50 protein-coding genes and 1 pseudogene (1 of these 51 running past the window's edge) are annotated in these 56,072 nt (G+C 74.3%); 29 read left to right on the plus strand and 22 right to left on the minus strand.

Annotated features, from left to right (window positions below; genetic code table 11):
- Window positions 1-46: 46 nt before the first annotated feature.
- Both ACWGIS_RS12540 and ACWGIS_RS12545 read right to left on the minus strand, forming a co-directional pair.
- A complete protein-coding gene (locus ACWGIS_RS12540; RefSeq protein ID WP_453362375.1) occupies window positions 47-277 on the minus strand; it encodes a hypothetical protein in 231 nt (76 codons plus the stop codon).
- Between the two features lie 400 nt (window positions 278-677).
- Window positions 678-986 carry a hypothetical protein gene (locus ACWGIS_RS12545; RefSeq protein ID WP_453362376.1) on the minus strand — a complete coding sequence of 103 codons (309 nt, stop codon included), beginning with the start codon at window positions 984-986 and terminating at the stop codon, window positions 678-680.
- 159 nt (window positions 987-1,145) lie between these two features.
- On the opposite strand from ACWGIS_RS12545, the gene ACWGIS_RS12550 reads away from it, so the two are divergent.
- The 4 genes from ACWGIS_RS12550 to ACWGIS_RS12565 all read left to right on the plus strand — a co-directional run bounded on the left by ACWGIS_RS12550 (window position 1,146) and on the right by ACWGIS_RS12565 (window position 3,759).
- Complete coding sequence (locus ACWGIS_RS12550; RefSeq protein ID WP_453362377.1) at window positions 1,146-2,141, plus strand: helix-turn-helix transcriptional regulator; 996 nt, start codon at window positions 1,146-1,148, stop codon at window positions 2,139-2,141.
- 370 nt (window positions 2,142-2,511) lie between these two features.
- Entirely contained in the window at window positions 2,512-2,859 is a 348-nt protein-coding gene (locus ACWGIS_RS12555) for a hypothetical protein (protein ID WP_355788623.1), read from the plus strand.
- A 329-nt stretch (window positions 2,860-3,188) separates the two neighbouring features.
- Window positions 3,189-3,545 (plus strand): PRC-barrel domain-containing protein, encoded by a 357-nt coding sequence (locus ACWGIS_RS12560; RefSeq protein WP_453362378.1) that lies wholly within the window; start codon window positions 3,189-3,191, stop codon window positions 3,543-3,545.
- Between the two features lie 43 nt (window positions 3,546-3,588).
- Window positions 3,589-3,759, plus strand: a complete 171-nt coding sequence (locus tag ACWGIS_RS12565) for a hypothetical protein (protein ID WP_453362379.1) — start codon at window positions 3,589-3,591, stop codon at window positions 3,757-3,759.
- A 76-nt stretch (window positions 3,760-3,835) separates the two neighbouring features.
- On the opposite strand, the gene ACWGIS_RS12570 is transcribed toward ACWGIS_RS12565, so the two are convergent.
- Entirely contained in the window at window positions 3,836-4,585 is a 750-nt protein-coding gene (locus tag ACWGIS_RS12570; protein WP_453362380.1) for a GAF and ANTAR domain-containing protein, read from the minus strand.
- 517 nt (window positions 4,586-5,102) lie between these two features.
- On the opposite strand from ACWGIS_RS12570, the gene ACWGIS_RS12575 reads away from it, so the two are divergent.
- The 5 genes from ACWGIS_RS12575 to ACWGIS_RS12595 all read left to right on the plus strand — a co-directional run bounded on the left by ACWGIS_RS12575 (window position 5,103) and on the right by ACWGIS_RS12595 (window position 9,409).
- Complete coding sequence (locus ACWGIS_RS12575; RefSeq protein ID WP_453362381.1) at window positions 5,103-5,813, plus strand: GNAT family N-acetyltransferase; 711 nt, start codon at window positions 5,103-5,105, stop codon at window positions 5,811-5,813.
- 88 nt (window positions 5,814-5,901) lie between these two features.
- On the plus strand, window positions 5,902-6,297 hold the full coding sequence (locus ACWGIS_RS12580) for a TOBE domain-containing protein (RefSeq protein ID WP_453362382.1): 396 nt from the start codon (window positions 5,902-5,904) through the stop codon (window positions 6,295-6,297).
- A gap of 340 nt (window positions 6,298-6,637) precedes the next feature.
- A complete protein-coding gene (gene modA / locus ACWGIS_RS12585) occupies window positions 6,638-7,456 on the plus strand; it encodes a molybdate ABC transporter substrate-binding protein (RefSeq protein WP_453362517.1) in 819 nt (272 codons plus the stop codon).
- A complete protein-coding gene (locus ACWGIS_RS12590) occupies window positions 7,453-8,271 on the plus strand; it encodes an ABC transporter permease (protein ID WP_453362383.1) in 819 nt (272 codons plus the stop codon). Before modA ends, ACWGIS_RS12590 begins: the two co-directional genes overlap by 4 nt.
- Window positions 8,272-8,308: 37 nt before the next feature.
- Entirely contained in the window at window positions 8,309-9,409 is a 1,101-nt protein-coding gene (locus ACWGIS_RS12595; protein WP_453362384.1) for an ABC transporter ATP-binding protein, read from the plus strand.
- A gap of 20 nt (window positions 9,410-9,429) precedes the next feature.
- Here ACWGIS_RS12595 and ACWGIS_RS12600 read toward each other — a convergent pair whose 3' ends face one another.
- The 4 genes from ACWGIS_RS12600 to ACWGIS_RS12615 form a co-directional block, all read right to left on the minus strand.
- Entirely contained in the window at window positions 9,430-10,749 is a 1,320-nt protein-coding gene (locus ACWGIS_RS12600) for a hypothetical protein (protein ID WP_453362518.1), read from the minus strand.
- A 410-nt stretch (window positions 10,750-11,159) separates the two neighbouring features.
- A complete protein-coding gene (locus ACWGIS_RS12605) occupies window positions 11,160-12,080 on the minus strand; it encodes an LAETG motif-containing sortase-dependent surface protein (protein WP_453362385.1) in 921 nt (306 codons plus the stop codon).
- Window positions 12,081-12,774: 694 nt separating this feature from the next.
- The gene (locus ACWGIS_RS12610) at window positions 12,775-13,053 is read right to left on the minus strand and encodes an SCO5918 family protein (RefSeq protein WP_453362386.1); all 279 of its coding nucleotides are present in this window, start codon (window positions 13,051-13,053) and stop codon (window positions 12,775-12,777) included.
- Window positions 13,054-13,255: 202 nt separating this feature from the next.
- Complete coding sequence (locus ACWGIS_RS12615) at window positions 13,256-13,459, minus strand: cold-shock protein (RefSeq protein ID WP_010986199.1); 204 nt, start codon at window positions 13,457-13,459, stop codon at window positions 13,256-13,258.
- 573 nt (window positions 13,460-14,032) lie between these two features.
- On the opposite strand from ACWGIS_RS12615, the gene ACWGIS_RS12620 reads away from it, so the two are divergent.
- Window positions 14,033-14,836 (plus strand): hypothetical protein, encoded by an 804-nt coding sequence (locus tag ACWGIS_RS12620; protein WP_453362387.1) that lies wholly within the window; start codon window positions 14,033-14,035, stop codon window positions 14,834-14,836.
- A gap of 10 nt (window positions 14,837-14,846) precedes the next feature.
- On the opposite strand, the gene ACWGIS_RS12625 is transcribed toward ACWGIS_RS12620, so the two are convergent.
- The 3 genes from ACWGIS_RS12625 to ACWGIS_RS12635 form a co-directional block, all read right to left on the minus strand.
- Complete coding sequence (locus ACWGIS_RS12625; RefSeq protein WP_453362388.1) at window positions 14,847-15,845, minus strand: GAF and ANTAR domain-containing protein; 999 nt, start codon at window positions 15,843-15,845, stop codon at window positions 14,847-14,849.
- A gap of 115 nt (window positions 15,846-15,960) precedes the next feature.
- Entirely contained in the window at window positions 15,961-17,973 is a 2,013-nt protein-coding gene (locus tag ACWGIS_RS12630) for a TerD family protein (protein WP_453362389.1), read from the minus strand.
- Window positions 17,974-18,192: 219 nt separating this feature from the next.
- Complete coding sequence (locus ACWGIS_RS12635) at window positions 18,193-19,536, minus strand: helix-turn-helix domain-containing protein (RefSeq protein ID WP_453362390.1); 1,344 nt, start codon at window positions 19,534-19,536, stop codon at window positions 18,193-18,195.
- A 149-nt stretch (window positions 19,537-19,685) separates the two neighbouring features.
- On the opposite strand from ACWGIS_RS12635, the gene ACWGIS_RS12640 reads away from it, so the two are divergent.
- The 3 genes from ACWGIS_RS12640 (at window position 19,686) to ACWGIS_RS12650 (ending at window position 22,300) form a co-directional block, all read left to right on the plus strand.
- Window positions 19,686-19,862: a hypothetical protein gene (locus ACWGIS_RS12640; RefSeq protein ID WP_453362391.1), complete on the plus strand. Its 177-nt coding sequence runs from the start codon at window positions 19,686-19,688 to the stop codon at window positions 19,860-19,862.
- Between the two features lie 75 nt (window positions 19,863-19,937).
- On the plus strand, window positions 19,938-21,203 hold the full coding sequence (locus ACWGIS_RS12645; protein ID WP_453362392.1) for an amidohydrolase: 1,266 nt from the start codon (window positions 19,938-19,940) through the stop codon (window positions 21,201-21,203).
- 89 nt (window positions 21,204-21,292) lie between these two features.
- Window positions 21,293-22,300, plus strand: coding sequence for an NAD-dependent epimerase/dehydratase family protein (locus ACWGIS_RS12650; RefSeq protein ID WP_453362393.1), 1,008 nt, complete (start codon window positions 21,293-21,295; stop codon window positions 22,298-22,300).
- A gap of 142 nt (window positions 22,301-22,442) precedes the next feature.
- On the opposite strand, the gene ACWGIS_RS12655 is transcribed toward ACWGIS_RS12650, so the two are convergent.
- The 3 genes and pseudogenes from ACWGIS_RS12655 to ACWGIS_RS12665 all read right to left on the minus strand — a co-directional run.
- Complete coding sequence (locus tag ACWGIS_RS12655; protein WP_453362394.1) at window positions 22,443-23,519, minus strand: hypothetical protein; 1,077 nt, start codon at window positions 23,517-23,519, stop codon at window positions 22,443-22,445.
- Window positions 23,520-23,694: 175 nt separating this feature from the next.
- The gene (locus ACWGIS_RS12660) at window positions 23,695-24,834 is read right to left on the minus strand and encodes a sensor histidine kinase (protein WP_453362395.1); all 1,140 of its coding nucleotides are present in this window, start codon (window positions 24,832-24,834) and stop codon (window positions 23,695-23,697) included.
- Window positions 24,835-25,251: 417 nt separating this feature from the next.
- Window positions 25,252-25,986, minus strand: a pseudogene (locus tag ACWGIS_RS12665) (response regulator transcription factor); the annotation flags it as partial.
- A 115-nt stretch (window positions 25,987-26,101) separates the two neighbouring features.
- Between ACWGIS_RS12665 and ACWGIS_RS12670 the strand changes: the two are divergent.
- Genes ACWGIS_RS12670 through ACWGIS_RS12680 form a run of 3 tightly spaced genes read left to right on the plus strand, consistent with a single transcriptional unit; the run spans window position 26,102 to window position 28,256 of the window.
- Window positions 26,102-26,857 carry a glycosyltransferase family 2 protein gene (locus ACWGIS_RS12670; RefSeq protein WP_453362396.1) on the plus strand — a complete coding sequence of 252 codons (756 nt, stop codon included), beginning with the start codon at window positions 26,102-26,104 and terminating at the stop codon, window positions 26,855-26,857.
- Window positions 26,854-27,486, plus strand: a complete 633-nt coding sequence (locus tag ACWGIS_RS12675) for a TIGR04282 family arsenosugar biosynthesis glycosyltransferase (protein ID WP_453362397.1) — start codon at window positions 26,854-26,856, stop codon at window positions 27,484-27,486. Before ACWGIS_RS12670 ends, ACWGIS_RS12675 begins: the two co-directional genes overlap by 4 nt.
- Window positions 27,483-28,256: a class I SAM-dependent methyltransferase gene (locus ACWGIS_RS12680; protein ID WP_453362398.1), complete on the plus strand. Its 774-nt coding sequence runs from the start codon at window positions 27,483-27,485 to the stop codon at window positions 28,254-28,256. Before ACWGIS_RS12675 ends, ACWGIS_RS12680 begins: the two co-directional genes overlap by 4 nt.
- Window positions 28,257-28,575: 319 nt before the next feature.
- On the opposite strand, the gene ACWGIS_RS12685 is transcribed toward ACWGIS_RS12680, so the two are convergent.
- Entirely contained in the window at window positions 28,576-30,219 is a 1,644-nt protein-coding gene (locus ACWGIS_RS12685) for a molybdopterin-dependent oxidoreductase (protein WP_453362519.1), read from the minus strand.
- A 152-nt stretch (window positions 30,220-30,371) separates the two neighbouring features.
- Between ACWGIS_RS12685 and ACWGIS_RS12690 the strand changes: the two genes are divergently transcribed.
- Window positions 30,372-32,147 carry a hypothetical protein gene (locus tag ACWGIS_RS12690; RefSeq protein ID WP_453362399.1) on the plus strand — a complete coding sequence of 592 codons (1,776 nt, stop codon included), beginning with the start codon at window positions 30,372-30,374 and terminating at the stop codon, window positions 32,145-32,147.
- Here ACWGIS_RS12690 and ACWGIS_RS12695 read toward each other — a convergent pair.
- Window positions 32,119-33,282 carry a PP2C family protein-serine/threonine phosphatase gene (locus ACWGIS_RS12695; RefSeq protein ID WP_453362520.1) on the minus strand — a complete coding sequence of 388 codons (1,164 nt, stop codon included), beginning with the start codon at window positions 33,280-33,282 and terminating at the stop codon, window positions 32,119-32,121. The genes ACWGIS_RS12690 and ACWGIS_RS12695 overlap by 29 nt on opposite strands.
- A 96-nt stretch (window positions 33,283-33,378) precedes the next feature.
- Window positions 33,379-33,576: a hypothetical protein gene (locus ACWGIS_RS12700; RefSeq protein WP_453362400.1), complete on the minus strand. Its 198-nt coding sequence runs from the start codon at window positions 33,574-33,576 to the stop codon at window positions 33,379-33,381.
- 106 nt (window positions 33,577-33,682) lie between these two features.
- Between ACWGIS_RS12700 and ACWGIS_RS12705 the strand changes: the two genes are divergently transcribed.
- Window positions 33,683-34,156, plus strand: coding sequence for a hypothetical protein (locus ACWGIS_RS12705; RefSeq protein WP_453362401.1), 474 nt, complete (start codon window positions 33,683-33,685; stop codon window positions 34,154-34,156).
- 167 nt (window positions 34,157-34,323) lie between these two features.
- On the opposite strand, the gene ACWGIS_RS12710 is transcribed toward ACWGIS_RS12705, so the two are convergent.
- Window positions 34,324-34,872 (minus strand): SH3 domain-containing protein, encoded by a 549-nt coding sequence (locus ACWGIS_RS12710; protein WP_453362402.1) that lies wholly within the window; start codon window positions 34,870-34,872, stop codon window positions 34,324-34,326.
- A gap of 189 nt (window positions 34,873-35,061) precedes the next feature.
- Between ACWGIS_RS12710 and ACWGIS_RS12715 the strand changes: the two genes are divergently transcribed.
- The gene (locus tag ACWGIS_RS12715; protein ID WP_453362403.1) at window positions 35,062-35,961 is read left to right on the plus strand and encodes a hypothetical protein; all 900 of its coding nucleotides are present in this window, start codon (window positions 35,062-35,064) and stop codon (window positions 35,959-35,961) included.
- Here ACWGIS_RS12715 and ACWGIS_RS12720 read toward each other — a convergent pair.
- Window positions 35,876-37,246, minus strand: coding sequence for an aminotransferase-like domain-containing protein (locus tag ACWGIS_RS12720; RefSeq protein ID WP_453362404.1), 1,371 nt, complete (start codon window positions 37,244-37,246; stop codon window positions 35,876-35,878). The two genes, ACWGIS_RS12715 and ACWGIS_RS12720, sit on opposite strands and share 86 nt — an antisense overlap.
- A 76-nt stretch (window positions 37,247-37,322) precedes the next feature.
- Between ACWGIS_RS12720 and ACWGIS_RS12725 the strand changes: the two genes are divergently transcribed.
- Window positions 37,323-38,102 (plus strand): alpha/beta fold hydrolase, encoded by a 780-nt coding sequence (locus ACWGIS_RS12725; protein ID WP_453362405.1) that lies wholly within the window; start codon window positions 37,323-37,325, stop codon window positions 38,100-38,102.
- Between the two features lie 135 nt (window positions 38,103-38,237).
- Window positions 38,238-38,666 (plus strand): DUF7144 family membrane protein, encoded by a 429-nt coding sequence (locus ACWGIS_RS12730; protein WP_453362406.1) that lies wholly within the window; start codon window positions 38,238-38,240, stop codon window positions 38,664-38,666.
- 176 nt (window positions 38,667-38,842) lie between these two features.
- Here ACWGIS_RS12730 and snpA read toward each other — a convergent pair whose 3' ends face one another.
- Entirely contained in the window at window positions 38,843-39,508 is a 666-nt protein-coding gene (gene snpA, locus ACWGIS_RS12735) for a snapalysin (protein WP_453362407.1), read from the minus strand.
- Between the two features lie 200 nt (window positions 39,509-39,708).
- Between snpA and ACWGIS_RS12740 the strand changes: the two genes are divergently transcribed.
- Window positions 39,709-40,653: a LysR family transcriptional regulator gene (locus ACWGIS_RS12740; RefSeq protein WP_453362408.1), complete on the plus strand. Its 945-nt coding sequence runs from the start codon at window positions 39,709-39,711 to the stop codon at window positions 40,651-40,653.
- Window positions 40,654-40,686: 33 nt separating this feature from the next.
- On the opposite strand, the gene ACWGIS_RS12745 is transcribed toward ACWGIS_RS12740, so the two are convergent.
- Window positions 40,687-42,753 carry a PhoX family protein gene (locus ACWGIS_RS12745; RefSeq protein ID WP_453362409.1) on the minus strand — a complete coding sequence of 689 codons (2,067 nt, stop codon included), beginning with the start codon at window positions 42,751-42,753 and terminating at the stop codon, window positions 40,687-40,689.
- Window positions 42,754-43,029: 276 nt separating this feature from the next.
- Between ACWGIS_RS12745 and ACWGIS_RS12750 the strand changes: the two genes are divergently transcribed.
- The 5 genes from ACWGIS_RS12750 (at window position 43,030) to ACWGIS_RS12770 (ending at window position 49,420) form a co-directional block, all read left to right on the plus strand.
- Complete coding sequence (locus tag ACWGIS_RS12750) at window positions 43,030-45,153, plus strand: VWA domain-containing protein (RefSeq protein ID WP_453362410.1); 2,124 nt, start codon at window positions 43,030-43,032, stop codon at window positions 45,151-45,153.
- Window positions 45,154-45,348: 195 nt separating this feature from the next.
- A complete protein-coding gene (metG, locus tag ACWGIS_RS12755) occupies window positions 45,349-47,073 on the plus strand; it encodes a methionine--tRNA ligase (protein WP_453362411.1) in 1,725 nt (574 codons plus the stop codon).
- A 97-nt stretch (window positions 47,074-47,170) separates the two neighbouring features.
- On the plus strand, window positions 47,171-47,986 hold the full coding sequence (locus ACWGIS_RS12760; protein WP_453362412.1) for a hypothetical protein: 816 nt from the start codon (window positions 47,171-47,173) through the stop codon (window positions 47,984-47,986).
- An 88-nt stretch (window positions 47,987-48,074) separates the two neighbouring features.
- Window positions 48,075-48,845, plus strand: a complete 771-nt coding sequence (locus ACWGIS_RS12765; protein ID WP_453362413.1) for a calcium-binding protein — start codon at window positions 48,075-48,077, stop codon at window positions 48,843-48,845.
- Window positions 48,846-48,943: 98 nt separating this feature from the next.
- Entirely contained in the window at window positions 48,944-49,420 is a 477-nt protein-coding gene (locus ACWGIS_RS12770; protein ID WP_453362414.1) for a hypothetical protein, read from the plus strand.
- A gap of 78 nt (window positions 49,421-49,498) precedes the next feature.
- Here ACWGIS_RS12770 and aspS read toward each other — a convergent pair whose 3' ends face one another.
- Complete coding sequence (aspS, locus tag ACWGIS_RS12775; protein ID WP_453362415.1) at window positions 49,499-51,262, minus strand: aspartate--tRNA ligase; 1,764 nt, start codon at window positions 51,260-51,262, stop codon at window positions 49,499-49,501.
- 153 nt (window positions 51,263-51,415) lie between these two features.
- Here aspS and ACWGIS_RS12780 point away from each other — a divergent pair, with 153 nt between their 5' ends.
- A complete protein-coding gene (locus tag ACWGIS_RS12780; protein ID WP_453362416.1) occupies window positions 51,416-53,632 on the plus strand; it encodes an ATP-binding SpoIIE family protein phosphatase in 2,217 nt (738 codons plus the stop codon).
- Here ACWGIS_RS12780 and ACWGIS_RS12785 read toward each other — a convergent pair.
- On the minus strand, window positions 53,548-54,648 hold the full coding sequence (locus tag ACWGIS_RS12785; protein WP_453362417.1) for an AI-2E family transporter: 1,101 nt from the start codon (window positions 54,646-54,648) through the stop codon (window positions 53,548-53,550). The genes ACWGIS_RS12780 and ACWGIS_RS12785 overlap by 85 nt on opposite strands.
- Window positions 54,649-54,870: 222 nt before the next feature.
- On the opposite strand from ACWGIS_RS12785, the gene ACWGIS_RS12790 reads away from it, so the two are divergent.
- A protein-coding gene (locus tag ACWGIS_RS12790) for an ATP-binding protein (RefSeq protein WP_453362418.1) crosses the window boundary here: on the plus strand, window positions 54,871-56,072 show its beginning. Its footprint extends 1,924 nt past the window's final position; only the first 1,202 of its 3,126 coding nucleotides appear in the window; its start codon is at window positions 54,871-54,873; its stop codon lies beyond the right edge, outside the window.

The raw sequence follows: 56,072 nt of genomic DNA on the forward strand, positions 1-56,072 counted from the left end.
GTGTCCGCCACGCGGGCGGACACGACCCGCGGCGAGGGCCTCTCGCCTACTGCCAACCGGCGTCGGCGGGGGCGACCTGCCGGCCCGCGTCCTCCGGGGAGGTCTGCCGGCCCGCGTCCTGCGGGGTGACCTGCCAACCGGCGTCCGCGAGGACGGAGGAGGCCGGAGCCGGAGCCGGGTCCGCTCCGGGCACGAACGCGAGGGCCGGGGCGGCGAGAGACGCGGCGACGGCCAGGGAGGCGACCGCGGCGGCCTGGGCGATTCGGGTACGCAGCATGACGGGTTCCGTTCCTTCCGGGGTGAGCGGTGGCGTCCGGCGGCCGTCGCGCCCCGCGGTGGCGGTCGGCCTGACCGGTCCCCCACAGGTTCGCCGCGGCTCGGGCCCGCGGAAAGGCTCCACGGATGGACGGAAAGGGCCTTGGACTGATGCGTCCACACAGGCGGCCTCCGTCGGCCTCCGTCAACGACGGTGTCCAAGCGGGCCGTTGCGGACCGCAAGGCGCCCACGCCGGCCGCTCCGGACCCCAAGGCACCCACAGGGGGGAGACCGAGGCCGCTCCCGTTCACGACGGCCTCCCCGCAGGCCGCTCCCGTCCACGGCGGTGTCCACGCGGACGCCCGAGTCGGTTCAGCGACCGCCCCGTGCCAGCCGGTCCCGGATCCTCCCGAAGCCCTCCTCAGTCCACCGGCTGCGGTACGAAGGCCAGCGGGAGGACCGGGACCCCCGCGCCGGTCAGCCGGGCCCCGGCCAGCTCCGGCATCGCGCACAGCAGCCGTTCGCAGACCCGGAGGGCCCGTTCCTCCGCCTCCTCCAAGGCCCCTGACAGCAGATAGAGGCCGAGGGTGAGGCCGCGAGGCGGGCGCGGGTGCACGGCGACGTGCTCGACACGGTCGGCGGGGACGATCGCGCGTCGCACCGACACCCTGATGCCGGGCGGGAGTTCATCGGCGCCGGGCAGCTCCAGATGCGCGTGGACCAGATACATGCGCTCCAGCGTCTCAACGCGGGCCCACTGACGGGGCGTTCGCGGTCTGGACGGTTGCGGCCGGGGCCTGTTCCGTCCTCCCTCTGTGACGACCCACCCACTCTCTGCGAAGATCCCCGACGGGCAGGGGATGTTCCACGCAGGGATCTGGGGGATCACATGACGACCGCACTCGGCCTCGACTCCGTCGCGGAGACCGTGTACCGCGCGATGCTCAGACACCCGGCGGCCGGCGTCACCGCGCTGACCGCGGAGCTGGAGCTGTCCGAGGAGGAGGTGCGGGACGCCCTCGACACGTTGAGCGAACTCGCCCTGGTGCGCCCGGCCGCCGGGGACGCGGGCCGCCTGCGCGCCGTGTCGCCCGACATCGGGATGGAGGTCCTGATGGCCCGGCAGCAGGCGCAGCTCGCGGCCCACCAGCACCGCCTGGAAGCCTCGCGGGCGGCCGCCGCCCAGCTCATCTCCGAGTACGCGGAGCTCCGGCCGGCCACCAGCCACCCCGGGGTGGAACAGCTCGTCGGCCTGGACCGGATACGCGACCGGCTGGCCGTGCTCACCCGCGAGGTGACCGAGGAGTTCCTGACCTTTGCCCCCGGCGGGCCGCAGACCGCGGAGAACATGGCCGCGTCCCGGCCGCTCAACGAGGACCTGTTGCGCCGCGGGGTGCGTATGCGCACGGTCTACCTGGACAGCGTCCGCACCAACCGGCCGACCGTCGAGCACGCCGACTGGCTGGCCGGACTGGGCGGTCAGGTCCGCACGGTGCCGTCCCTGCCGACCCGCATGATCCTCATGGACCGGCGGATCGCCATGATGTCGGTCAGCAGCGACGACACGGCCGCGGGCGCGGTCCTCCTGACCGGGCACGGCACGCTCACCGCGCTGTGCGCGCTGTTCGAGACCACCTGGGAGTCCGCCCGGCCGCTCGGCGAGGTCGTCGCCGTCGACCGGAACGGGCTCACCGGCCAGCAGGCGACGGCCCTGCGGCTGCTGGCCGAGGGCCACACCGACGAGGCGATCGCCAAGCGCCTCGGCGTCTCCCCCCGTACGGCCCGGCGGATCGCCTCCGAACTGATGGACCGCCTCGACGCCCGCAGCCGTTTCGAGGCCGGGGTCCGCGCCGTGCAGCGGGGCTGGCTCCCGGCCCGCCCCTGACGGCGGAGGGACGGGCGGGCGGCCGTCGGGCGGACGACCGGGCATACCGCCGGGCTCCCCGTCCCTCTCCCTCGCAGGTGACCGGCGGGATTCGCCACCCGGCTCCCGTGACCGGCGTAGCTCCCCGCCCGTCTCCCGTACAGGTGACCGGGCCGCAACTCTCCGTCGCCAGGAGTTCGTTGACAGCGGCCGTCGCCGGGCGTTGACTGGCGGAACGGTGCGGGCCGACCGGGCGGGCCGGGAGCGTCGAGGCCCTTCCGCTCGGAGGTCGGGGTCCTGAGCGCGCATCGGGGCCCGCGGGCCCGGCCTGATCCAGACGAGGGCCCGGCCGGCACCCGGCCGGCGCGACGCACAGGGAAGTGGCGACACGATGATGTACGACCAGGCACGCGCCCAGCAGCCACCGGACAAGGGTTCCGGAGCCGGCGCACGCCGTGTCCCGGGGCCGGAGCCGCTGCTCCCCGCCGAGGAACGGGACCGGGTCTCCCAGCGCCTGCGGCAGGCCCTCCTCGACTTCGCCGACACCCCGCGCGAGGCCCTGGAGTCGGCCGAGAGCGCCCTCGACGACGTCACCGCGGAACTCGCCAAAGCCCTCGCGGAGCGCCGCCGCAGCCTCCGGGCGGGCTGGCAGGACCAGGACGCCCAGGCACAGGCGGAGGAGTTCCGGCACGCGCTGCGGCAGTACCGCGAGATCACGGAGCGACTCCTGCGCCTGTGACCGGGCGGGCGCCGTCGCCGTACGCGCGGGCGGGCGCCGCGGCCGACGCCCCGAGCTGTCGCCGGGCCCTGAGTGGGCGCAACGCCGGGAGGAGACTGGCCGCCGTGGCCGGGGGCGTGAGCTGTACGGGGCGAGGGTGGCCGTCATCGCCGTACCGGCCGGGTCGCGCCCCTCGCAGTACGATGAATGTGGGTGGTGCGCTCTCCCGCGCGGCCTCCCGGAAGGGCGACTCCGGCGTGTTCCGCCGGAGTCGTTGCCTCCGTCGGCGCGCCGGCTCGGGTGAGCCCCGCGCGGACCGGGCCGCCGCCCCCGCTCAGGGAGGAGAAGGCATGATCCAGGCAGCCGACATCCGTGAGTGGCGCGACCAGGACGTGGTGGACCCCAATGGCCACAAGATCGGCGTCCTCGAAGCGGTCTACGTGGACACCGCCACCGACCGACCGGCCGTGGCGACCGTCCGTGCCGGACTGCCCACCCGTCAGCGGCTGGTCTTCGTGCCGCTCGACGAGACCGTCCTCGGACCCGGTTACCTCAAGGTCGCCTACGCCCGGAGCCAGGTGAAGAAGGCCCCCTCCATCGGCACGGACGACGTCCTGCCCGCCGAGCAGGAAAAAGAGATCTTCCAGTACTACGGCATGGCCTACCGGCCGGGTGTGAACGGCGAACGGCAGCTCGCACGCCGTTGAGCCGCGCGGCCCGTCGTCCGGCCCCGAGGGAGGTGTTCGGGTCATGGTGCTGTTCCTGCTCCTGGTCCTCGCGGCGATGATCCTCGGCATCATCGGGGTGGCGGCCGCGGATCTCGGCTATCTGCTCTTCATCGGCATCGCCGTCTTCGTCGTCGCCGTCGTCCTGGCCGCCACCCGGCTCTCCGGGCACTCCAGGCGACGCCCCCTGCGCTGACCGGCCGCCCTGGACGTGCGGCAGGAACGGGCGTACGTCCTCCTGCGCCGGGCGCCGTTCCGCTCCGGTCCGCTGCTCAGTCGGCCGGCCCCTCCGTCACCGGTGCGCCGGTCAGGCCCAGGCCGGGGAACGGCTCCGAACCGCTGACGAACGCCTGCGCCAGGTCCGCGAGCCGTCGGTTGTGGGCCCGCGCGTACCGGCGCAGGGCGGTGAAGGCCTGCTCGGGGTCGCTGCCCTGGCGTTCCGCGAGCTTGCCCTTGGCCTGCTCGATCAGCACCCGGCTGTCCAGGGCCGTCTGGAGCTGCTCGTTCAGGACCGTGCTGCGGTGCGTGGACCGGTGCTGCAAGAGACTGATGGTCGCCACGTCGGCCAGCGCCTGGGCGAGGGACGTGGCGGCGCAGTCGAAGCCGCCCGGCGTGGCACGGAAGAGGGCCAGGGCGCCGACGGTCTCGTCCCGCAGGCGCATCGGCAGCGCCTGGACCGCCCCGAAGCCACGCAGACGTGCCGCCTCGGCGAAGTCCGGCCAGGGGACGGCCCGCTCGGACAGGTCGGGCACCGTGACCGGGGCGCCGGACCGGAAGCACTGGAGGCAGGGGCCGTCGTCGCTCCGCACCTCGAACACCCCCAGCCGGCGGACCTGTTCGTCCGAGGCCGCCATGACCCCGAGCCGGCCCCGGCGGTCCGCGAGCAGCACCCCGGCGGCGCTCGCGTCGAGCATGCCCACGCAGCGGTCGGCCAGCATGCGCAGGAAGTCCATCAGGTCGAAGTCGGCGGCCAGGTTGTCCGCCAGCTCGACGAAGGTCCTGGCGAGGAGCCGCTCATCCATCGTGCACGTCCCTCGTCGGCGGCTGTCCGCGGACGTCGTGGACGGAGGACGGTGCGTACGGCGGAGGCGTCCCGACCGGCCAGCCGCGTCCTGCGGTCGTCCTTGCCGTCGCCACGGGGTCCGGGGAGGCACCGGAACGGGGGGCGCCCCCACCGCCGTGGACGACGGCGGCCCCAGGGCCCGGTCCGGCCGGGAGCAGCGTGGTCCGCGCCGGCCGTACGGCGTTCACCGGGGGGACGTTCGCGTGGGGTCCTGCGCGTGGGACGGAAGAAGCATGGCGCCTCGATCCTGAGGATGCGTCCCGCGACCGTGCCTGAGGTCATGTGGGCAGGCACCGTGTCGAGAAGAGAATGTGCCGCCCGGCTCCGGGGCGACCACATCAGCAGCATAGACCGCGCTCGAAGGCCCCGCCGCGTCCAACGGCCCGCCGGGATCCCGACGCCCGGTTTACCCGGTGGGCGCGCGCTGTCACGATGCCGAGTCCGGGGGTGTCCGTCCCGCGGCGGGGGAGGTCCGTATGACCGAGGTGTACTTGCGCAGACTGTCGCGGTGGCAGGCCGAGCAGCAACGGGACGCCGTCGCGGACGTGCACGTGACGGCCTACCGCGGGGCCGCCGGTGCCGAGTACCGCGACCGCCAGAGCTATCTGCGCCGGTTCGAACAGCACGTGGGGCAGCCCGACTTCGACATGGTGGTCGCCGACGCGAACGGTCTGGCGGGCTGCGTCTACGGGTTCCGGGTCGCGCGAACCGGCGACTGGTGGTCGGACTTCCGGGGCGATCTGCCGCCGGACGTCGAGGAACTCACCACGTCGGGACGGGCGTTCCAGCTGGCCGAGCTGATGGTGCTGCCGGCCCACCGGCGCCAGGGGGTGGCGACCCGGCTGGCCGAGCGGCTGCTGGCCCGCCTGGGGAGCGACCTGGTCGTCGCGTCGGTGAACGGGCCCGACGCGAACGGTCACGCGAACGTGGCGGCGAGGACCCTGCACTCCTGGGGCTGGTCGAGACTCGGTGGACCGGGCCGTCGTGCCCGGCCCGACGCGGGACCCGTCACGGGCACCGCGACCGGCGGCGGGACCCGGACGGGCACGAGCACGGCGTCCGGCGGCGGGACCCGGACCGGCACGGGCCCCGGCTCGCACACCGGCGGTACGGGTTCCGGCCTCGGGGCCGGTGCCGACCGGGGGGCGGGCGCCCGGGAGGTGTGGATCCGCAGACCCCTGCGCTGACCCCCGACGCCCAGCCCGCCGGCGGTTGCCCTCATCGGCGGCCCCCGACGTTTGCAGGTGCCAGGTTTTCGCGCCTATGTTGGCGCGTATGCAGTCCTACACCATCGGCCAGGCGGCCCGTCTGCTGGGCGTGAGCCCGGACACCGCGCGACGGTGGGCGGACGCCGGCCGGGTGGCCACGCACCGCGACGAGGGCGGCCGACGGCTCATCGACGGCCGGGACCTGGCGGCGTTCTCGGTCGAGCTCGCGAAGAGCGGTGCCGAGGAGGAGGGCGCCTCCCTCACTTCCGTGCGCAACGCCTTCCCCGGCATCGTCACCGCCGTGAAACTCGGTGACGTCGCCGCCCAGGTGGAGATCCAGGCCGGCCCGCACCGGCTGGTCTCCCTGCTCACCCGCGAGGCCGTGGAGGAACTCGGCCTGGAGGTCGGCATGGAGGCCACCGCCCGCGTGAAGTCCACCAGCGTGCACATCGACCGCGCGTAGGTCCCCACCCGGGGACAGCCGCAAGCAGGTCCCCGCACGGAGACAGCCGCACGTAGGTCCCCGCACGGCCACCCACCCGCACTGCCCCTGCCCCTCCCCTCGGCCCGCACGGACCTGTCCCCAGGCACCCTCTCCTCCCCGCCCGGCCCGCACCAGCCCTCTCCTCCCCACCCGGCAGGGGCACAGCCACACCCCCGCCCCAGCACCCCGTAGAAACGCACATGCGCTCCCCTGCGACTCCCAGACCTGCTCATGCGATGTGACAGGAGACCTTTGGCTGGCATCTGCGGAAGTATGCTCGGTGCAGGACCGCCCGAACGTCCAGAGGAGTGCACTCGTGATGACCCCTTCCGCGCACCGGACGCGCCGTATCCGCCGGGCCCTCCGGGCGGCCGGTGCGGGCACCGCCGTGCTGCTGGCCGTGAGCGCCTGCTCCTCCTCCGGATCCGACGCGGACTCCGGGGGCGGCGAGTCCGGGAAGCTCTCCGGGACGGTGACCGTCTTCGCCGCCGCCTCCCTGAAGGAGAGCTTCACGACACTGGGCGCGCGGTTCGAGAAGGACCACCCCGGTACGGAGGTGACCTTCAACTTCGGGGGCAGTGACACGCTGGCCGCCGGTATCAACGGAGGCGCCCCGGCCGACGTGTTCGCCGCCGCCAGCCCCAAGACGATGGCGCTCGTGACGGACCAGAAGGGCACGGCCGGCGCCCCGGTGACCTTCGTGCGCAACCAGCTGGAGATCGCGACCCTGCCCGGCAACCCCGACGAGGTGTCCTCCCTGAAGGACCTCGGCGCGTCCGGCCTCAAGGTCGTGCTGTGCGACCGGACGGTGCCGTGCGGCGCCGCCGCGCAGAAGGCGCTGGACGCGAGCGGGGTGAAGCTCACCCCGGTCTCCTACGAGCAGGACGTCAAGAGCGCCCTGACCAAGGTGGAGCTGAAGGAGGCCGACGCCGCGGTGGTCTACAAGACGGATGTGAAGGCGGCGGGTGACAAGGTGGAGGGCGTGGAGTTCCCCGAGTCGGCCGACGCCCTCAACGACTATCCGATCGCCCTGCTGAAGGACGCGAGGGACACCGCCGTGGCCAGGGCGTTCATCGAGCTGGTGCGGTCCGCCGACGGGCAGCGGGTGCTGACGTCGGCCGGGTTCCTCGCGCCGTGACCGCGGGACGGCGCGGGCGGGCCGGCACCGGTGCGCGGGGAAAAGCCCCGCTGCCCCTGCTGCTGCCCGCTCTCGCCGGCCTGGTGTTCCTGCTGCTGCCGCTGGTCGCGCTGCTCGTCCGGGCTCCGTGGCGGAGTCTTCCGGAGCAGTTGACCAGTCCGGAGGTCTGGCAGGCCCTCCAGCTGTCGCTGGTCTCCGCGACGGCGGCCACCGCGGCGAGCCTGGTGATGGGCGTGCCGCTGGCCTGGCTGCTCGCGCGCACCGACTTCCCCGGACGCGGGTTCGTGCGCGCCCTGGTGACGCTGCCGCTCGTCCTGCCGCCGGTGGTGGGCGGTGTGGCCCTGCTGCTGGCACTCGGCCGCAACGGCGTCGTCGGGCAGTGGCTCGACTCGGCCTTCGGGATCACGCTGCCGTTCACGACGGCGGGCGTGGTGGTCGCGGAGACGTTCGTGGCGATGCCGTTCCTCGTGATCAGCGTGGAGGGCACGCTGCGGGCCGCCGATCCGCGCTACGAGGAGGCGGCGGCCACGCTCGGCGCGTCCCGCTTCACCGCGTTCCGCCGGGTGACGCTGCCGTTGATCGCGCCCGGGATCGCGGCGGGGTCCGTGCTCGCGTGGGCCCGCGCGCTCGGCGAGTTCGGCGCGACGATCACCTTCGCCGGCAATTTTCCCGGCCGTACGCAGACCATGCCGCTGGCCGTCTACCTGGCCCTCCAGAACGACCCGGCCGCGGCGATCGCGCTGAGCCTGGTGCTGCTGGCCGTGTCGATCGCGGTGCTGGCCGGGCTGCGGGACCGCTGGATGACGACGTCATGAACGACGCCTGCCCGCGCCACCACCGGAGGAAGCCGTCATGACCGACGCCGCCGACCGCCCCGGGGCCCCGGCCACCACCGGGCACGCGCCCGCCGCCGAAGGGCTGGACGCGCGGCTGCTCGTGGAGCGCGGGACGTTCCGCCTGGACGTGGAGCTGCGTGCCGCGCCCGGTGAGGTCGTCGCGCTCCTCGGGCCCAACGGGGCCGGCAAGACCACCGCGCTGCGGGCGCTCGCCGGGCTCACCCCGCTGTCCGAGGGGGGCCGGCTGCACCTGGACGGGGTCCGCCTGGACGGGACACCGCCGGAGTCCCGCCCGGTCGGTGTCGTCTTCCAGGACTACCTGCTCTTCCCGCACCTGTCCGCCCTGGACAACGTCGCGTTCGGGCCGCGCTGCCGGGGACTGCCGAAGGCGGCGGCCAGGGAGCGGGCCGCCGGGTGGCTGGAGCGGATGGGGCTCGCCGAGCACGCGGACGCGCGGCCGCGCCGGCTCTCGGGCGGGCAGGCCCAGCGCGTCGCCCTCGCCCGGGCCCTGGCGACCGGCCCCCGGCTGCTGCTCCTGGACGAACCGCTCGCCGCGCTCGACGCCCGGACCCGGCTCGACGTGCGCGCCCAACTCCGGCGCCATCTCGCCGACTTCGAGGCCGTCGCCGTCCTCGTCACGCACGATCCGCTGGACGCGATGGTGCTGGCGGACCGGCTGGTCGTCGTCGAGGACGGCCGGGTCGTCCAGGAAGGCACCCCCTCCGACATCGCGCGGCACCCGCGGACGGACTACATCGCCCGGCTCGTCGGCCTGAACCTCTACCGGGGCCGGGCCGAGGGCCACACCGTACGGCTGGACGCGGGCCCGGCGATCACCACGACCGAGAACCTGTCCGGTCCCGTCTTCGTGGCCTTCCCGCCGGTCGCCGTGACGCTCCACCGGGACCGTCCGACCGGCTCCAGCGCCCGGAACCTGTGGCAGTGCCGGGTCACCGGCCTGGAGACCCACGGCGACCAGATCCGCGCGGACCTCGGCGGCGAACTCCCCCTCGCCGCCGACCTGACCACCGTCGCCGCCGCCGAACTCGGCCTGCACCCCGGCGCCCCGGTCTGGGCGACGGTCAAGGCCACGCAGACGCACGCCTACCCCGCCTGACCGTCGGCCGGGGACCCGGGTCAGGGGGCGACGAAGGCGTACATCCCGGCGACGGGCCGCGGCCGCCAGGTGCGGGCGTAGGGCGGGGGCCGGCCGCCGGGCACGGAGAGCGCGGCGACCGGCATCCGGCGCGCGGCCCGTTCCACGCCCTCCCGGGTGATGTTGGCGTTGTGGCCGGTGACGTTGGCGGAGGAGCAGCCGGCGTAGAAGGCGATGGGGATGGCCTGTTCGCCGGTGAGCAGGCAGGGCGGCCGTACGCCGAGCCGGTGCAGCCCGGCCGCCGTGCGGGCCCAGTCCCGGTGCGCGGCGGCCGTACGGTCCACGGCGGCCTCCAGCACCGCGTACTGCACGGCGAGATGACCGGCGAGACCGAGCGACACCAGCGTCACGGTCACCGGACGCCAGGCCCGGACCGGCGCCGTGAACAGGAAGGCCAGCGCGTCGGCGACGGGGATCGCGAGCAGGGCGTAGACGGGGAGCAGGAAGCGCGGTGCGGCGTACCCGATCATCAGGAGGTAGGGGATGCCGGCGGTCGCGGCGCAGGCGAGCGGCAGCAGCGTGCGTGCCGGGCGCCCGGCACGGACCGCGACGGCCGCGCCGAGTGCGGCGAGCAGCGGCAGGGCGAACCACCACAGCAGAACCGGTGTGCTCGGCATGGGCCCGCCGCACGGACGGCACAGGGCGCGTCCGTCCATGGTGCGGAGCTGGTCCAGGACGGCGATGTTCCAGCCGAGGCCGCCCTGGATGCGGGCGGCCTCGGCCAGCCGTTCGCCCAGGCCGCCGAAGCCGGCGTACGCCTCGACGACCCACTCGGCGGTGCCCGCGACGAGCCCGGCGGCCGGCGCCGCCAGCAGGGCCCACCGCCGGGCGTACACGGCGGCGGCCAGCAGGGGCAGGGCCGTCCACACGGCGTCGGTGGGCCGCATCCACGCCATCAGCGCGACGCTCAGGCCGACGCCCCACAGCGCGGCGCGGGCCCGCCGGTCGGCGCGGGCCCGCAGGAACAGGCCGACCGCGGCCAGCCCGCCGACGGCGACCCAGTAGTTGGGCATGGCCTGGGGGCCGTAGAACAGGGTCACCCACAGCGTCGCGAACAGGGCTCCCGCCAGGGCGAGGATCCGCGGCGGGAACAGTCCGCGCCAGGCCCGCAGCGCCAGGAACAGTCCGAGCCCGGAGAGCAGGGCCAGATAGGTGCGCAGCAGCCCGGTGGACGAGGACCAGGAGGCGACCGGAGCCACCAGCAGGGACACCCCCCGGGCACGCGGCGCGCTGAAGAACGCCGCCGGGCTGTGCGCGGTGACCTGGCTGACGTACACCACCTCGTCCCAGCCGAGACCCATGCGGGGGTCCACGAGGAGCAGTTGGGCGAGGGTGAAGGCGCAGGCGACGAGGGCGGGCCAGGCGCGGCCGGTCCCGGGCGACGGCGCGGTACGCGGCCCCGGTGAGGGCGCCCGCCGCTCGGTACCGACGGTCCGCACGCCCGGAGCCCTGGCCTCGTCCACCCTCCACCACCCCCGCGAGCACGAAGGACCGCACGGATGCGTACGAGCCCTGTCCGCCCGTACCCGTCACGGAAATTACCGGACAAAATACCCCGTATCTCCTCGTCCTGCCCGGAGGTGGGCCGGTCGCCGCCGGTTTCGGCAGGCGGTCCGTCCGGCGGCGGCGTGCCGTCCGTGCCCGGGAACGGGGAAGGGCCCGGCGCCCTTGGAGCGGGAGCGCCGGGCCCTTCGGGCGGGGACGGGGTCGGTCAGGAGCGGGACTTGGCCGTACGGCGGCGGGTCGCCACGGCGATGGCCGCACCGGCGGCGAGCAGAGCGGCGGCGCCGCCCGCGATCGGGAGCGTGTTGCCGCCGCCGGTCTCCGCGAGGTCGCCCTCCGGAGTGGACTCGCCTCCGGCGGCGGTGGGCGCCGCGGGCGTGGTGGACTCCGCGTCGGACGGCGTGGACTCCGGCTTCGACGCCGACGGGGTGGCGGACGCGGGCGGGGTCGAGGCGGGCGCCGTCGACGCCGGGGGCGTGGACGCCGGCGGGGTCGTCTCCGGCGTGCCGGGCGTCTCGGCGGTGCAGTCCTTGGTGCCGCCGTTCCACGCGGCGATGAGCTTGTCCTTGATGACCGGGCGGTCCGGGCCCTGCGGCACGTCACCGTGCTCGAAGCCGTCGTTCGCGTCCGTCCGGCCGTCGAACTTGACCTTGCCCCGGTACAGGTCGACCTGCGCGAAGCAGCCCGCGTCCGGCACCGAGATGTCCAGCGAGTCGGTCTCGCCGCGCTTCACGGTCACGGTGTCGAAGTCGTGGAAGACCTGGACACCGGACGTCTTGAAGGTCGCGCCGTGCGTCCGGTAGGCGGCGAGCGACGCCGTGCAGGTCGCGGCGTCCTCGGCGGCCCGCACCTCGATGTGCACCTTGCCGTCCTCGGTGGGCCGGAGGTTCAGGTCGTCGACCCGCACCGAGTCGGCGAACTCCTTGCCGTCCAGGGAGAACTGGCAGCGATCGGTCTCCGTCACCGTGCCCGGTCCCTGTCCGGAGGTGTATCCGCGGCCGGCCCCGTCCCAGCCGTCGCCGCCCGGTGTGTCGGTGGCGTACGCGCTGGCCGTGACGGCGGAGAGGGCGACGACCGCCGCGCCCGTCCCCAGCAGGCAGCGCATCGTGACACGTCTCGCTATGGACATGCGGATCCCATCGTGAGGTTGCGAGACCCGGGCGACGGCAGCGGGCAGCACGAAGCAGCCGGGGGCCGGCCGCACCGGGGATCATGGATCGAAGAAACACCGGGCTCATTGGTCACATGCGCCACGGTGCGACCACATCGTCGGCCACCGCGTGAGCACTGTCAACCTTGTTGAACGCGCACATACTTCACGGGTCGTCACATGACGCCCACACAGGGAACCGGATATTCCGGCGAGCGTGCGCGGAGCGGGCGCCTCGCCCGGAGGTCACCGCGTCGAGGGCATGCCGATCCGCGTCACGAGGGGGCGCGTAACTGGATTACCAACGTCCGCATGTGCGCTCACTCGCGGCCAACTGCCGCTCGCCACGGGGAGGTTCACCGCGGACCAGTGGGAGGCAGAGGGGCGGGGCAGACCTGCCCCGGCAGAGTCGCACGGGAGAGCCGGCCCGAGGCAAGGGACACACGTCCCGGGATGGTGGGCTCACGGCGGGGCCGGTCCCGGGATGGTGGACACACGGCGAAGCCGGTCCGGGCAAGCGGAGACCCCACGGCGGAGCCGGTGCATGCGGCGGGGGGCCGGAAAACAGTCGACGCGCCGATCGCGTCCTGCTGCGACCGCCGCGTCAGTCCCGGCCGGTCCGGCCGGGGACGTGTCCGCCCCGGCCGGAAGGGCCGGGGATGTACCGCTCGGGTTACGCCGTCTCGGTCCAGCTCGGCGCCGCGGGGGCGGCCGGAGCGGCGGCGGGACGGCAGGTGAAGCCGAGCCGGGTGAGCGCGCGGGCGACCTCGGACTCCGTGAAGTCACGGCGGTCCTGCCTGGTGATCACTTCGCCGACCTGCTTGATGGGGTACGTGTGCGCGCCGACGGCCACGGACCCACCGGTGACGGGTTCCGGCCGGACACCCGACATCGAGTGCTCCACCTCGCTCTTGATGAGGTCGAACGGGAAACGGGCGATCACACAACGCATGGTGCCTCCGCGGGGCGAAATTCAGTGCTGATCCGGACGGAGAACAAGGCCTTGCGCGGCGCAGAAAGCGCGGAAAGCCGTACTCGGAAACGTCCGGAAAACGAAAAAGCAGGTGGCCGGGGCCCGCACCCCGTGGTGCGGGTCCCGGCCACCTGTAACGCGTCAGCCAACCCGTGGGTCAGGCGTCAGCCGTGTCCCAGGACTAGGCGGGGACGATGTTCTCGGCCTGCGGGCCCTTCTGGCCCTGCGTGACGTCGAAGGTCACCTTCTGGCCTTCCTGGAGCTCACGGAAGCCCTGGGTGGCGATGTTCGAGTAGTGGGCGAAGACGTCGGCGCCGCCGCCGTCCTGCTCGATGAAGCCGAAGCCCTTTTCAGCGTTGAACCACTTCACGGTACCAGTAGCCATGTCATATCTCCTTACGGGAGCAGTGCTCGAAGGCCCGCACTGTGCGGACCCGCGGTCGCCGCGATGATTGCCCCGTCCGGAGAAAAACACCGGAAATTCAGAAGCGAACCGCCCAGTACTGACCGGGTGGTGCGCTCCAAGACTTTGGGAACCACAACTGCAACTGAAATCGACAGTAGCACGGCAGCAGCCGGAGAGGGCGGGCCACTATGCCACCCCTTCCGAAGGAATAACAAAACCTGTCGGCGCATCCCGGCGATTTCTGCTTTCGCCACGACAGATATCTGAAGGGCCTCGCCGGAGGGCTCCGCGGCCCCTCCAGTCCCCCCAAGGTCCGGGCGGCCTCCCGCGCACCGGGCGCCGGCGGACACCGGACGGGCTCCCGCGGTGTCACCCACATCACTCGCCCGTCACCCGTACGGTCCGGCGCGGTGGTGGACGCGTACGAGGAATGGTGCCTTGGGGCAGACGGGCACGAGTGATCACCCGCGGGACCCGGAACCGGGGCGCGGACACTCCCCTGCCCGGCCCGAAGGCCCGGACGCGTCGCCACGCACCGCTGGAGGTACCGCCATGCACCGTCTGCCCCGCGTTCTCGCCACGGCTCTGGCAGCGGGCGCGCTGCTGACGAGCGCGGCCTGCTCGGCCGGCGGCGGCACGGGCCGGGGCGCCGGTACGTACGCGGGCGCGGGTGACGCGAGCGCCCCTCCGGCGGGCGAGCGGCGGCGAGCGGCGCCCGCGGCCGCCGCCGCGCTCAGTGACGCGCAGGCCGCGCAGGCGCGGCTCGCCCTCGACGACCTCGGCCCCCGTTGGGCGCCCACCGAGGGCGCCGCCACCTGGCACGACGCCCTCCTCAAGGGCACGGCGGACGACGCGGACTGCCGGCGGCTGCTCGACGGCCTGTACGAGGACGACCTGCTGGGCGAGCCGTCCGGCGGGCGGGCCGTCGTCGGCTTCGACGACACCGAGAACGGGGCCCAGCTGCGCCATGTGGTCGCCGCGTACGACCGGGCCGGGCTGGACGCCTCCATGGAGTGGCTGCGCGGACTGCCCGCGCGGTGCGGCGAGTTCACCGCCACGGACGAACAGGGGGTGGAGCGGGCGGTGCAGGTCGTGGACTCGCCGCTGCCCGGGCTCGGTGACGCGCGGCAGGGGCTGCGGATGACCGTGAGTGGGGACGTCGAGCAGATCCCCGCCACCCTCACCCTGGACATCGTGTCCGTCCGCGTCGGCGACAGCGCCTTCGTCCTCACCGACGGCGGCCTCTACGGCACCGACGAGGAGTCCACCGTGCGGGCCGCCGAACGCGGTGCGCAGCGGCTGAAGGCCGTCCTGGCCGACCGGGCCGCCGGGGCACCCTCGACCCGGCGGCGGTGACGCCCGCCCCCTATTCGGGGCGGAACCGTTTGCGGTGCGCGAGCACCTCACGGGCCGCCGTGCCCGCCGTACGGCCGTCCGCGAAGGCGTATCCGCGCAGCCGCGCCAGCGCGTCCTCCGGACCGATGCCGAGCTGGGCCATGATCATGCCGATGGCCTGGTGGATCTTCTCGTGGTCCGGGATCAGCCGGCTCAGCCACGTGCCGTCGCCGCGCGTTCCCGTCCACTCCCCGCGCGGCAGCGACATCAGGGCGACCGTCACGACCCCGGCCACCAGCTCTCCGGTGTTCAGCTCGCCTCTGGTGGGCTCGCCGGGGGAGTCCCGGTAGAGGTCCAGCGTGCCGACGCACACCCGCGCGTCGCCCAGGGGCAGCGAGTACACCGCCCGCACGCCGGCTCCGGTGGCCTCCTCGGCGAAGACGGGCCAGCGGCCCGCGTCGGCGCCCCGGGTCAGGTCGCGGGCGATGACGGCGGTTCCGGCCGTGGCGGCGTCGAGGCAGGGGCCTTCGCCCAGCGTGCCTTGGACGTCCGCGATCCGGGCGGCGGTCGCGTCGCTCGCGCCCAGCCGCACCGGCAGTCCGTCGGTGCGCAGCGACATGCTCGCGCCGCTGACCGGCAGCAGGTCGACCGCCGCCGCGCACAGCCGCCCGGGCAGTTCCTCGGGCGGTACGCCCCAGACGGCGTCCGCGATCGCCACGGCGACCTCGAACCCGGCGTCGTCCGCCCGGCCGGCGGAGGCGTCCCCGGACTCCGGGGCCTCGTCCACCCTGTGCTGCGGCGCGGCGTCCGCCTGCTCCGGGGCGTCCGGGCCGGGTGGCCGGGCGGGCCCTGGTGGTGGGCGGGAGCCGGCGTCGGGTTCGGCGCCGGGGGCCGCGCCCGCCGCCGTCCGTGCGGTGGGGCCGGGGCCGGAGTCGTTGTCGTGTTTGCCGTCGTCGCCGTTCGGCTCGGGGGCGTTCGGGGAGTCGTCGCCGGAGCCCGAGGAGCCGCAACCGCCCTTCCTCGACCGCACGGCCACCGCCTCCTTCCGAGCCCCGCCCGTCGACCACCCGTCTCTGGTGGAGTGCGTGCCGGTGTCCGGGTACCCAGGGGGGCGGATCCAAGCGGCGGGGTGTCCGACAGGCGGACTACCCGGCGACGGCGGCCTCCGCGGGCTGCCGGGGGCGTGACGGGCGGCTGTCCAGGTGGACGATCACTTGGGCGTGGAAGCGGTCCACGGACTCGTCGACACTGCGGATGAAGCCGGACTCGGCGTTCCCCCTGGTGTTGCCCATGCTGCGGAACAGGGACAACCGGAACCCGGTGATCTGCGCGCCGGTCTTGGGGACGATGTCGGCGGGTTCGGGCCGCAGTCGCTCCAGCGTCCCGCGGGGGCCGCCTGTCTGGCCCTCCACGAGGGTCTCGATGTGCAGGTCTGCGGGGGCCGCGGACAGTTGCCGCACGAGTCGCTTGGCCCAGTTGAGGGGGTAGCCCTGCTCGGGCGCGGCGATCTCGATGGAGGTGCGCAGCTTGCCCGTACGCAGGTCGGCGCAGAGGGCGAGGACCCCGGGCGTGCCCTCGATCCGGAGTTCGGCGTCGAGCCGGCCGTCCAGGCACAACCGGTCGGCCAGTGCCTCCCGCCGTGCCCGCGGATCGGTCCCGCGCTTGCTGCGCTGGACCGGGAGCACCTTCTGCCCGAGTTCACCGCCGAGCCGCAGGCACACCTGGCGGACCAGCCGCTCCCAGCTCTCGACGACCTGCGTGGCGCGCGGGTCGCCCTGGCACAGGGTCTCGTCGTCGATCCCGTTGCGCACAGGCACCCAGGCCGGTCCCATGTTCTGGAAGCCGTGGCAGCCGGAGTTCTCGTGCTGCAGGTAGTGCAGGAGTTCCTGGAGGAGCCAGGCGTGCGCCGCGTTGCCCAGCCCTTCGTGCCGGATGAGCATCTGCGCCTGGTGCGCCACCTCCGCCCACGAGAGGTGACGGCACGCCACCTTGTTCTTGCGGCGGCCGTCCAGCTTCACCTCGACCAGCGGACTGCCGTCGAGCTCCACGTCGTTGGAGAGCGTGATCACCGCCTCGTATCCCCGGCGGGCCGCGATGTCGGCGTAGGCCTGCACCTGCTCGGGTTTGAGGGCGTTCCCGTTCGTCTTCGTCTCGACGAGCGCGGTCCACAGTTTTCCCGCGCGCTCGACGCGGATGACGCCGTCGGGGCGCCGCGGTGACTCGCCGTTCGGCAGCGTGACCTCGGTGAAGGTCTCCATGCGCCCGGCCGGCGCCCCGAACCCCGCGGTCAGCCGCCGCCCGAACTCGGGCACCTGCGCCATCACCGAGAGGAGCACCGATGTCGCCCGCGTTTCCCGTTCCCGGTCGCTCTTCAGGGCCGAGGCCGGAAAGAGGCGGGCCGTGCGCCAGGAGTCGTTGTCCGCCAGGGACTTCTTCGCCACCTTCGGCAGGGTGACCTTCTTCTTGGCGGTACGCGGGCGGGCGGCCCTCTTCTTCACCCCGTCCGCCGGACCACTGGCCGGTTGCGCGGGGACGGTCACCGCCACGATCGGAGCGCCGGCCTCGACGACGGCGACGACCGCCTCCAGCGCGAGGTCGTCCTCGGGTTCCGCCGCGTCGTCGATGTCGACCCCGAAGTCGGTGGCGAGGCCTGCCAGACCGGACTCGTAGCCCTGTCCGATTGCCCGGAACTTCCAGTCGGCGCCCCTTCGGTAAAGCTCGCCGAACAGCAGCGCCCCGACCGGGCCGGCGTCCTCGACTGAGAACCGGAGCAGGGGCTCGCCGGAGCCGTCGGCCAGCGTCAGGCGCACGTCGTGCAGATCCTGGAACCCGGCGCCTTCGGAGCGGCTCGCAGCCACGACGATCTGCTCGACGTCCGCGGAAATCGCGGTCAGATCGAACGTGATGCGGTCCTCGTTGCCGTCGGCCGTGGGCGCCTTGCCGAGGAGCTGCACACTGCCGTCGGCTGCGACCGGGTTGTTGTAGAAGTAGAAGTCGGCGTCACCACGTACTCTGCCGTTCCCGCCCAGCAGCAGCACGGAGACGTCCGCGTCGCCCTCGCCGGTCGAACTGCTCCAGCTCAGGCTCATCATCACCGAGCCGATGTCCTCGCTCAAAGACGCGAGACCGACGTTGGCACCCTTGATCATCTCGTGCATGAGGCCCCCCAGATGCACAGCCGCGCGGAAGCCCCCCGGCGACCTCTTGACTTGTAGCGGAGTGTGACGCGCTTCACACCGCGCGCACCGGGGAACCTTAGCGCGCGCCCGGACGTGCGTGGCCGTCGTTCCGAATTCTTTCCACCGGCATATCCGGCGCCGGAGGAACAGGATTGCCACTGCTCGGGCCTCCAGGCGGCCGGCGTGGTGTGCCCCCGCTCAGAGCGGGGGCTGGGCCGGGGCTGGGCCCAGGGTGGTGGTGCCGGGGGCCGTGCGGTGGCCCAGGCCGGTGCGGTAGGCGTCGAGTGCGGCCTCGACGCGGCCGGTGCGGCGGAGCAGGTCGCCGAGGAGGCGGCACAGGTCGGCGAGGTCGCCCGCGGCTCCGGCGCGTTCCAGCAGGCTCATGGCGCGGACGTAGTGCTCCTCGGCCGCGTCCGTGTCGCGCGCGTCCTCGGCGATGATGCCGAGGAGGCGGTGGGCGCCCGCCGAGTGCACGGCACCGCGCTCGGAGCTGAGGTCGCCCAGCACCTCGCGCAGCAGCGCCGCCGCCTCGTCGGACTTGCCGCGCCGGTGCAGGACGTCGGCCAGCTCGACGTTGACCTGGCTGGTGTAGAGGGCGGCGCGCTTGGCGGACAGCATGGTCTGCGCCTCCCGCAACTCGGCCTCGGCGCGCTCCAGTTCGCCGTTCTGCGCGTACAGGTAGCCGCGCATCCAGTGGCAGTTGGCCAGTTCGGTGCGGATCTGGAGCTGGCGGTAGAGCTCGGCGGCCTTGGCGAGCGACGTGTCGGCCTCGGCGGTGCGGCCCTCGGCGAGCAGGGTGCGGGCGACGGAGCGGTGCATGCGGGCGACCAGCGCGGGGTCGCCGACCTGCGGGGCCAGGGCGAGCGCGAACTCGGCGGCCTGGGCGGCGCGGGCGTGCGCGCCCATGTCCATGTACGGCGCGATGACGCCCGTGTAGAGGAGCAGCAGCGCGTCGGGGTCGTGCAGTCCGGTGCGGTTCAGCTCGTCGAGCGTGGACTCGAACAGGTAACAGGAGTACCGCAGTTCGCCCGCGAGGTAGTGGGAGACGGCCCGGCCGCGCAGGGCGGGGACGCGCAGTGGCAGCGGGGCGTCCCCGAGCCGCTGCTCCGACTGCTCGAAGCGGGTGCGGGCGGTCTCCAGGTTCCCTGTGTCCAGGGCGCATTCGCCGAGGCCCAGCAGCGCGGCGGCCTGTTCGGCGACGAGCCCGTGCGCCTCGGCCTCCGCGAGCAGCGCGTCGTACTGCTCGGCGGCCACCTCGGCCTCTCCGGTGGCGAGGGTCCGCTGCGCGTCCGTCAGGCGCAGCCGCAGGCCGGTGGCGAGGTGGGCGGGGCGGCCCGTCGCCAGTTCGTCGTAGGCCACGCCGAGCCGCTCGGCGATGTGCCGCAGCGCCGGTTCGGAGGCGCGGACCCGGCCGGCCTCCAGGGTGGAGATGTAGGCCGGCGTGTACGCCGGCTCCGCCAACTGCTTCTGTGTCAGACCGCGTTCCGTCCGCAGCTGCTGCACTCTGCGCCCGATGATTCCCGGGTCGTCGCGCTCCGCCATGAAGGAAGCATGCCATTAAGCGGAGTTACACCCGGACGCCTTTTGACTTTTGTACAAGTCGCCCTGCACGTCTTGCCCTTGGCCTAGGGGTGGCTCTACGTTAAGCGGCGCATTAAACGTGCTTAATACGCCGCTGTTGCGAGGTCGCCGTGCTCCGACGCCTTTCCGCCCGCCACGTGCGCGGGTTCGGTGCCGCGCTCGTCGCCGTGGCCGCGCTGGTCACGGCCGCGAACGCCGGTCCCGCCAGGGCGGACGGGCGTCCCGCCGCACCGCACACCGTCCACGCCCCGGACACCGCGCGCGTGGCGGATCCCCGGCTGCCCTGAGCGACGGACCCCGGCCCGGCGAGGACGCCCCGCACACGGCTGCCGCAGCCGCCGCCCGGCGCCTACGCTGACGCCGTGACCTCTGCCGCCGCACGGACCTCCGCCGCCGCACGCACCGCGCGGGACCTCACCTCCGACCTCCCGGTCCCCGCCCTGGAGGACCTCTACCGGGACCTGCACCGCCACCCCGAACTGTCGCTGCGCGAGCACCGCACGGCGGCGGGTATCGCCGGCCGGCTCCGAGCGGCCGGCTACGAGACGGCCGAGGGCATCGGCGGCACCGGAGTGGCCGCGCTGCTGCGCAACGGCGACGGGCCCACCGTCCTGCTGCGCGCCGACATGGACGCCCTCCCGGTCACCGAGGAGACCGGACTGCCGTACGCCTCCGAGCACGACGGCGTCATGCACGCCTGCGGGCACGACCTGCACGTCACCTGGCTGACCGGCGCCGCCGAGGCGCTCGCCGCGGGCCGCGACACCTGGTCGGGCACGCTCCTGGTCGTCGGCCAGCCCGCCGAGGAGACCGGCCGGGGCGCCGCGCTGATGGTCGGGGACGGGCTGTACGAGCGCTTCCCGCGGCCCGACGTGCTGCTCGGCCAGCACGCGGCGCCCGGCCCCGTCGGGCTCTACGCGCACTCCCCGGGTCTGATCATGTCGGCCTCCACGGACATCGACATCGTCGTCCACGGGCGCGGCGGGCACGGCTCGCGGCCGGAGTCGACGGTGGACCCGGTGGTGACGGCCGCCTATCTGGTGACCCGGCTGCAGACCGTCGTCAGCCGGGAGATCGCCGCCCGCGAGCCGGCGGTCCTCACGGTGGGCCGCATCGAGGCGGGCACCCGGCACAACATCATCCCGGCCGAGGCCCGCGTCGAGCTCAACATCCGCACGCAGTCCGACGAGGTCCGCGACCGGATGATCGCCGCGATCCGCCGGATCGCGGCCGGCGAGTGCCTGGGCGCCGGCTGCCCGCGCGAGCCGGACGTCACGGTCGGCAACACCTTTCCCGTCACCGTGAACGACCCCGAGACGGACCACCGTGTCGCCGCCGTGCACGGCAGGGTGTTCGGCGCCGGGACGATCCTCGACCCCGGCCCCGCGATGGGCAGCGAGGACTTCGCGCGGCTCGCCGAGCACGAGGGCGGACGGCTCCCCTACTCCTACTGGTTCGTGACGAGCACGCCCGCCGACGTCTGGGACGCGGCCCCGGGCACGGACCTGATGGAGAAGTTCGCCGCGGTCCCCGGCAACCACAGCCCGCACTTCGCACCGGACCTGTCGACCCTCGTACCGGGGGTGCGGACGCTGGTGTCCGGGGCGCTGGCGTACCTCGTCCACTGATCCCGCCCCCCGCGCGCCCGGTCTTACGGAGTGGTGACGTGCGGCGCGCGGTCCGCGACGCGGCGCGGCCCTGCACCTAGCGTGGCGGCATGCGGGTACTGGTCACCGGCGGAGCCGGGTTCATCGGGTCGGAGATCGTCGCGGCACTGCGGGCGCGGGGCCACGAGGCGGTCGTGTACGACGTGCGGGAGGGCCGGGACGTACGCGACCCGGAGTCGGTGTCGGACGCCCTGACCGGGGTGGACGCGGTGTGCCACCAGGCGGCGCTGGTCGGGCTCGGCAGCGGTTTCTCCGACGCCGCCGAGTACGTCTCGCGCAACGACCTCGGCACGGCGGTGCTGCTGACGGCGATGGCCGGGGCGGGCGTGCGGCGGCTGGTGCTGGCCGGTTCGATGGTGGTCTACGGGGAGGGCCGGTACGCCTGCGGGCGCCACGGCGTGGTGCGCCCCGGCCCCCGCGCCGAGGCCGACCTCGCGGCCGGCCGCTTCGAGCCCGCGTGCCCGGTGTGCGGGGACGACCTGGCCCCGGGACTGGTCGCGGAGGACGCCCCGGCCGACCCGCGCAACGTCTACGCGACGACCAAGCTGGCGCAGGAGCATCTGGCCGCCGCCTGGGCCAGGAGCACCGGGAGCGGGGCGGTGTCGCTGCGCTACCACAACGTCTACGGGCCCGGCATGCCCCGCGACACGCCCTACGCGGGCGTCGCCGCCTTCTTCCGATCGGCGCTGGCCCGGGGCGAGTCCCCGCGGGTCTTCGAGGACGGCGGGCAGCGGCGGGACTTCGTGCACGTGCGGGACGTGGCGGCGGCCAACGTGCTGGCACTGGAGGCCGGTTCGGCCGACGGCACGTTCACCGCGTACAACACGGGCAGCGGGGACCCGCACACCGTCGGCGAGCTGGCGCACGCCCTCGCGGACGCCCACGGCGGCCCGCAGCCGCTGGTCACCGGCGAGTACCGCCTCGGCGACGTCCGCCACATCACGGCGGACTCCGCCCGGCTCCGGGCCTCCCTGGGCTGGAAGCCGGAGGTCGCCTTCGAGGACGGCATGCGGGAGTTCGCGGCCGCGGGGGCGACCCCGGAGCGCGTCGGCCGGTGAGCCGCGCCGGCCTGCGTTCGCCCGTCCCCCGTCCGCACATGGGAGTTCGCGGGCGCGGTTTCGGGCGCGTCGGCCGGTGAGCCGGGCGGACCGGGTGCCGCCTTATTGCGTACGGGAGTTCGCGGGCGCGGTTTCGGGCGCGTCAGCCGGTGAGCTGGCCGGCGCGGAGTTCGTCGAGGTGGCGTTGGATGTGGAGCAGCGCGCCCTCGCGGCGGCCCGGTACGCGGCGGCGCAGGTCGGCCAGGACGGGGGCCAGTTCGCGGGCGCGGTCCGCCTCCTCGATACGGCCCCACTGGTGGTGGGCGCGGTCGGCGGCCGACTCCACGGCGGGCGCGTCCGGGGACTGCCCCGCGCTCAGCCGTGCGGTGGCGACCGCGAGCCAGGCCCGGCAGCTGTGGAAGGGATCGCCCGCGAACATCGCCAGGTCGGCCCGGACCTCCATCCAGTGCAGCGCCTCCTCGGAGGCGGGGCCGTGGGCGCGTACGGCCGTCTGCTCCCACTGCGCGGCCAGCGCGGCGGCCTCCCCGTGCCGGCCGGCCTGCACGGCAGCGGTGATCGCGGCGTGCGGGTCGGGCGCCACCGGCACCCTGCCCTCCGCCGACAGCACGACTCCGGGCGCGTCGCCGTCCGCCAGCGCGCGCGTCAGGGCCAGTTGGTGCAGCTGCGCCGGGACCGGCCGGTGGCCGCTGCGCAGGATCGTGGCCAGGGACTTCATGTACGCCGGTGCCGCCACCGTACGGCGCGGCGGGGCCGGGGCGATGCGCCCGTAGAGGCTGACGCCCGGACCCGCCGTGAGCGGCCGGTCGGCCAGCGACTGCCAGGCCTCCGGGTCCGCGTGCAGGTCGGCGAAGACGGTGGTGGTGCCCGGCGGGCGCAGCCGCAGCTCCTCGCGGACCCAGTGCCAGGGGAACGCCGTGTAGCGGACCGTGGCGGGGGTGGTGCGCGCCAGCGCGAGGTGCGGCAGCCGTTGCCTGCGGTCGAGCTGGAGCTGGCCGGTGACGTACACCGTCAGCGGGCCGGTGGCCGTGGCGGCGGCGCGCAGGCGGGTCAGGACCGCCTGGGGGTCCAGCGGGTCGGCGAGCTCCACCACGTTCGCCGTCTCCGCGCCGGACAGCACGGCGGGTGCCACGGCGGCGAGGACGGGGAGCACGGAAGCCGCGTCCACCAGGCATCCCCTGCCCACCGGCGAGGCCGCGAGCAGCAGCACGGTTCCGGGCATCGTTCCCTCCCCCATCGATCACCTACGGCAGCACCGTAACCGCTGCGCGTGCAAACGGGGGACCTCGCAGGGGCCGTACGTGCGAACACCCGTCGTCCGCCGCGCGGTTGTGCCGGGCGCCGAGCCCCGCGTCCACGCCGTCGCCGTACGACGGAAGGGGCCGCCCGTACGGACTCTAGGCGCGCACCTCCGTGCCGGGGAATGTCGTCGGCAGCGTGGGGAGTGTCACCTCGAAGCGGCAGCCGCCGGAGACGTTGCGTACGGCGGCGCGGCCCTGGTGGGCCTCCACGATGCCGCGCACGATGGCGAGTCCGAGGCCCGCGCCGGCCGGGGGAGTCCGGGCATGGGTGCCGCGCCAGCCCGTGTCGAAGACGCGCGGCAGGTCCTCCTCGGGGATGCCGCCGCAGCCGTCGGTGACGGACAGCACGACACCGTCCGGGGAGCGTTCCGCCGCCACGGCGACGGTCCCGTCGGCGGGGGTGCGGCGGATCGCGTTGACGAGGAGGTTGCCCAGCACGCGGCTCATCTCCTTGCCGTCCACCTCCACCGGGAGCGGTTCGACCCGGTCCCCGACCAGGCGTACGCCGTGCTCGCGGGCCAGCGGGTCCGCCCCGGCGAGGGCGTCGCCGACGAGGTCGTACAGGGAGATCCGGGACGGGGAGAGGGCCAGGGACCCGGCGTGGATGCGGGACAGCTCGAAGAGGTCGCCGACCATGCCGTTCAGGCGCTCGACCTCCGTGCGGATCTGGCGCAGGTAGCGGGCGGGGTCGGCGGCGACCCCGTCCTCCAGCGCCTCCGACATCGCGCGCAGCCCGGCGAGCGGCGTGCGCAGGTCGTGCGAGATCCAGGCGACCAGCTCGCGGCGGGACGTCTCCAGGGCGCGCTCGCGGTCGCGGGACTCGGCCAGCTTGGCGCTCGTGGCCTGCAACTCGCGGCTCAGCGCCGCCAGTTCGGCGGTGGCCGGCCCGGTGGGAGCGGCGAAGGCGCCGCCGTCGCCGAAGGAGCGGGCGGCGAGGGTGAGGGCGCGGCTGCGGCCGACGACCCAGCGGCCGAGCAGCAGCGCGGTGGCCAGCGAGACCACGGCGGCCATCGCCACCACGGTCGTCACCACGGTCAGGTCGTGCGGGGACAGGAACATCGCCCACGCGACGGCGAGGGTGCCGGCGAGCATCGCTGTCACGGCGACGGCGGCCACCACGGCGAGCGAGGCGGTGAGCGAACGCCGCCGGATCAGCCAGAGCACGAACGCCCCGAACAGCCCGGCCGCGGCGGCCCCGAGGAAGGCGAAGAGGGCGATGAGCAGCATGTCGCGCATGGGCTACGGCTCCTGCGGGGGCACGTGCGGGAGGACCCCGCCGGGAGTGGAGGCGGGGGGCGGGGACAGCTCGGGGGCGGCTGCGTCCGTACTCGGTTCGGTGGAGCTGGATACGGCGGGGGACGCCGGGGTGGGGTGGCCGGGAGCGGGGGTGCGCGGAGGTGCGCCGTCCGGGACCGGCGCGGGGTCCTGTCCGGCGGGCGTGCCGTCCGGGACCGGCACGGGGTTCTCTCCGGCGGCATCGGGGCCGGACACGGCGGGGGACGACAGGGTGGGGTGGCCGGGAGCGGGCGTACGCGGGGGTACACCGTCCGGGACCGGCGCGGGGTCCCCTCCGGCGGGCGCGCCGTCCAGGACCCGCGCGGGGTCCTCGCCCGTGGGCGCGGGGTCCGTGGTGGGCGGGCTGACCGTGGCGGGGCCCTCGAAGCGGTAGCCCACGCCCCACACCGTGTGGATCAGCCGGGGCCTCGCGGGGTCGTCCTCGACCTTGCCGCGCAGCCGGCGGACGTGGACCGTGACGGTCGACAGGTCGCCGAAGTCCCAGCCCCAGACCTCGCGCATCAGCTCCTCCCGCCCGAAGGCCCGGCCGGCATGGCGCAGGAGGAACGCGAGCAGGTCGAACTCCCGCACGGTGAGGGCGAGTTCGACGCCGTCCTTGGTGGCACGACGGGCGCCGGGGTCGACGGTCAGCCCGCCGGAGCGCAGCGGGCGGGCCCCGGCGGCGGGTCCGGTGCGGCGCAGCACGGACTCCACGCGCAGCACCAGCTCGCGCGGGCTGAAGGGCTTGGTGACGTAGTCGTCGGCGCCGACCTCCAGGCCGAGAATGCGGTCGTCCTCGTCCCCGCGCGCGGTGAGCATGATGACCGGCACAGGACCCCGCGCCCGCATCCGGCGGCACACCTCCAGGCCGTCCATCCCCGGCAGCATCAGGTCCAGGACGACGAGATCGGGCCAGTGCGCGGCGGCCCGGGCGAGCGCCTCGCTCCCGTCCCCGGCGCGGTCCACGACGTAACCCGCGCGGTCCAGGTACCCGGAGACGATCTCGGCCACGGTGGGGTCGTCGTCGACGACGAGCACGCGGGCGCCCCCGGCGGCCTGCCGGTCGCGCCGGGCACCCCTGATCTCCGGTGACTGGTACGGCTGCTGCTCCATGCCGCCAGCCTCGCACCACCCCGGTCCCCGCGGTGCCCCCGCGGTGGTCCGAACGCCTGGACGTCCGTGTTTCGTAAGGAGCCCGAGTCCGCTATGTCCCCTTTGTGTTCGTAGGGTGAAACCCGTGACGACCTCTCCCGCATCGGAACCGGCCCCGGCCACGGACCCGGCCCCCGTCGACGTGGTCCTGCCCTGTCTGAACGAGGCCGAGGCCCTCCCCTGGGTCCTCGAACGCATCCCGCCCGGCTGGCGCGCGCTGGTCGTGGACAACGGCTCCACGGACGGCTCGGCGGACCTGGCCCGCGCGCTCGGCGCGACCGTCGTCCACGAGGAGCGCCGGGGCTTCGGCGCCGCCTGCCACGCGGGACTGACCGCGGCCACCGCGGACATCGTGTGCTTCTGCGACTGCGACGCCTCGCTCGACCCCTCGCTGCTCGTGCCCTTCGTCCGCGAGGTCCGCGACGGCGGCGCGGACCTCGTGCTCGGCAGGCGGCGCCCGCAAGGCCGCGGCGCCTGGCCCGCGCACGCCCGCGCGGGCAATCTGGCGCTGTCCCGGATGCTCCGCCGCCGGACCGGCCTGCGTCTGCACGACCTCGGCCCGCTGCGGGCCGCCCGCCGTGCGCCGCTGCTCGCCCTCGGCCTCACCGACCGGCGCAGCGGCTACCCCCTGGAGATGGTCGTCCGCGCCGCCGACGCCGGCTGGCGCGTCACCGAGCACGACGTCCCGTACCTGCCGCGCAGCGGCGCCTCCAAGGTGACCGGCACCTGGCGCGGCACCTGGCAGGCGGTCCGCGACATGAGCCGGGTACTGGCCCGCCCCGCCACCGCGCCCGCCCCGGCCCCCCTCTCCCCAGGAGGCACCGCCCAGTGAGCACCGCCCACGCCACCACCCTCCTCGTCATCGCCAAGGAACCGCGTCCGGGGCGGGTGAAGACCCGGCTCACCCCGCCCTTCACGCCCGAGGAGGCGGCGGCGCTCGCCGAGGCCGCGCTCGCGGACACCCTCGACGCGGTGCTGGCCGCGCCGGCCCGGCGCCGGGTCCTGGTGCTGGACGGGGCACCGGGACGCTGGCTGCCGCCCGGCTTCGACGTCGTACCGCAGTGCGCGGGCGGCCTCGACCAGCGCCTCGCCGCCGCCTTCGCCGGCTGCGCGGGGCCCGCCCTCCTGATCGGCATGGACACGCCCCAGGTGACGCCCGCCCTCCTGACCGTCGACTGGCGGGAGCGCGACGCCTTCTTCGGGCCGGCCGCGGACGGCGGCTTCTGGGCGCTGGGCCTCGCCGAACCCGACCCGGACCTGGTGCGCGGGGTCCCGATGTCGACGGCGGCCACCGGTGCCGTGCAGCGGGAGCGGCTGACGGCCGCCGGCCTGCGGGTGCGGGACCTGCCCGTGCTGCGGGACGTCGACACGGCACCGGACGCCACGCAGGTCGCCGCGGCGGCGCCGGACGGACGGTTCGCGGCGGAACTGGCCCGGCTGACGGCGGTCGCCGGCCGATGAGCGCACCGACCGAGAGCGCCGCGCCCGCCTGGTGCGCCGACCCCTACGCCGACGCGCTGCGCGCCGGCCGCGGACCCCTGTTCCTGCGCCGCAGCGACGGCTGGCTGCTGCCGCTGGAGGTGGAGCGGTGGTGCGCGGACGCCGACGCGGTGGACCTGGAGGTGCTGCGGCGGTGCGAGGGCCACGTCCTCGACATCGGCTGCGGCCCCGGACGGCTCGTCGCGGCGCTCGCCGCGGGCGGCCGGCCGGCCCTCGGCGTCGACGTCAGCGAGGCGGCCGTCGCCCACACGCTGCGGCTCGGCGGACAGGCCCTGCACCGGTCCGTGTTCGACCCGCTGCCGGGCGAGGGCCGCTGGGGCACCGCGCTCCTCATCGACGGGAACGTGGGCATCGGCGGCGAACCCCGCACCCTGCTGCGCCGGATCGCCCGGCTCCTCGCCCCCGGCGGCCTGCTGATCGCCGAGAGCGCCCCGGTCGACGTGGACGAGCGGGTGCACGTACGGGTCGCCGACGGCCGCGGCGCCGCCGGCACCCCGTTCCCCTGGGCGCGGGTCGGCGCCCCGGCCCTGCTGCGGCACGCCCGCCGCGCCGGGTTCCGTGCCGAGGCTCAGTGGGCCGCGGGCGGGCGCTCCTTCGTCGCGCTGCGCCGTCGCGACGTCCTCGATACCCGCAGGGCGAGCAGCGCCGCCGACCCCGCGAACAGCACCGCGGTGATCAGCAGCCACCGGGCCAGGAACCCGTCGCCCGACAGGCTCGTGGCCGACACGTAACGGTCCGCCACCTGCCCGCTGATCAGCGGGAACCAGACCAGCAGGAGCAGCCCCGACAGCGCCGCCGGGACGCGGACGAAGTTCCGCCACTCCCGGCGGCCGGCCGTGCCGAGCGCTCCGCCGACGGCCCGGTCCGCCGCCACGTACAGCGGCAGCAGCACCAGGTCGTGCAGCAGCGCGGCCCCCGCGATCCACAGCGCCACGCCCACCCAGTCGTCGGCGAGCAGCCGTACCCCGGCGTAGGCGGCGAGGGCGAACGAGCAGCCCAGCAGCAGGAGTTGCAGCGGGCTGCCGAGGGGAATCGCCGGACGGGTGCGCATCACAGGTCTCCGAACGTCATCCGGGCCACCCACTTGGTGTTGTGCACGCCGGGCGCCGCGGGGACGATGACGCGCGCGGGGTGGCCGTGGTCGGGGGTCAGGGGCTCGCCGTTGACGTACAGGGCGAGCAGGGAACGCGGGTCGGCCACCTGGTTGGCGCGCAGGGCCGCCCGGCGGAACGCGCCGCGCCGCTGGAGGGACTCGACGAGCACGTCGGCGCCGTCCGGGTGACCGACCAGCGCGGCCAGCCCCCGCAGGCGTACGCCCCGCCAGCTCTGGTCGGACGTCGACCAGCCTTCCACGCAGGCGATGGGCAGGGCCGCCCCGTGCTGCGGGAGCCGCAGGAGGTCGGCGCGGCTCAGCCGGACGGTCCCGGTGCGGCCGGTGACGACGAGCCGCCACGCCTCCTCGCTCGTCTCGGCGGGGTCGATGCCCACCCCGGCGGCCGTCTTGTTGACCTGGAACGCGGCGGCCCCGGAGCCCGGTTCGGGGCCGCCGTGCGGGGCGAGCACGGCGGTCTCCCGCAGCGGCCCGTCGAAGCTCCGGCCCGCCGTCGTCACGAACAGCAGCAACGAACCGCCGCCGACCAGGCCGAGGGCCCCACGCCGGGAGACGGTGGGCGGGGCGGGGTCCGGTGACACCAGCCCGTCGGCGGCCGCCGCGATGTCCGGGAACGGGGGCCCCTCGGCGGGCGTAGGTTTCCCGGCGGGCGCGGGCTTCTCGCGGGACGCGGGTTCCTCGGCGGACGCGGGTCCCTCAGCGGGCGCGGTTTTCGCGGCGGGCGCGGGTCCCTCGGCGGACGCGGGTCCCTCGGCGGACGCGGGTCCCTCGGCGGGCGCGGGCCGCTGCGCAGGCGCGGGTTCGTCGGCGGACGCAGGCCGCTGGGCGGGCGCAGCCCCCTCGACGGACGCGGGCTCCTCGGCGGGCGCGGGCTCCTCGGCGGGCGCCCGCTCCTCGGCGGGCGCGGGTTTCCCGGCCGGCTCGGGCCCCTCGGCGGGCGCCGCCTTCCCCGTGTCCGCGTGGGGCTGCCGGGCGCCCGGTCCGGCCGGCGCCGGGCGGGGTTCGGTCCGCAGGTGGCGGAGGTTGCGCAGGGCCGTCGGCACCCGGAGCACCGCGTGCGTCAGGAACGCGGCGAAGAACACCCACGCGCCGTAGAAGTGCAGGGGGTAGAAGGAGCCCGGGAAGACGTAGTCGAGCTGGACGTTCAGGACGCCGGTGGTGAACTCGAACAGGCCGCCGCCGACCAGCAGGAGCAGCGAGATCCGCTCCAGCGCGTGCGCGAGCGACCGGGCGGGCGGCAGCGCGAACAGCTTCGGCACCACCGACCACAGCTTCGCCAGGAGTACGGGGATCAGGACCAGGCCGAGCGTGACGTGCACGCCCTGCGTGAGGCGGTACAGCCACACCGGGTCCGTCGGCCAGGAGAAGAGGTAGAAGCCGAGCAGGCCCTTGTCCGGGGTCTTGTCGTTCACCGGGGACAGACCCGGGTTGTAGGCCGCGTAGGACAGCAGGCCCGTCACGAACAGCACCGTGATCCCGACGAGCAGGACGACGCCGAGCACCGAGGTGAACCAGGGCCCGCGCAGCGGGCTGCGCCAGAAGGCGGGGGACGTGGGCGAGGCGGGGGAGCGGGGGGACGGCAGACGGGAGACGCGGGAAGCGGGGAGCTGTGGGTCGCGCATGTCCCGACGGTAGGACGGCACCCCCCTCCGGAAGGGCGCCGCACCGATGACGAAACGCTGACGTCGGCGCGTGCGGCCGCCCGGGACGGCACGCCGCCGCCTAGCGTGCCGATGTGACCCGAGACCTCCTCCGTGACCTGGCCGCCGTCCTGGCGGCGGCGCTGCTCGTCGTCGCCGCCGTCCTGGTGGGAACCGCCATCGAGCGGGACCACGGCACGCTGCACGTCGGCTGGCCGCCCCTGTACGCCTACTGGGAACCCCATGTGGGGCCCGGCACCCCCGCCGCGCTCGTGGTGGCCGCCGCCGTCGTGGCGTACGGGCCGCGGCTCGCCGCCCGGCTGCCGTGGCGGGCGCTGCTGGGTGCCGCGTGGGGCACGGCGACGGCGTGGACGTTCTCGCTCGCGCTCGTCGACGGCTGGCACCGCGGAATCGCCCGGCGACTGACGACCGCGTACGAGTACCTCCAGGTCATCGACCGCTTCGACGACATCCCGCGCGCCCTGCGGGAGTTCACCGGGCACATCCTGCTGCACTCCCCCGACCACTGGCCGCCGCACGTCGCGGGGCATCCGCCGGCGGCGACGCTCACGTTCGTCCTGCTCGACCGGGCCGGTCTCGGCGGCGGGGCGTGGGCCGGGGTCTGGTGCATCGTGGTCGGGGCGACGGCGTCCGTGGCGGTGCTGGTCACCGTGCGCGCCCTGGCCGGGGAGGAACTGGCCCGGCGGGCGGCGCCGTTCCTCGTCTCGGCCCCGGCGGCCGTGTGGGCGGGCGCCTCCGCCGACGGCTACTTCGCGGCGGTCGCGGCCTGGGCGGTGGCCCTGCTGGCGCTCGCGGTCACGGGACGCCGGCCGAGGACGGCGGCGCTCGGCTCCGGCCTCCTCTTCGGCCTCACCGCCTACCTCTCGTACGGGCTGATGCTGATGGCGGTGGTCGCCGGCACGGTCCTGCTGCTGGGCCGGCGGCGGCTGCGCGTCCTGCCGTACCTGTTCGCGGGGGCCGCCGTCGTGCCGCTGGTGTTCGCGCTGCTGGGCTTCGACTGGTGGGAGGCGTACCGCCTGCTGGTCGAGCGCTACTACGAGGGAGCGGGCGGCATCCGGCCGTACGGCTACTGGGTCTGGGCGAACCTCGCGTGCACGGTGCTGGTGGTGGGACCGGCCGCCGTGGCGGGACTGCGCCGGTCGGCCGCGACGGCCGCGCCCCTCGCCCGCACCTTCGTCCGTGCCGTCAGCCGCCCGGCCCGAGCGCTGCCGGGCGGGACGCTCGCGGCGGACGGGCCGGTGTCCGGGGTGGCCGCGACTCCGGTGACCGGACGGACGGACGGTCCGGTGTCCAGGGAGGCCGCGACGTCCGCGGCCGGTCCGACGGACGGGCCGACGAGCGGGCAGGTGACCCGCCCGGCGCACGCTCCGGTGAACGGATCCATGACCGGCGTGGCCGACGCCCCGGTGAGCGGCTCGGCCAACGGCCCGGCGACCGGGGCCCTGACCAGCCCGGCGAACGGGTCGACGACCGACCCGGTGACCGGCCCGGTGACCGGCCCCCACGGTCCCGGTGGGCCCGACGGCTCGGGGTCGGAGAGCCCTGGGTCCGAAGGTCCGGCGCCCGGGAGCCCGGGGGCCAAGGACCCGGCGTCCCGCGGGCGTCTGCTTCTCCGGGGGCTTCGGCTCACGGGGGAGCAGCGGCTCGCCCTGCTGGTGCTCGCGGCCTCGCTGGCGATCCTCGCCGCCGACCTCTCCGGGATGAGCAAGGCGGAGACCGAGCGGATCTGGCTGCCGTTCGCCGTCTGGCTGCCCGCCGCCGGGGCCTTCCTGACGCGCCCCCGCGGCTGGCTCGCCGCGCAGACCGTCCTCGCGCTGCTGCTCAACCACCTGCTGCTGACCGGCTGGTGACGGCCGGCGGGCGGCGGACCGCGAAGATCGTCGTGTCGTCCTCCAGCCGCCCGCCGCTGTGCCGCAGCGTGCCGTCGCGCACCAGCCGGACCAGCCGCCGGGGTTCGGCGGCGCGCGGGTCGGCGGCCAGCGCGGCGGCCACCCGGTCGTAGAGCGGGAAGAAGACACCGGCGGCGTCCCGCGCCTCCGTCACCCCGTCGGTGACGAGGAGCAGCGTCTCCCCGGGGGCCAGCGGCACCCGCAGCACCGGCGGCAGCCCGGGGCCCAGCTCGCCGAGCCCGACCGGCAGCCCGTCGCCCGGCGGAAGGGACCGCACTCCGCGGGGTCCGACGACCAGCGGCGGTTCGTGGCCGAAGTTGACGACCTCGATCTCGTCCGGCGCGTCCTCGGTGAAGCCGACCAGGACGCCGGTGGCGAAGCGGTCGCCGTCGGCCCGGCCGACGGCGTCGCAGTAGCAGACGTGTCGCAGCATCCGTACCTCCAGCCGCTCGGCGACGGTGCCGAGGGCCGCCTCGTGGTACGCCGTCTCGCGGAACGTGCCGAGCAGCGCGGCCGCCGTCTCCACCGCCCCCAGTCCCTTGCCCTGGACGTCCCCGAGCAGGACGCGGGTGCCGTGGGGGCCCGGCTGGATGTCGTAGAAGTCGCCGCCGACCCGGGCCTCGACGTCCGCCGACAGGTACACGGCCGCGTGGTCGAGACCGCCCCAGCCCGGGGGCAGCGGCCGCAGCACCGCGCGCCGGGTGGTCTCGGCGACGTCCCGCATGTGCACCATGCGCCGCTCGCCGCGCACCCGGACCGCGCAGGCCAGCGTCGCCAGCACGCCGCCCGCGACGACGAGGATGAAGTCGGGCAGCCCGGTCTGGTACTGGTGCGGCCAGGAGGTGTCCACGAAGAAGTAGACCGCGACCGCCAGCAGGGCGAAGACCGCGGTGCCCCACACCCCGCAGATCGCCGCGGCGATCCCGGGCACCAGCACGATCCAGGAGATGATCCGGAACTCGCCCGAGGTGTTCCAGTCGAGGACGGCGATCCCGAGCAGCAGCACCAGCGGCGGGACCCAGGCGACGCTGCGGCCGTGGATCCGCAGCAGCCGCTGGCGGGCGGCCGGGTCCGCCTCCCGGCCGGCGCGCGGCAGCCGGTCGAGCACGGACCACGTACCGAGGTCGGCGCGGCGCCGCCGGCCGCGCCGCGAGGTGTGCCGCAGGCCGTTCACGCCGACCGCACCGCCCCGTCAGTACGCGACCGGGATCCGCGCACGCGGGCGGGCGTCCTGCTCCGGTTCGCCGGCGGGGGCGGGCACGTGGTCCTCGGCGCCCCGGGGCGGCACGCACGCCGCGCCCGTGCCGGCGACGCGGTGGCCGCGCGCCGGCGCCTCGGTCTCGGTACGGCCGCCGGCCCTTCCGGTCGCGCCGGAGAGTACGAGCTTCATGAGGCCCAGCGAAACACGGTGCACGGGCCCCCGCATCCCGACTTGCCAGGCCCCTGTGCGAGGTGTGCCCTGGAAGTCGGGGGCGAGGAAAGGAAGGAGTGTTCCCATGGCTCAAGCGGCACCCGCGTCAGGGACACCACGCACGCCAGGAAGCACCGGCCGGGCTCCCGGCGGCGCCCGCACCCCGTCGGCGCGGCCCGACGTCTTCGGCGCGCGTATGCACGTCGTCGTGGTCCCGGTGGTGCTCGGTCTGGTCTACGGGTTCTGGGCCGCGCAGATCAGGCGCGACGCCGGTGCCGTCACCGGCTGGAACGTGCTCTTCGGTTTCGTCTGCGCGATCCTCTTCATGGCCGTCTGGACCGCGCTGCGCGTCGCGGCGCCCCGTCTGCGGCGGGAGTTGCACGCCCTGGCGTGGGCCGCGTTCGCCGGCGTCGCGCTCGGGTTCCTGCACAGCCAGTCCCACTCGACCGTCCTGTGGTCGGTGCTGATGGCGCTGGCGGTCGCGGCGGGCGTCTACGTCTCGCTGTTCTACCGCTACTACACGCACGAGGACGCGGAGGGCCGGCCCGACGCGCGCTGACCTCTCGTCCCGGACGTGACCACTCGTCCCCGGCGGCCTGAGTCGGCCGCCGGGGACGAGTGGTCTGCCGGCCAGGAGGCCCCGGCCGAGTGCCGGGGCCTCCTGGTGGTGCGGGCGCCTCACCGCATGCCGGTCGCCGCCGGGGCGCCCGCCTCACGGGGTGCCGGTCATCCGCTTCCCGAACTCCACTGCCAGGAACCGGAGGAGGAGACGGTCACGCTCCAGCTCCAGGAACCCGAGGCGCTGAAGCTCCAGTAGCCGGAGCCGGAGGCGTGCCGGTCGTCGGAGGGGTCGCTCGCCGGGTTGCAGTTCCACGACGAGTCGCGGTCCCGGTCCTTCCAGCCGGGGCAGGGGTCCGAGCAGCTCGGCACCCCCTGGTCGCCGATGTCGACGAAGGCGGCGCTCGCCCAGGCCTGTGCTCCGGCGAGCCAGAACCAGTACGGGTTGCCGAAGACGCTCTGTCCCTTGACCGCGCACTGGACGCGGTCCTCGCTGCCGGGCGGGAGCTTGCCGACGAGCTGGGAGGAACTGGTGGGCAGCTGTCTGAGGTTGAGGTCGCCGCTCGAGACGACGGTGCCCCACACGGGGCTGTCCGAGCCGCTACCGGTCGATTGGGACGACGGGACCGCCGTCGAGGTGCCCGCCACCGCGACGCTGAGCACGCCGCCGGTGAACAGGGCCGCGGCACAGGTCCGCAGGGCCGGGGTGGTGCGCATGATCGGCCTCCTTTCCCCAGCTCCAGGTAACACCCGTTCGGGGGAGCCCTCCACCGGAGCCCGTCATCACGGGCTTTTCGGGGGTGCTTCGGCGACGGCGGGGCCCCGCTCCCCCGAAGGGCTTGTCATATGCACCCATATGCACCCAAACAGCTCGCGAGTGGGGCCCGCGGGGACTGTCCTGACGGGGTGTCCCCACGTGCCCGGAGCGCCCTGTCGGCGGTGCTGCTCACCCTCGCCTGCCTGTTCGCGCCGGCCGGTGCCCTCGCGTCGTGGGCGACGTACGAGATCGGCGACAGCGGCCGCTACGAGGCCACGACGGCGCCGCTGGCCACCGACCCGGCGGTGCGCGACGCGATCGCGGCGGCCACCACCGACGGCATCATGCGCGAGATCGAGGTGGCGCCGCGGCTGCGCCGGCCCGTGCGCTCCTTCGTGCACGCCGCCGTCCGGTCCTTCACGCAGACGCCGGCCTTCCACGTCGCGTGGGACACCGCCAACGCGGCCGCCCACGACGCCGTCATGCGGGCACTGCGCGACGACGACGAGCGGACCGTGACCCTGGACGTCGCGCCGGTCGCCGCCCAGGTCAGGCGTCAACTGTCCGACGACCACGTGCCGTTCGCCAACCGCATCCCGGTCGCGCACACCGAGATCACGGTGGTGCGGTCCGCCGATTTGGCCCAGCTCCGGAAGGGCTACCACGTGCTGGAGATCGCCGGCTTCTGGCTCCCCGTCTCGACGGTCGTCCTGACGGTGGCAGGCGTGCTGGTCGCCGTGTGCCGCCGGCGGGCGGTGCTGGCGGCGGGGCTCGGTACGGCCGTCGGGGCGGCGCTGCTCGGCGTCGCCATCTCCGTGGGCCGCCGGATGACCCTGTCCGGGCTGCCCGCGGACGTGTCCCACGCGGCGGCCGGAGCCGTCTACGACGCCCTCACCGGCACGCTGCGCACGGTCTCCTGGCTGCTGCTGGGGCTGGGCGTCGCGCTGTCGCTGGGCGCGCTGCTCACGGAGCGGATCGCGCGACGGCGGCGAGGGTCCGCAGGGCCCGTGCCAGTTCCTCCTCCGGAGCCGACGCGAGTCCGAGCCTGACGGCGTCGGCGGCCGTGGCGACCTGCGGGACGGCGGACGGTCCCGCCCCGGCCGGGGCCCGGCCGCCGGGCGCGACATGGAAGGCGGGCCCGGGGGTGAGCGCGATGCCGTGGCGGGCGGCCGCCGCGGTGAACGTGTCGGCACGCCAGGGCGCGGGCAGCCGCCACCAGACGTGGTACGCCCGCGGGTCCGCGCTCACGTCGAAGCCGTCGAGCCGCCGGGCGACGAGCCGCTGCCGGCGCGCCGCGTCCGCCCGCTTGGCGGCCACCAGCCGGTCGACCGTGCCGTCCCGGATCCACCGCACCGCGGCCTCCAGCGCGAACCGTCCCGCCGTCCATCCGCCGGACCTGAGCGCCGCCGCAACCACCTCCTGCCGCCCCTCGGGCACGACCAGGAAACCGGCGGTGAGTCCTGGCGCCACCCGCTTGGAGAGCCCGTCGACGACATGGGTGCGCTCCGGGGCGTAGGCGGCGAGCGGCTCGTCGCCCGTGTGCAGGAAGGACCAGATGCGGTCCTCGACGACCGGTACCTCCAAGGCCCTCACCGCGTCGGCGAGTTCGGCACGGCGTCCGGGACCCGTCGTCAGCGAGGTCGGGTTGTGCAGGGTCGGCTGGACGTACAGGGCGGAGAGGGGAGCGGCGCGGTGCGCGGCGGCCAGGGCGTCCGGGCGCAGCCCCTCGCCGTCCGTGGCCAGCGGCACCAGCACCACGCCCAGGCGTGCCGCGATCTCCTTGACCAGCGGATACGTCAGGGACTCCACGCCGACCCGGCCGCCCGGCCGTACCAGCGAGGCGAGGGTGCCCGCGACGGCCTGACGGGCGTTGCCCGCGAACAGCAGGCGGGAGGGCGCGGGGCGCCAGCCCGGGGTGGCGAGGAGGCCGGCGGCGGCCTCGCGGGCCTCGGGGGTGCCGGCCGCGGGCGCCGTCTCCAGGGACCGCGCCAGCACGTCGGGGCGCAGCAGCGGCGCGAGACCGGCGGCGAGCAGCTCCGACTGGCCGGGCGCGACCGGGTAGTTGAGCTCCAGGTTGACCGGTGCGGTGGTGGCGGGCTCGGCGAGGGCGCGGCCCGAGGGCACCGGCGCCGCCCGTACGAACGTGCCGCGTCCGACCTCGCCCACCACGAGCCCGCGGCGCACGAGTTCGCCGTAGACCCGTCCGGCCGTCGAGACGGCGATCCGGCGGCGGCGCGCGAAGTCCCGCTGCGTGGGCAGCCGTTCGCCGGGCCGCAGCCTGCCGGCGGCGATGTCGTCGGCGATCCGGTCGGCGATCCGCCGGTAGTCCCCCATGGCCCGTCCTCCCGCATTGCACCGAGGGCAAAGATCCTATTGCACCGAGGAGTTGGGGAACCCTAGGGTCGGACCCATGGCACCCTTCCTCGCATACGAGGACAAAGGCACCGGTTCCTCCCGGTTGCCCCTCGTCCTGGTCCACGGCCACCCCTTCGACCGCACGATGTGGCGACCGCAGATCGCCGCGTTCTCCCCGGAGCGCCGGGTGATCGCCCCGGACCTGCGGGGCTACGGTGCCTCCCCGGTCGTCCCCGGAGTCACCCCGCTCGGGGTCTTCGCCGACGACATCGCGGCCCTCCTGGACGAGCTGGGGGTGGACGACTTCGTCCTCGGCGGGCTGTCCATGGGCGGCCAGATCGTCATGGAGTGCTACCGGCGCTTCCCCGGGCGCGTCCGCGGCCTGGTCCTCGCCGACACGTTCCCGGCCGCCGAGACCCCGCAGGGCAGGAAGGCGCGCGGCGAGGCGGCGGACCGCCTGCTGCGCGAGGGGATGCGGGGGTACGCCGACGAGGTGCTGCACCGGATGGTCGCGCCGTACGCGGACACCGAGGTCGCGGCGCACGTCCACCGCATGATGACCGCGACCGACCCGCGGGGAGCGGCGGCGGCCCTGCGCGGCCGTGCCGAGCGCCCCGACTACCGCGAGCTGCTGACCCGCGTCACGGTCCCCGCCCTCGTCGTCGTCGGCGCCGACGACACCTACACCCCGGTCTCCGACGCGGAGGCGATGCGTGCGGCGCTCCCGGACGCCACCCTGCGGATCGTGGAGTCGGCGGCCCACCTGCCCAACCTGGAGCGCCCCGCGGAGTTCAACGAGGCGCTGGCCGCGTTCCTGGCCCGGCTCGACGGCTGAGGCCCGGCCCGGCGCGGTCCGGCGCGTCCCGCACGGTCCGGCGCGTCCCCGCACGTCACCCGTTCGGCCCATTCGTGATGCGGGGGAGATGCCACGGGACGAAGCTGCGAGGACAACGCGCAGAGGAGACCCGCCATGACCCAGCACACCGCGTCCACTCCCCCTGCCGCCCGCCCCAAGAGCTCGTCCTGGGCCGAGGGCGGCACGGTCTTCGCCGGGATCCTGATGATCATCGGCGGCGTTCTCGGCATCCTCAACGGCATCGCGGGGATCGCCACGGACGACGTCTACCAGGTCATCGGCTCCTACGTGTACGAGTTCAGCCTCACCACCTGGGGCTGGATCCACCTCGTCCTCGGTGTCCTGGTCGCGGTCACCGGCCTGGGTGTCCTCAAGGGCATGTCCTGGGCGCGGGGCGTGGGCATCGGCCTGGCCGCCCTCTACATGATCGAGTACTTCATGTTCCTGCCCTACGCCCCCGTCTGGTCACTCATCTCCATCGCCATCGCCGGGTTCGTCATCTGGGCCCTGGCGACCGGGGACCGTGGTGCCCGCACCGTCTGAGGCACCCCGCCGGCACGTTCGCCGCCGTCGCCCCCGGCCCGTGTGAGCCCCGGCCGGCACGCCGGCCCGGTACGGCGGTACGGACCGCCCGTGCAGGGGCGGTCCGTACCCGTGGGGGGTGACTGCCGGGCGCCGGGCCCGCCGGGAAGAGCGGACACCGGCCGTCCGGGCAGTCCCTAGCGGGCGTCGGCCTTGGCCAGCGCCTTGTCCAGCGCCTTCGCGAAGCCGTTCGCCCACAGCTGGTTGACGCGGGAGCGCTCCGTCGCGTTCGGATACGCGTTGGTGCACGACGTGCCGGGGCCGCCGCCGGACATCAGCTCACTGCACGGACCCGAGTAGTGGTCCGGCAGCCCGAGCACGTGCCCCGTCTCGTGGGCCGTCACGCGGGTGGAGTTGTACTGCCGGTTCTGCGCGTAGTCCAGGAAGATGTAGCCGCTGCCGTGACCGTCCGTGGAGGCGTACGAACCGCGCGAGTCGTTGCCCTCGTAGTACCGGAAGTCGGCGTTCGAGCCCGACTGGAGCTTCACGTTCGACACCGAGCTGTTCCAGATCGAGGCGCTGCGGGCTATCTGCGTGGCGAACGTGGGCGCGCTGGACGCGTTGTAGATCACGGTGACCGAGGCGGCACCGGGGTTGGCGGCGCGCTTCTCCGCCACGGACTTGATGACCGCCTCGAAGAACGCCTGGTTGGCGTCGGCCTCCGCGGCCGAGCCGGTGTAACCGGCGTAGGGAGCGGGCGCGGGTGCCGCCGAGGCCGGGACGGCGCCCAGACCGGCGGCGGTGACGCCGAGACCGACGGCGGCCGCGAGCAGCGGACGGGACAGGTGCAGGGAGACCCTCATGCGATGACTCCTCGGGTGGGGGGTGAAGTCGTCATCGGTGAGTGTCGGTGCCTGTGCGGCGGCTGTGATGATGGCAAAGGGCGATAGGACGCGGTTATCGGTGCCCGCCCGGCCGTCCCGCGGGACCGTCCAACTCGACGGATTTGCTTGCGGTTTGTACATCTGGTGCGTGACCCGGTTCCGCCTTAGGCTCCCGGGACATGGACCTCGAGGTGAGGCATCTGAGAGCGCTGTGCGCCATCGCCGACACCGGCAGCCTGCACCGTGCCGCGCGCCATCTCGGCGTGGCCCAGCCCTCGTTGAGCACCCAGCTGCGCCGCATCGAACAGGAACTGGGCGGCGCCCTGTTCACCCGCGAGCCCACCGGCTGCCGGCCCACCCCGCTCGGCCGCCTCGTCCTGCTCCGCGCCCGCCCGCTGGTGGCCGAGATGCGCTCCCTGGTCGCCGAGGCCCGCGCCGCCACCGCGGACGGCCCCCAGCTGCGCGTCGGCTCCACCGCCAGCCGCGCCCTCGCGGGCTGGCTGCGCCGCCTGCGCGGACGCCGGCAGGAACCGATCCTGCACATGAACGTCTCCCCGAACGCCCTGCTGCGCATGGTCGCCGACGGCCAGCTCGACATCGCCTTCGTGCACGAGGTCGAGGGCTCCCCGCTGCGCGTCCCGGAGGGGCTGCGGCTGCGCGTCCTGATCGAGCGCGAGCCCCAGTTCGTCTCGCTGCCCGCCGACCACCCGGCGGCGGACCGGCCGCTGGTCCGCCTGACCGACCTGGCCGGGGACCGCTGGATGGTCGACCCCACGGTGGACGGAGAGTGGGACGCCGTCCACCGGATGCTGCGCGCGGCCGGACTCAGCCCCCGCGTCCTGCACGGCGACTACCACACGGCCGCCGCCCTCGTCGCGACCGGCGAGGTCGTCACGGTCTGCCAGCCGACCTCGCCGTCCCGGCCCGACGCGGCCGTACGCCGGATCGAGGGCGACCCGCTCGGCGTACGGCTGCTGCTCGCGGCCCGTACGGACGCGGCGCTCGACGCCGTCTACCCGGCCCTCGCGGAGGCGTACTGGGAGACGGCGCTGCTGGCACCGGCGTACCGGGAGTGGCTGGAACGCGAGCGGGACGAGCACCGGGCCTTCGCACCGACCCGCTGACCCGCCCCGCTCACCCCCTCGTCAGGGGCCCGCTCAGACGCCGATGTCGCGGCCGTCCTCCCGCCACACCGCGACCACGGCCGGGCGCACGATCCGGCCCGGTCCGTCCGGCCAGGCACTCGCCGGGTTCTCCACCGACGCCCCGTCGATCTCACCCGGGTGCTGGACGGCGACCAGCACCCGCCGGTCCTGGATGAGCGGCCCGCAGGTCTCGGCCCCGGTCGGCACGGTCAGGAACTGCTTGAGCTCACCGCGCCGCTCGCCGCGCGTCGCGACCCCGAACAGGCCGTCGTGCGAGCCGAGCTGGTTGCCGTCCGTGGAGATCCACAGGTTGCCGTGCGGGTCGAAGGCCACGTTGTCGGGGCAGGAGATGGGGCTGACCCGGTCCTTCGGGAAGCCCGCGAAGTACGTGGCCGGGTCGGTGGGGTCGCCCGCGACGAGGAACAGCGACCAGGCGAAGCTCGTGCTCTCGGCACGGCCCCGGCGCTCGGTGAGCTCCAGGATGTGCCCGTGCTTGTTGGCATTGCGGGGGTTCGCCTCGTCGGCGGGCGCGTAGCCGGTCTTGCCCCGGTTGGAGTTGTTCGTCAGCGCGACGTACACCTTGCCGGTGTGCGGCGAGGGCTGGATGTCCTCGGGCCGGTCCATCTTGGTGGCGCCGACCTTGTCGCCCGCGAGGCGCGTGAAGACGAAGACCTCCTCCGCCGTCATGCCCTCGACGTGCGAGACGGCACCGTGCGCGGTCGCCGTGGCCAGCGGGATCCACGTACCGCTGCCGTCGAACTCGCCGTCGGACGGGAGCTTGCCGGTGCCGTCGAACTCGGCGGCCGGGGAGTCGCCGGTCAGCCGGGCGACGTACAGCGTGCCCTCGTCGAGGAGGGAGAGGTTGTGCTCGCGGACCGCCCGGCCCGACCCCTTCTTCATCCGCTTGCTGCCGACGAACTTGTAGAAGTAGTCGAAGCGCTCGTCGTCGCCGGTGTAGACGACCGGGCGGCCGTCGTCGGTCAGGCGGACGGTGGCCGCCTCGTGCTTGAAGCGGCCGAGGGCGGTGTGCTTGCGGGGCGTCGAGGACGGGTCGTAGGGGTCCAACTCGACGACGTAGCCGAAGCGGTGCACCTCGTTCGGCTCCTGGGCGACGTCGAACCGCTTGTCGAACCGCTCCCACTTGCGCTCGGTCGCCCCGGTGCCGATGCCGTACCGCTTGTCGGTGTCCCGGCCGGCGTTGGCGAAGTACTGGTTGAAGTTCTCCTCGCCGTGCAGCGTGGTGCCCCACGGGGTGGTGCCGCCGGAGCAGTTGTTGAGGGTGCCGAGGACCTTGCGGCCGGACGGGTCGGCGGACGTCCGCAGCAGAGGGGAGCCGGCGGCGGGGCCGGTCAGCCGGAACTCGGTGGTGGCGGTGACGCGGCGGTTGAGGTGGTGCCGGGGGACGGCGGTGAGGCGGCCGGTGCGGCGGTCCTCCTCGACCACGACCGCGGACAGCCCGTGGGCCGCCCAGGCGATCTCCACCTGGTCACGGGTAGGGTTCGCGGGGTCGTACCCCCGGAACATGAGCACCTCGTCCGTGTACTCGTGGTTCGCGACGAGCAGCTGCCTGCCGTGCTCGCCGGGCAGCGGCAGCAGGGCGAGGAAGTCGTTGTTGTAGCCGAACTGGCCGGCCTGGGCCGCGGCGCTCTGGCGCTCCGGGTCGAACGCGGGAGCACCCCGCAGGATCGGCTCGCCCCAGCGGATGACGACGTTCTGCCGGTAGCCGTCGGGTATCACCACGGCGTCGGTGGTGTTGGGGGCGACGGCCTCGAAGCGCAGTCCGCGCGCGCCCCTGCCCTTGTCCCGCGCGGCTGGCGCGGCGTCGGCGGCCACCGCCTGCGGGGCGCCGGGGCCGGCGAGGGCCGTGCCGGCGGCGGTCGCCACCGTCACTACGGCCGCCGCCCGCATCACCGACCGGCGGCTGAGCGCGCCGGCGATGACATCTCCCACGTAGGCGTTGCCGCTGGTGTTGGGCACCTCCTGGAAGCAGGCGTCGCCGCAGCGGAACCGGCAGGTCAGGGCGGACCGGCCACCGGGATGTGAGCCGGACGATCCGATCAACGGCAGCAACTTGCGCACTTTGTCTCCCCAGACGTTCCCTCGGTGTCAGCGTGACGCTAGGTGGCCACGTGTGCGGAGACGGGGACACGAGGTGAAGCGGGGGTGAACCGCTGCTATCCACGGGGGTGTTGGCGGCGGGGCGGGCGAGGCCCGGGAACGTTACGGAAAGGGGTCCCGCCGGCCCTTGTCCCGGGGCGCGGACCCCGGACAAGATCACCCTCTGTGGCCGCTAACCTTACGTGTCCGTCCTGGCCAGGGATTGACGGGCATCAACTCACGCGAAGGGTTGCGCACATGGGCATTCTCACTCTCCTGCGGAATGCGTTCGGCCGCTCACGCAAGGGTCGTGACGCCGACGCGGAGACTTCGCGGGAGGCGACGGCTCCCACGGTTCCGGCCCCCGCGACCGAGCCGGACGTCACGGAGACCCCGAAGGCGGCCACGTCCTCCGCCGAGGTGCCCGCACCGTCGGCCGAACCGGACCCGTCCGTGGTGGACGAGCTGGTCTCGGCCGCGTTCGACAACGTCACGGTCCCCAAGCCCCGCACGACGGAGCCCGCACCGGAGCCGGAGGCGACGACGAAGCCCGCCGCCGAGCCCACGCCCGAGGCCGAGCCCCGGCCCGAGGGCAAGGCCGCGGCCGAGGCCGAGGCCGACAGCAAGGGTGCGGCCAAGGCCGAGATCGCGGCTGAGCCCGAGAGCAAGGCTGCGGCCGAGCCCGAGGTCACGACCGAGCCCGAGGCTGAGCCTGCGAGCAAGGCGAAGGGCGAGCCCGAGGCGGAGACCAAGGCCGAGGCCACTCCGAAGCCCGAGGCCGAGGCCGCATCGAAGGCCGAGCCCGAGGTGAAGGCCGAGCCCGAGGCCACTCCGAAGCCCGAGGCGGAGGCTGCGCCTAAGGCCGAGCCCGAGGTGAAGACCGAGCCCGAGGCCACTCCGAAGCCCGAGGCGGAGGCTGCGCCTAAGGCCGAGCCCGAGGTGAAGACCGAGCCCGAGGCCACTCCGGTGCCCGAGGCGGAGGCTGCGCCGAAGGCCGAGCCCGAGGTGAAGACCGAGGCGTCTCCGGAACCGGAACCGGAAGCCGAGGCCACGCCGGAACCGGCGGAGAAGGCCGAGGCCACCCCGGAGCCCGCGCCGAAGGCGGAGGCCACCCCGGAAGCGGAGCCCGCGGCCGCGGCTGAGGCGACCTCGGAGCCGAAGCAGGCGCCCGAGCCGGAAGCGGAGGCCGAGCCCGAGGCCAAGAGCGCGCCGAAGGCCGAGAAGGCGCCGGAGCCCGAGGCGGAAACGAAGCCGAAGGCGGAGCCTGCGACGGCCGAGGCCACCAAGGCGGACGCTCCCGCGGACGCCGACGGCGATCAGGCCGCGCAGGGGCCGCTCGCAGCCGACGACCAGAGCCGCACGGTCGGCGCGGCTGGGAACGGCAAGGCCGAAGGCGAAGCCGAGGCCGAGGCTCCCGCCGAGCCGGCCACCCCGGCCAAGACGACCGGCGCGGCCACCGCCAAGAAGACAGCCGCCGCGAAGAAGACGGCCACGCCGAAGAAGACGGCGACCCCGGCGAAGTCGGCCGCGTCTGCCAAGAAGGCCGCCTCGAAGAAGACGGCGACGCCGGCCAAGTCGGCCGCGTCGGAGAAGGCAGCCACCCCGGCCGAGGCGACCCCGTCCGAGAAGGCCACCTCGGACAAGGCCACCTCGGAGAAGGCGACCCCGTCGGAGAAGGCCCCGTCGGCCGAGTCGGCCCCGTCGGAGAAGGCGCCCGCGCAGGGCAGGCCCGCCGTCCCCCTCACCCGGGTGAAGTCCGAGGCCCCGGCCCTGGTGACCCCGTACAAGGAAGCGGGTACCGCCCTCAAGACGCGGGACCTCACCGGCACGCGGGCGAAGATCTACCTCGTCCTGGACCGCTCCGGCTCCATGCGCCCGTACTACAAGGACGGTTCCGCGCAGGCCCTGGGCGAGCAGGTCCTCGCGCTCGCCGCGCACCTCGACAAGGAGGCCGTGGTCCACGTCGTCTTCTTCTCCACGGAGCTGGACGGCACCGGCGAACTGACCCTCCCCGCGTACGAGGGCAGGATCGACGAGCTGCACGCGGGCCTCGGCCGCATGGGCCGTACGAGCTACCACGCGGCGATCGAGGAGATCGTGGCGCACTACGAGAAGTCCGGCACGAAGGACCCGGCCCTGGTCGTCTTCCAGACGGACGGCGCCCCGGACGCCAAGGGCCCCGCCAACCAGGCCCTGGAGGACGCGGCGAAGCTGCCCCTCTTCTTCTCCTTCGTCGCGTTCGGCGAGCACGACGCCAAGGGCTTCGACTACCTCCGCAGGCTGAAGGCGGACAACGCCGCGTTCTTCCACGCGGGCCCGGCCCCGCGCGAGCTGACGGACGCCGAGGTCTACGAGGGCATCCTCGCGAACTGGCGCCCGTAACCCGGCCGGACCCGTCCCGGCGCCGCCGCCGGACGGGTCCCCGCGCTCACCCCGGCCGCCCGCTTCCCAGCCAGTAAAACGGGAAGCGGGCGGCCCACTCGTGTCGGCTACGATTTCAAGGTTCGTACGACGGCCCGGCGGTGCAGCCGGAATCGACATCCGTCACCGCACGTAGCGACTTGGGAGCAGCCCGCGATGGCTCGACACCTCATCACCAGCGCCCTTCCGTACATCAACGGGATCAAGCACCTGGGCAACATGGTGGGGTCCATGCTCCCGGCGGACGTGTACTCCCGCTACCTCCGCCAGCGCGGTCACGACGTGCTCTACATCTGCGCGACGGACGAGCACGGCACCCCGGCCGAGCTGGCCGCCAAGGAGCGGGGCCTGCCGGTCGACGCGTTCTGCGCCCAGGCGCACGACGCGCAGAAGGCGGTCTACGACGGCTTCCAGCTGGCGTTCGACCACTTCGGCCGCAGCTCCTCCCCGCAGAACGCGGAGCTGACCCAGCACTTCGCGCGCCGCCTGTACGAGAACGGCTTCATCGAGGAGCGTTCGATCCGCCAGGTGTACTCCCCGGCGGACGGCCGCTTCCTGCCCGACCGCTACGTCGAGGGCACCTGCCCGCACTGCGGCTACGACAAGGCGCGCGGCGACCAGTGCGAGAACTGCACGCGCGTGCTGGACCCGACCGACCTGATCGACCCCCGCTCGGCGATCTCCGGTTCGACGGACCTGGAGGTGCGCGAGACCAAGCACCTCTTCCTGCTCCAGTCGAAGCTCCAGCACGAGGTGGAGTCCTGGATCGACGGCGCCTCCGAGGACTGGCCGCAGCTGGCCTCCTCCATCGCCCGCAAGTGGCTGACCGAGGGCCTGCACGACCGCGCGATCACCCGTGACCTGGACTGGGGCGTCCCGGTCCCCGCCGACACGTGGCCGGAGCTGGCCGCCGAGGGCAAGGTCTTCTACGTCTGGTTCGACGCCCCGATCGAGTACATCGGCGCGACGAAGGAGTGGGCGGACGCCGCTCCCGGGGAGAACCGCGACTGGAAGTCCTGGTGGTACGAGCCGGACGGCGCGGGCGACGTGCGCTACACGGAGTTCATGGCCAAGGACAACGTCCCCTTCCACACCGTGATGTTCCCGGCGACCGAGCTGGGCGTGCGCGAGCCGTGGAAGAAGGTCGACTACGTGAAGGCCTTCAACTGGCTGACGTACTACGGCGGCAAGTTCTCCACCTCGCAGAAGCGCGGTGTCTTCACGGACCACGCCCTGGAGATCCTGCCGGCGGACTACTGGCGCTACTTCCTGATCGCCAACGCCCCGGAGTCGGACGACTCGTCCTTCACGTGGGAGCACTTCACGGCCACGGTGAACAAGGACCTGGCGGACACGCTCGGCAACTTCGTCAACCGCGTCCTGTCCTTCTCGAAGAAGCGCTTCGGCGAGGAGGTCCCGGCGGGCAGGGCGGCCGGTGAGGCCGAGGCGAAGCTGGGCGAGGAGATCGCGCGGCTGCTCGCCGAGTACGAGGAGCAGATGGAGGCGCTGCAGTTCCGCAAGGCAGCCGCCGCCCTGCGCGCGCTGTGGTCGGCGGGCAACTCCTACTTGGAGGAGAAGGCCCCCTGGCTGGAGATCAAGACCGACCAGGAGGGCGCGGCCCTGACGCTGCGCACGGCGATGAACCTGATCCACCTGTACGCGGTGGTCTCGGAGCCCTTCATCCCGGCCTCCTCCAAGGCGATGCGCTCGGCGTTCACGCTGCCCGGCGACACGGCCACGTGGGTCACCGCCGACGAGGCCCGCGCCCTCGCGTTCCTCCCCGCCGGCACCCCGTTCACCGTCCCCCCGGTCCTCTTCGCCAAGCTCACGGACGAGGACCTCGAAACCTACAAGGAGCGCTTCGGCGGCGCCCCGGAGTAGCGATTTCCCCACCTTGAGAAGAGGGTGGCCCAGGATCCCGTGGTCGCAGGGGGTCCGGCGGCCACCCTCTTCGGTCGTGGCGCTAGGCTCCGCCGTCATGCCTGAGCTGCCGAGTTTCACCGACGCCGCCATCGATGCCGTCCTGCGGCAGGCGGGCGGCTCGACCCTGCCGTTCGGACAGGCGCATCGGAGCGGGAGCCACGCGACGGCGTTCTGGTTCAACGAACTCGTGGCGAGCGGGCCGGACGGCGAGGTGATCCGGCAGTACCTGGTGACGGCGGGTGAGCTGACCCGGTTCGGCCTCGCGGAGGTGACCCTGCGTCCGGCACTGGGCATCCCGGCGCCGAGCGCGGACAAGCTCGCTCTGCCCGACTTCGAGCAGGGGTGGATCCACCTCGACGGCCTGGGCGTCGCCGTCCTGCCGACCGAAGGTCTGCACGCGTACGCCAAGCGCAAGGGCTGGCGCTGGAACACCGACGAGATCACCGACGGCGTCGCGGCCCGTGCCGAGGACATCGCCCGGATCGGCGCGGACCCGATGCCCGCGTACGCGCTGTGCCACGACGTGGGGGTGGACGGCGAGCGGGACCAGGCGATCGTGGTCGGTGCCCTCGCCCGCGCCGACGACGGAACCGTCCGCTGGGGCGGTGGCGCGCTGCCACCGGGCTGCGTGGGAGCACCCGTGTTCGCCGGCGTTCCCCTGGAGACCACTGGGGAGGGCGCCGCATTCAAGCTGGTCTGCGCGGGAGTGGCACTGCCGCCCGACGGCCACGGCTTCGGCAGCCACCCGGTGGCCACCTTCGACGCCGTCCGCGCGGCGTTGGGCGCCGTGTCCACCGGGACACCCCCGCCGCCCGCCCCGCAGGACCCGCGGGCCGCGCCGAAACGCCGCTGGTGGCGCCGTACGCGCTGATCGCGGCGCCGGCCGTACAACCAACCGCCCCCGCCATGGGTCTCCTACGCGCCCGGACCAGGATCCGGCTGATCATTCGTGGAGAAACATGCGCATTCGTACCGCCGTGGGCGCCGCCGCCGCCGGCACTCTGGCACTGCTCTCGTTCGCGACGCCCGCCGCCCAGGCGGACACGAGCAAGGGCGACACCGTCTTCACCGCGCTGGACTTCAGCAGGACGACGGTGAATGTGGGGGTGAGCGCGGCGCAGAAGCTGACGGTCACCGCCACGGCCAAGGACGGTTCCGGGATCAGGGACATCTACGGCGCGAAGCTGGTCAGCCCCGACGACCGGATCGTGCACGCCGGTTCCGTCGACTGCACCAAGCCGTCGACGACGACCAGGAAGTGCGTCTTCCAGTTCACCCTGGAGGCCGACCGCACGGATTACTACGACCTCAAGAACAGTTCGGCCGGCACCTGGCACTTCACGGCGGAGGCCGCCGCGAACGACGGTGACTTCTACGACCTGGAGGACAGCGCGCCGGTCAAGGTGAAGCGGTACGCCAAGCTGGCGAACACCCAGGCGTCGCCCGAGCCGGTCACCCGGGGCGGCTCGCTCACCGTCACCGGGCAGTTGACCCGGGCCAACTGGGACACCAACGCCTACGCCGGGTACAGCGGCCAGTCGGTGGCGCTGCAGTTCAAGAAGTCCGGTTCCTCGACGTACACGACCGTGAAGTCCGCGACCACGGACAGCAGCGGCAAGCTCCGGACGACGGTCACCGCGAACGCCGCCGGCACCTGGCGCTGGAAGTTCGCCGGCACCGGCACGACGAGCAGCGTGACCGCCTACGGCGACGGTGTCGCCCTGAAGTAGGGCCCTGCCGCGGGGGCCCGGCGGCGCCGCACGCCGCCCGGTCCCCGCGGAACCCACCCCGCCGGTGACATGTCCCCGCTCACCCGTATGGTTTCGCCATGGCAGTCCCCCAGGTCATCCCGATCGCCTACGAGCCCAAGCACCGCACCGAGACCATCGGCCGGTACGCGGACGGCCAGTTCCTGGCGTCGATCACATACGCGTTTCCCGAAGGGTTCCGTCCCGACGACGGCTGGGAAGAGCACAAGCGCCTGTACGTGGCGCTCCACACCTTCGACGCCGAGGGCCGCTACCGCGATTCGGAGGTCTGGTGCGCGGGCACCTGGGCCGAGCAGCAGCGCGCTCCGCACGGGGAGCACTCGGTGCTCGCGCGGGCACGGGCGCATCTGGGGAAGCTGCTGCGCAGCCTGCCCCGGCGCGCGTACACGGACATCGCGATCCGCCCCTTCCAACTGACCGTCGACGGCGTGCTGTTCGGGCTGGTCACCGGGGAGGACGCCGAGGAGTCCTGGGCGGAGCTGTACCCGGACCGGCTCGGCTTCGCCGCCCCCTGGGACGGCCGTTACGACACCTGAGCCCACCCGGCCGTGCGCGACAGCGAAGCGGCCCGGAACCGTCCTCGGTTCCGGGCCGCTTCGTGCGGTCGTCGTCGGCTACTTCGGCTGCGGCTTGCGCACGGAGAGGTGCAGCTCGCGCAGGCGGGACTCGTCGAGTTCCGTCGGGGCGCCCATCATCAGGTCCTGCGCGTTGCCGTTCAGCGGGAACGCGATGGTCTCGCGGATGTTGGGCTCGTCGGCGAGGAGCATGACGATGCGGTCGACGCCCGGGGCGATGCCGCCGTGCGGCGGGGCACCGAAGCGGAACGCGCGGAGCATGCCGGCGAACTGCTCCTCGACGGTCTCGCGGTCGTAGCCCGCGATCTCGAACGCCTTGAGCATGATCTCGGGCTCGTGGTTCCGGATCGCGCCGGAGGACAGCTCGACGCCGTTGCAGACGATGTCGTACTGCCAGCCCAGGATGTCCAGCGGGTCCTGGGTCTCCAGGGCCTCCAGGCCGCCCTGCGGCATCGAGAACGGGTTGTGCGAGAAGTCGATCTTCCCGGTCTCCTCGTCCTTCTCGTACATCGGGAAGTCGACGATCCAGCAGAAGCGGAAGACGTTCTCCTCGAAGTGCCCGGCGCGCTTGGCGGCCTCGACGCGCACGGCGCCCATGATCTTCGAGACCTCGTCGAACTCGCCCGCGCCGAAGAAGACGGCGTGGCCGGCGGCCAGGGACAGCCGCTTCGTCAGCTCCGCGACGTTCTCCTCGGTCAGGAACTTGGCGATCGGGCCGGTCAGCGAGCCGTCCTCGGCCACGCGCACCCAGGCCAGGCCCTTGGCGCCCTGCTCGACCGCGTAGTCACCGAGGCCGTCGAAGAACTTGCGGCTCTGTCCGGCGACGTCCGGCACGGGCAGCGCGCGCACGTGCTTGCCCGCGAACGCCTTGAACTCGGAGCCCTCGAAGACGTCGGTGATGTCGACGAGCTCCAGCTGGGCGCGCAGGTCCGGCTTGTCGGAGCCGTACTTCAGCATCGACTCGCGGAACGGGATGCGCGGGAACGGCGAGGTGACGTGCCGGCCGCCGCCGAACTCCTCGAACAGCTCGGTCATGAGCTTCTCGATGGGCTGGAAGACGTCCTCCTGCTCGACGAAGGACATCTCCACGTCGAGCTGGTAGAACTCGCCCGGCGAGCGGTCAGCTCGGGCGTCCTCGTCGCGGAAGCAGGGCGCGATCTGGAAGTAGCGGTCGAAGCCGGAGATCATCAGCAGCTGCTTGAACTGCTGCGGGGCCTGCGGGAGCGCGTAGAACTTGCCCGGGTTCAGGCGCGAGGGGACGACGAAGTCGCGGGCGCCCTCGGGGGAGGTGGCGCTGAGGATCGGCGTCGCCATCTCGTTGAAGCCCAGCGCCGTCATCTTGTGGCGGATCGCGGAGATCACGGCCGTCCGCAGCAGGATGTTGCGGTGCATGCGCTCGCGGCGCAGGTCGAGGAAGCGGTACTCCAGGCGCCGCTCCTCGTTGACGCCGTCCTCGGCGTTGATGGTGAACGGCAGCGGTGCCGCCGCGCCGAGCAGCTCGACCTCGCTCACCTCGACCTCGACCTCGCCGGTCGGCAGGTCGGGGTTCACGTTCTCCGTGCCGCGGGAGACGACCTTGCCGTCGACGCGGACCGTCGACTCCTTGGAGAGCTTGTCGAGCGACTCGTAGGCGGCCGTGCCGGGGCGGGCGACGAGCTGCGTGATGCCGTAGTGGTCGCGCAGATCGATGAAGAGGATGCCGCCCAGGTCTCGGCGATTGTGCAGCCAGCCGCTCAGCCGGACGTCGCTCTCGACGTCAGAGGCGCGGAGCTCGCCGCAGGTGTGGGACCTGTACCGATGCATCGTCGTTCATCCAGTCTTCGCGGATCGGGGGCTGTTTCACGTGAAACCTCCGGGCTGGAGCCCGGATCTCCCAAGGGTACCGGCCGCCCTGAGATCGCCGCCCCGAATACTGCTCGGTGGCAGCTCCCGATCACCTCTCCTTAGAGTGGGTGAATGCGCACTGGTGAGCCCCTGCCCACCGTGGGGGAGGTCCTGGCCTCCCTCGCGACCGGCCTGTGGCGCTGGGACAGCGAGGCCGGGCTCGTGACGCTGGACGCCGAGGCCGCGCGGTTGCTCGGCCTGCCTGCCGAGCCGACGACCCTCACCTCCGCGGGCATACGCTCCCGCTTCCACCCGGTCGACTGGAACGAGATCGACGGCATCGTGCAGCTCGCCGTCGCCGAGGGCACCCTCGCCGAGGCCCGGCTGCGGATCATGGACGAGCAGCAGCGGGTGATCCGTACCGTACGCAGCCGCTCCAGACCCTCGGTGCACCCGGAGACGGGCGAGTACGAGCTGGTCGGCACCCTCCAGGAGGTCAGCGAGCAGCCGCCCGGCTCTGCCGCCCGCACCCCCGTCACCGGTGACTGGCGCCGCTCGCGGGAGGCGTTCCTGCTGGACGCGGGGCGCGCGCTGGCGGAGGCGCGGTCGACGGAGGAGGTCCTGCGGGTCGCGGCGGGCCTGTCGATGCCGGGCTTCACGCCGGACGGGCTGGCCGTGTTCGGCGCGGAGGCGGACCGGCTGACGATCATCGGCCACCACGGGCACCAGCCGGGTGACGAGGGGCCGTTCTCCCACATGTCCCTGGACACCGACTACCCGGCGGCGGAGGTCGTCCGCACCGGCCGTGCCGTCTACCTCTCCTCCCCCGAGGACTACAAGGCCCGCTACCCGGCCTCCTGGCCGCTGGCCCAGCACTTCGGGCGGCAGAGCTGGGCGTTCCTGCCGCTGACGGTCGCCGGCCGCACGATGGGGGCCTGGATGGCGGCCTTCGCCTATCCGGTCACCTTCACGCCCGACGAGCGCTCCGTGCTGACCACCGTGGCCCGGATGCTGGCGCAGGCCCTGTCGCGGGCGGGCGTGGCCGAGTCCGAGCGGGAGCTGACCGACGGCCTCCAGCGCTCGATGCTGCCCACCCTGGGCCCCGAGATACCCGGCATGTCGGTGGCCGCGCGCTACGTGCCCACCGGCGGCGGCCTCCAGGTCGGCGGCGACTGGTACGACATGATCCCGCTGCCCGGCGGCACCTCGCGGACGAAGTCCGGGGCGGGCAGGTTCGCCCTGGTCATCGGCGACGTCCAGGGGCACGACGTGCGGGCCGCCGGACTGATGGGCCAGCTGCGGATCGCCCTGCGCGCGTACGCCTCCGAGGGCCACCGCCCGGACGCCGTGCTCTCGCGGGCCTCGCGGTTCCTGTACGGGATCACCGACTCCGTCACCCACGACGGCGAGAGCATGGACCCGCGCTTCGCGACCTGCCTGTACGTCGAGGTGGACCCGGCGACCGGCGTGCTGGACATCGCCCGGGCCGGCCACCCGGACCCCGCGATCCGCATGGCGGACGGGACGGTGCTGATGCGGCCGACCGCGGGCGGGCTCCCGCTGGGCGTGGACCCGGACGCGGACTACCCGACGACCCGGCTGGTCCTGGAGCCCGCCGAGACGCTGCTGATGTGCACGGACGGCCTGATCGAGACCGGCGGCCACGACCTGGAGACCGGCTGGCGGCGGATCCGCAGGATTCTGGAGGAGCACGACGGCGACATGGACGTCCTCGCCGACTCCCTGGTCCAGGCCGTGCACGGACCCTCCTCGCACCACACCCCCGGCCCGCTGATCGACCGCCGCGAGGACGACATAGCGGTGCTGCTGCTGTGCCGGATCGGCGAGGGCTGCGGCTGCGGCAGCACGGCCGACGTCATCGCGCCGCCGGTGCGCCGCACGATGGTCACCGTCGCGCAGGCCGAGCCCGAACGGGTCGCGGGCGCCCGCCAGCAGGTGCGGGAGCTGCTGCACGACTGGGCGTGCGACGACCAGGTCGACTCGGCGGTGCTGATGACCTCCGAGATGGTCACCAACGTGCTCGTGCACACCGACGGGGACGCCCTGCTCGTCGCACAGCTCAGCGGCGACACGGGGGAGCGCCGGCTGCGGGTGGAGGTCACGGACGGCAGCGACGACCTCCCGCACAAGCGCCGGCCGGGCGAGCTGGCCTCCTCGGGCCGCGGCCTGGTGCTCATGGAGCTGCTCGCCGACGCGTGGGGCGTCGACCCCCGGGGCGACGGCAAGAGCATCTGGTTCGAGCTCTACGAGTCCTCGGGCGCGTCCGACGGCCCGCCGGCCTTCGGGCTGTCCGGCGTCGGCGACGCGTCCGAGGACGCCACCGCGTAGCGCGTACGCGCCTCCGACAGGACACCGAACGCGGCCGCCGTCAGCGGCACGGCCAGCAGCATCCCGAGGATCCCGGCGACCGAGGCGCCCCCGGTGATCGTCAGCATGACGACCGCCGGATGCATCTGCACCGTGCGGCTCTGGATCGCCGGCTGGAGGACGTGGCCCTCCAGGACCTGCACGGCGAGCACGACGCCGAGCGCCCAGAGCGCGATGACGAAGCCCCGGTCGGCCAGCGCGACCAGCACCGCGACCGCGCCGGAGATGAAGGCCCCGAGGTAGGGGATGTACGCCCCCACGAAGACCAGCGCTCCCAGGCCGACGGCGCCGGGGACGCCGAGGACCAGCAGCCCGACGGTGATGCAGGTGGCGTCGATCAGCGCGATGAGGGTCGTCCCGCGCATGAAGCCCTCCACGGCCTGGAAGGCGCGCGAGGCCATGGCCTCCACGGTGTCGGCCGTGCCGTGCGGGGCGAGGGCGCGCAGGAGGCCGGGGGCGCGGTGGGAGTCGCGCAGGAAGAAGAAGACGAGCAGCAGCGCGAGGACGGCCACGGCCAGGGTCTCGCCGACCACGCTGACGCCGCTGATGACGTTGGACGCGGCGGTCCCGCCGAACTTGCTCAGCAGGTCCTTGGAGTTCGAGGCGATGTCGTCGAGGGAGGTGCCGGCGGCCCCGAAGTGCTCGGCGAGCGAGGTCGCGGCGTCCTTGAGCGAGGCGACGATCTGGTCGCCGGTGTCGACGAGCGCGGCGACCACGATGTAGACGGCGCCGCCGACGACCGCGACCACCGCCACGCAGGTGAGTCCGGCCGCCAGCGACCGGTTGACGCCGACCTTCACCAGCCGCCGGTACAGCGGCCCGAGCAGGGCCGTCCCGAGCAGGGCGAGCAGCACCGGCACGACCGCCGTGCGCAGTTCGCCGCAGAGCTGGATCCCGACCCACCCGACGGCCGCGACGAGGAGGACGACGGCGCACCAGGCGGCCAGCCGCCGGGCGCCTTCGGGAAGTAGGTGCACGCCCCCCACCCGATCACGCGGCGGCGGGCCTGTCCTCGCGGACCGGCCGCCCGGGTGACACGACGTCAGAACCCGCACCGGTCGCGCCCGGGAGGAGCGCCGGCCGCACACGCGTACCCGGCACGGGGACGGAACGGGCGCCGCGGCCGAAAGCCCGCCGGGCGGCGCGAGTTCGGGCCACGGCGGGAGTTTCCGTCGCCGGGGCTTGGCTAACCTGCACGGGTGACCACCGACCTGACCCTGCTGCCGCGTGTCGCCCACCGCGGACGGGAGGTCACCGCGCCCCGGCTCCGGGGCCTGCTCGCGCTGCTCGCGGCCGACGTGCGCACCGGATGCAGCACCGAGCGGCTCGTGGCGGGACTGTGGCCGGACGAGCTGCCCGAGCACCCGGGCAAGGCGCTCCAGGTCCTCGTGTCCAGGGCGCGGGCGCAACTGGGCGCCGACGTCATAGCGAGCACGCCGACCGGATACCGGCTCACCCTCGCCGAGGACCGCGTCGACAGCTCCGCCCTGCTGCTGCACGCCGCCGCCGGCGCCGAGCGGGCCAGGGCCGGCGACCACGCGGGATCGCTGGCCGCCGCCGAGGCCGGGCTCGCCCTGTGGGAGGGCACCCCCGAGGGGGCCGGTGACACCGGCGACCCGGTGGCCGCGCTGCGCGCCGAGCGCGCCCCCGTCCGCGACGCGCTCGTCCGCGCGCGGGCCCTCGCGCTGGCCCGCCTCGGCCGCCACGCAGAGGCCGCAGGACCGCTGGCCGCGGCCGCCGCCGCGCATCCGCGCGACGAGGAGGTGCTCGCCGAACTGCTGCGCGGCGAGGCCGCCACGGCCGGCCCGTCCGCCGCGCTGACGCGCTACGAGACCTACCGCCGGGAGCTGCGCGACCGGCTCGGCACCGACCCGGGTCCCGCCCTGAAGGCCGTGCAGCGGGAGCTGCTGCGCGGCGAGGCGCCGCCCGTACGGCACGGCGTCCCGCACGAGCCGAACCCGCTGCTGGGCCGGGACGAGGACATCGCGGCCGTGGAACGGCTGCTGCGCACCTCCCGCGCCGTCACCGTCGTCGGCCCGGGCGGCCTCGGCAAGACCCGCCTCGCGCACGCCGTCAGCCGCCGGGCCGAGCAGCGGCTGGTGTACTTCGTGACGCTCGCCGGAGTCGGCGCCGACGAGGACGTGGCCGCGGAGGTGGCCTCCGCGCTCGGCGCGGGCGAGGCCCGGCCCGGCGCCGTGAACGGGCCCGCCCAGTCCCCGGCGGTGTCCGGCATCCTCGGCGTGCTCGGCTCCGGGCCCGCCCTGCTGGTGCTGGACAACTGCGAGCAGGTCGTCCGGGGCGCCGCCGACCTCGTCCGCACCCTGGTGTCGTCCTCGAAGGACCTGCGGGTGCTGGCCACCAGCCGGTCCCCGCTCGGGCTGACGTCGGAGGCGGTGTTCGC

Source organism: Streptomyces sp. NPDC054842 (genome assembly GCF_053611025.1).

Coding starts and splice junctions, on each gene's coding strand:
- ACWGIS_RS12620 (WP_453362387.1), top strand. CDS start 14,033: ATGCACCGTCTGCCCCGCGTTCTCGCCACGGCTCTGGCAGCGGGCGCG.
- ACWGIS_RS12700 (WP_453362400.1), bottom strand. CDS start 33,576: ATGAAGCTCGTACTCTCCGGCGCGACCGGAAGGGCCGGCGGCCGTACC.
- ACWGIS_RS12650 (WP_453362393.1), top strand. CDS start 21,293: ATGCGGGTACTGGTCACCGGCGGAGCCGGGTTCATCGGGTCGGAGATC.
- ACWGIS_RS12720 (WP_453362404.1), bottom strand. CDS start 37,246: ATGGGGGACTACCGGCGGATCGCCGACCGGATCGCCGACGACATCGCC.
- ACWGIS_RS12605 (WP_453362385.1), bottom strand. CDS start 12,080: ATGTCCATAGCGAGACGTGTCACGATGCGCTGCCTGCTGGGGACGGGC.
- ACWGIS_RS12680 (WP_453362398.1), top strand. CDS start 27,483: ATGAGCGCACCGACCGAGAGCGCCGCGCCCGCCTGGTGCGCCGACCCC.
- aspS (WP_453362415.1), bottom strand. CDS start 51,262: ATGCATCGGTACAGGTCCCACACCTGCGGCGAGCTCCGCGCCTCTGAC.
- ACWGIS_RS12725 (WP_453362405.1), top strand. CDS start 37,323: ATGGCACCCTTCCTCGCATACGAGGACAAAGGCACCGGTTCCTCCCGG.
- modA (WP_453362517.1), top strand. CDS start 6,638: ATGACCCCTTCCGCGCACCGGACGCGCCGTATCCGCCGGGCCCTCCGG.
- ACWGIS_RS12780 (WP_453362416.1), top strand. CDS start 51,416: ATGCGCACTGGTGAGCCCCTGCCCACCGTGGGGGAGGTCCTGGCCTCC.
- ACWGIS_RS12560 (WP_453362378.1), top strand. CDS start 3,189: ATGATCCAGGCAGCCGACATCCGTGAGTGGCGCGACCAGGACGTGGTG.
- ACWGIS_RS12765 (WP_453362413.1), top strand. CDS start 48,075: ATGCGCATTCGTACCGCCGTGGGCGCCGCCGCCGCCGGCACTCTGGCA.
- ACWGIS_RS12730 (WP_453362406.1), top strand. CDS start 38,238: ATGACCCAGCACACCGCGTCCACTCCCCCTGCCGCCCGCCCCAAGAGC.
- ACWGIS_RS12740 (WP_453362408.1), top strand. CDS start 39,709: ATGGACCTCGAGGTGAGGCATCTGAGAGCGCTGTGCGCCATCGCCGAC.
- ACWGIS_RS12710 (WP_453362402.1), bottom strand. CDS start 34,872: ATGCGCACCACCCCGGCCCTGCGGACCTGTGCCGCGGCCCTGTTCACC.
- ACWGIS_RS12600 (WP_453362518.1), bottom strand. CDS start 10,749: ATGGGTCTCGGCTGGGACGAGGTGGTGTACGTCAGCCAGGTCACCGCG.
- ACWGIS_RS12760 (WP_453362412.1), top strand. CDS start 47,171: ATGCCTGAGCTGCCGAGTTTCACCGACGCCGCCATCGATGCCGTCCTG.
- ACWGIS_RS12595 (WP_453362384.1), top strand. CDS start 8,309: ATGACCGACGCCGCCGACCGCCCCGGGGCCCCGGCCACCACCGGGCAC.
- ACWGIS_RS12750 (WP_453362410.1), top strand. CDS start 43,030: ATGGGCATTCTCACTCTCCTGCGGAATGCGTTCGGCCGCTCACGCAAG.
- ACWGIS_RS12615 (WP_010986199.1), bottom strand. CDS start 13,459: ATGGCTACTGGTACCGTGAAGTGGTTCAACGCTGAAAAGGGCTTCGGC.
- snpA (WP_453362407.1), bottom strand. CDS start 39,508: ATGAGGGTCTCCCTGCACCTGTCCCGTCCGCTGCTCGCGGCCGCCGTC.
- ACWGIS_RS12545 (WP_453362376.1), bottom strand. CDS start 986: ATGTATCTGGTCCACGCGCATCTGGAGCTGCCCGGCGCCGATGAACTC.
- ACWGIS_RS12555 (WP_355788623.1), top strand. CDS start 2,512: ATGATGTACGACCAGGCACGCGCCCAGCAGCCACCGGACAAGGGTTCC.
- ACWGIS_RS12580 (WP_453362382.1), top strand. CDS start 5,902: ATGCAGTCCTACACCATCGGCCAGGCGGCCCGTCTGCTGGGCGTGAGC.
- ACWGIS_RS12660 (WP_453362395.1), bottom strand. CDS start 24,834: ATGCGCGACATGCTGCTCATCGCCCTCTTCGCCTTCCTCGGGGCCGCC.
- ACWGIS_RS12610 (WP_453362386.1), bottom strand. CDS start 13,053: ATGCGTTGTGTGATCGCCCGTTTCCCGTTCGACCTCATCAAGAGCGAG.
- ACWGIS_RS12565 (WP_453362379.1), top strand. CDS start 3,589: ATGGTGCTGTTCCTGCTCCTGGTCCTCGCGGCGATGATCCTCGGCATC.
- ACWGIS_RS12705 (WP_453362401.1), top strand. CDS start 33,683: ATGGCTCAAGCGGCACCCGCGTCAGGGACACCACGCACGCCAGGAAGC.
- ACWGIS_RS12550 (WP_453362377.1), top strand. CDS start 1,146: ATGACGACCGCACTCGGCCTCGACTCCGTCGCGGAGACCGTGTACCGC.
- ACWGIS_RS12630 (WP_453362389.1), bottom strand. CDS start 17,973: ATGCACGAGATGATCAAGGGTGCCAACGTCGGTCTCGCGTCTTTGAGC.
- ACWGIS_RS12635 (WP_453362390.1), bottom strand. CDS start 19,536: ATGGCGGAGCGCGACGACCCGGGAATCATCGGGCGCAGAGTGCAGCAG.
- ACWGIS_RS12575 (WP_453362381.1), top strand. CDS start 5,103: ATGACCGAGGTGTACTTGCGCAGACTGTCGCGGTGGCAGGCCGAGCAG.
- ACWGIS_RS12570 (WP_453362380.1), bottom strand. CDS start 4,585: ATGGATGAGCGGCTCCTCGCCAGGACCTTCGTCGAGCTGGCGGACAAC.
- ACWGIS_RS12770 (WP_453362414.1), top strand. CDS start 48,944: ATGGCAGTCCCCCAGGTCATCCCGATCGCCTACGAGCCCAAGCACCGC.
- metG (WP_453362411.1), top strand. CDS start 45,349: ATGGCTCGACACCTCATCACCAGCGCCCTTCCGTACATCAACGGGATC.
- ACWGIS_RS12655 (WP_453362394.1), bottom strand. CDS start 23,519: ATGCCCGGAACCGTGCTGCTGCTCGCGGCCTCGCCGGTGGGCAGGGGA.
- ACWGIS_RS12540 (WP_453362375.1), bottom strand. CDS start 277: ATGCTGCGTACCCGAATCGCCCAGGCCGCCGCGGTCGCCTCCCTGGCC.